This window comes from Rhizobium sp. WYJ-E13 (genome assembly GCF_018987265.1).
Lineage (GTDB): Bacteria > Pseudomonadota > Alphaproteobacteria > Rhizobiales > Rhizobiaceae > Rhizobium.
In genome coordinates, this window is record NZ_CP076853.1 from 4,304,240 (window position 1) to 4,350,227 (window position 45,988).

Here is a 45,988-nt window from a genome sequence, read left to right on the forward strand (position 1 = left end):
GGAAGTCGCGGCGCTTCTCCCAGGTCTGTTCCTCGATCAGCTCCGCCTGGTAGCCGTATTCCGCCAGAATGAGCCTGACGAAGCGAGATGCGGACGACATGGGATGATGATAAAGCGTGGGCATTGATACTCGGACTTTTGATTGTGGTGCATGGGTTCAAGGGCGCGCCACTTATACCGCCCTAGTCATGACTCATTAGTTGAAGCTATAGGAGCTTGGCCTCGCCAATACAAGCGAGTCGGGCCTCCCCTGCCTGACGAGGGACAAAACATGGCTGCCTGAATCATCGCAACTCCCCGCTCGCCTTTTCTTGCCTCCCGCTCTGGCGAATGATGATTGTGCAGTGCAATATAAACCTGACCGCCATTCCAGTCCGACCGAACCCCAAACCGGAGACACTTTATGGACTATATAAGCTCTATAATCCTGGGTATTATAGAAGGGATCACCGAGTTCCTGCCGATTTCGAGCACCGGCCATCTGATCATTGCGGAACAGTGGCTCGGCGCACGCTCAGATACATTCAACATCGTCATTCAGGCCGGCGCCATCCTCGCCGTCACGATTATCTACTGGCGTCGCCTGCTGGATCTGCTGCTCGGCTGGCGCGATCCTGCGAACCGCGATTACGCCTTCAAGCTGATTGCCGCATTCTTGATCACCGCGGTTCTCGGCCTTATCGTTAAGAAAATGGGTTTCGAGCTGCCTGAGACAGCAACGCCGGTTGCATGGGCGCTGATCATTGGCGGTATCTGGATGATCTTTGCCGAATGGGCTGCCGCCCGCCGCCCGCCGAGCTCTCACATCACCTGGCTCGTTGCCATTCTGGTCGGTATCGCCCAGGTCGTTGCCGGTGTCTTCCCCGGAACGTCCCGCTCTGGCGCTACGATCTTCGTCGCCATGCTGGCCGGCACGGGCAACCGCGCTGCGGCAACCGAATTCGCCTTCCTCGTCGGCATTCCGACGATGTATGCAGCAAGCGCCTTCTCGCTTCTGGAAACCTTCAGGGATGGCGGTGCGGCAAACGAAGATTGGACCGCGCTCGGCATTGCCTTCGTCGTTTCGACGATCGTTGCCTTCATCGCCGTCAAGTGGTTGCTGGCCTACATCAGGAGCAACCGTTTTACGGTCTTCGCGATCTATCGCATCATTTTGGGTGTTGTGCTGCTCGGCATGGCGATGGCCGGCATGATCGCCTGAATCGCGAAACTTGCGAGCGATCGAATATGTTTCGCTCGCACCGGGACAAAAACTAAAGCCGGTTCGAAAGGACCGGCTTTCTGTTAGTGGGTAATGGAGGCCGTCGAGCAGGGATCGACGCCGTAGGCCGGCGAGCAACCGCCCTTCACCGCTGCAACGGAGCCCGGCGCAATGAAGGAGCCTGCGAGGATGACCAGTGCCGCACACGCAAAAAGAAGCGCGATTGACTTACCCATTAGAAATAGCCTTTCACAGTGATTGCCGCACGCCTGCGAGGCGCTTGAGTCTGTCTGAAGACGCGCGGGGGTGTTTAGTCAGTGGAATAGCAAATAGCAATAAATGTTCCTGCTAAATTTGGTGTTAACTCCACTAAATTTCCTATGCGTCTTTTATGCAACGTAACCCACTATGAAACGCGCCATAACACGCTGGGCTTGCGCCAGATTTGCATCTCACGAAAAGAAAAACGCCGCCCGTGAAACTTCACGAGCGGCGCTTGAACTGTCGACTATCTATTATCAGGCAGCCTTGCCGGAGCCGGTATACTGGCCGTGCGGGCGGTACTGCACAAGGTAGGATTCGAGCACCGAAGTCGCCATCGTCGGCGTTATGCCGAGGCCCTTGAGCGTGCGGCCTTCAGCTTCGGCTTCCTTCGAAACGACATTGTCATGCTTCAGCAGCTTAACCTGATCCGGTGTGATCGGCGGTGTGATGAACGGCACCAGCGAAGCTATGCTGCCGATCAGCGATGCGATGCCGAAGGGAAGGGAAATGAGCGGGTTCTTGCGAGCCGTGACCTTCAGCATGGTCTCAAGACATTCACGGAAGCTCAGGACTTCAGGGCCGCCGAGCTCATAGATCTTTCCACCTTCGATCTTGCCGTCGACGGCGCGGGCAACGGCCTCGGCGACATCTTCGACGTAAACCGGCTGGAACTTCGTCTTGCCGCCGCCGACGAGCGGCAGCACCGGGAACATGCGCGCCATGTTGGCGAACTTGTTGAAGAAGCTGTCTTCCGGGCCGAAGACGATAGATGGACGGAAGATCACTGCGTCCGTCTTAATAGACAGAATGGCTGCTTCCGCGCGGCCCTTGGTGCGGCCGTAACTGGACTGCGAGCCGGAGTTTGCGCCAATAGCCGAGAGGTGAGTGAGCGTCGCACCGGCATTGCGGGCGGCTTCAGCCACCGCACGGCCGCCAAATTCCTGCACGGCATCGAACGTGTTGCGGCCGCTCTCGAAGAGGATGCCGACGCAATTGATCACGTGGTCGGCACCTTCGACGGCGCGGTCGATCGAATTGCGGTAGCGCAGGTTGGCCTGAACGAAGGAGATCTGGCCGACATTGCCGAGCGGCTGCAGGAAGCCCGCGAGATCGGGGCGGCGAACGGCGACGCGGATACGGTAGCCGCGCTTGGCCAGCACACGCACGACGTGTCTGCCGATGAAGCCGGACCCTCCGAACACGGTGACGAGCGGCGGCAGGTTGGCAAGGGTCATGGCAGGCTCCTCGAAAGGCTTTGGAATGCTGTGGTGGATTTCGTCTTAGCCGAATCCCGGCGCGACGAAAAGGGCCATCGCGCCGCAGTTCTTACCCGTTCGAAACTGGTTCAGATGCCTTCGACGACGACCATTTCGGCATCGGCCACCTCATGGCGGATTTTTGCGGCGATCTGGTATTCCGGCGAATTATAACAGTCGACGGCATGCTGCATCGAGGGAAATTCGATGACGACGTTACGGGCGCGCGCCTTGCCTTCAAGCTCGGTGATTGCGCCGCCGCGGGCGAGAAAGTTCGCACCGTATTTTTCAAAGGCTGGCTTTGCAGCCGCGACATAATCCTTGTAGCGCTCGAGGTCGCGCACATCGACGCGGGCGATCCAGTATCCCTTGGCCATTGTTGTCCCCTTTCAGCACATGTGTCACCGGTTTGCCGGCCAGAGCGCGGCGACCATTTCATTGAGGATTGCACGCGCTGCTTCCCGCGGTTCCGGTGCCTTGACGATCGGGCGGGCGACGACGAGATGGGTGGACCCGGCCTTCAGTGCATCCTTAGGCGTCATGACCCGCTTCTGGTCGCCCTTTTCGGCGCCCGTCGGGCGGATGCCGGGTGTAACGATCGCCATATCAGGGCCGACGATCTCGCTAACAGCAGCGGATTCCTCGGCGGAGCAGACGATGCCGCCCATACCGGCAGCACGCGCCTGTTCGGCGCGGCGCGCGACCAGTGCCTGCGGATCATATTGATAACCAGCCTCGACGAGGTCCTCGGCATCCATCGAGGTCAGCACGGTCACGCCGAGCAGGCAGAGGCCGGAGCCTTTCGCCGCCTCGACCGCGGCCTTCATCGCTTTCGGATAGGCATGCAGCGTCAGCATCGACATGCCCATCTTGGCGATGTTTTCGACGCCGGATGCGACCGTGTTGTCGATGTCGAGCAGTTTCATGTCCAGGAAGATCTTCTTGCCGCTGGCGGCAAGGTCGCGGGCAAATTCCAGCCCGCCGGCAAAGACGAGCTGGTAGCCGATCTTGTAGAAGAGAATGTCGTCGCCGAGCGTGGAAACCAATCTTTCCGCTTCGCCAATCGTTGGAACATCCAGCCCCACGATCAACCGCTCGCGTGCGTCCATCTCAATTCATCCCCGCCAGTCTTCGATGGGTGTCCAGTCGCATGATAAGCGGCGATCTGCAAGGCCGAAAGCATAGAGATTGCCACCGCCGCCCGGCTGATCTCCGTCGCGCACTATCGGCGTGCCCATCAGATGGCACTTGAGCAGCGTTCCGACGCCGCCATGGCCAACGAAGGCAATCGGTGCATTTTGATCATGCGAAGAGAGGATCGCTTCGACCGCCGAGACGATGCGGGCTTGCGCATCGACAGCTCGTTCCCAGCCTCTGAAGCTCTCCTGCGGATGGGCGAAGAACCAGTTGGCAGCCTCTTCGAACTTGTCCGGCGGCAGGAAGCCGGTAGCAGTACGATCATTCTCGTGCATGCCATGCACGATCTCGATTTTCGCACCCGAAGCTTCGGCAAGGATTTCCGCAGTCTCGATCGCTTTCGTCTCGTCGCTGGAGACGATGCGGGTCAGCCGATTCGCCCAGTCGCTCGACGCAGCCTTGCGGGCACGTTCGGCACCGATGTCGGAAAGACCCCATTTGGGAACGGGAACCTGGGGGTCGATCTTGACCTGCGGGTGAGTGATATAAAGTCCAAACATTTATCCGCGCCGATAGATCCAGAGTTGGGCTGGAGGAATATTGCGCACGATGAAATCAAAATGATGAATGCTGTAGCGATCGGGATTGGCGACGATTGGCGACACCGCACCATAGGAGATCTGCACGAATGGCCGGCCCGCCGGCATGCGGTCGAGCAGGTTTTCGAGAAGCGAGATGCGCGCCTGCATCGGGAAGTTCAGGAGCGGTATGCATGAGATGGCGCAATCGAACCTCTGATCCCGAAGTGAGCCGAGCGTCCTGTCGAGATCGAAAGCATCGCCGTTGACGAAGGTCACGCCTGGATAGAGGCGAAGGAGATGCTGGTAAAAGTCTGTCGAATATTCGATGGCGACGAGCTTTTCCGGTTTCACGCCATGGGCAAGGATCGCCTTGGTGATGGCTCCGGTGCCAGGGCCGAGCTCGAGGACAGGCAGGTCCGAATGCGGATCTGCGACACTTGCCATCTTGCGGGCGGTGATCGAGGAGGTTGGAATGATGGAGCCGACAGTCTTCGGCCCCTGCATCATGCCCTTGAAGAAGCGGATCTCCTCGTCAAACTTCCTGCCGAGCCGTTCCTTGAGCCGCAATGCCATACAATCCTCCCGTACCTGCCGTTCAACTTTCCCTTAATTGCAGGAGGGTGATGCAAAAACAAGAGGCCATGTCGCGATCAGAAAAGTTTCGACAATAAATGCGACGCGCGCTTAGACGCGCATCGGCATCAACACGTAGAGGGCGTCGTCACCGGCGGTGTCGCGCACGAGTGTCGGTGAACCGGCGTCCGCCAGCAGGAAGATCGCTTCGTCGCCGGAAAGCTGCGCGGTGATATCGAGCAGATACTTGGCGTTGAAGCCGATTTCCATCGGATCCGTATCGTAGCCGACGGCGACTTCTTCCGTAGCGCTGCCGGAATCCGGGTTGTTGACGGTGAGCAGCAGCTGACCATCGGAGAGCGCGAGCTTCACGGCGCGGCCGCGCTCGGAGGAAATCGTCGAGACGCGGTCGACGGCCTGGGCGAAGCTCGTGCAGTCGACGCGCATTTCCTTGTCGTTGTTGGTCGGGATGACGCGCTGATAGTCCGGGAAGGTGCCGTCGATCAGCTTCGAGGTCATGACGATGGAGCCGATGGTGATGCGGATCTTGGCGTCGGAGACTTCGACGGTGACGATCGCATCCGGCACATCGACGAGCTTCTGCAATTCTCCGACCGTCTTGCGCGGAATGATGATACCCGGCATGCCTTCCGAGCCGGAAGGCGCATCCACATCGGCGCGGGCCAGACGGTGGCCGTCGGTCGCGACGGCGCGGAGCTTCAGGTCGCCATTGCTTTCGATCGTGTGGAAGAAGATGCCGTTCAGATAATAGCGGGTTTCTTCGGTGGAGATCGCAAACTGTGTCCGGTCGATCAGCATCTTCAGGTCGCTTGCCTTCAGCTTGAAGGAGTGCGTGAAGGTACCGGCCGTCAGATCAGGGAAGTCGGATTCCGGCAGGCACTGCAGCGAGAACTTCGAACGGCCCGACTGGACATTCATCGAGCCCCCGTCCTGCGTGGTCGCGAGCAGGACTTCCGCGCCATCGGGAAGCTTGCGCACGATATCGTAAAGGAGATGGGCGGGAACGGTGGTGGCACCCGCCTGCTCGACATTGGCAGGCGTCGCTTCGGTAATTTCGAGATCGAGGTCGGTCGCCTTCATGTCGAGGCTCTGGCCGTCCGCCTTCAAAAGCACGTTGGACAGGATCGGGATCGTGTTGCGGCGTTCGACCACGCGATGCACGTGGTTCAGCGACTTCAAAAGGTTTGACCGCTCAATAGTAATACGCATGGGATGCTACCGCTTTCGACCTTTATTGTCCGGGCGCCTGCAAGCGCCGCGTCACTGCTTTCCCCTTTGGGAGAGGGGAGTGGACGGGCAAAATGGCAGAACTTTGCTGGCGATTGCAAGAGGTATGGCTGTCCACAGGCCTGCAAATGCCGTTTTGCAGTGCAATGCTCACAGAAATTGCGCCCCTTGTCGAAGTGACACCACTCGCCCATAAAGGGCAGAGCCCGGCGGGACGAAAGTGAGTGACATGACGGAAGAGACGACAGCGGAAACCGGCGCCCGGCGCGGCTTTCGCCTGCACAATATTGCGGTGCCGGCGCGCCCGCTCGAATCGGCTCTCTATCTCGTCGCCACACCGATCGGCAATCTCGGTGACATCACGCTGCGGGCGCTGGAAACACTCGCCGGTGCCGATGTCCTGGCCTGCGAAGATACCCGTGTTACCCGCGTTTTGCTTGATCGTTCCGGCATCCAGAATCGCCCCTTCGCCTATCATGAGCACAATGCCGATGAGGCCGGGCCGCGATTGCTGCAGGCGCTCGAAGCCGGCAAGTCGGTGGCGCTTGTCTCCGATGCCGGCACGCCGCTCGTTTCCGACCCCGGCTATCGGCTGGCGCAGCAGGCGATCGAGATGGGCTACCGCGTTATCCCCATTCCCGGTGCTTCGGCGCCACTTGCCGCCCTCGTCGGTTCAGGCCTGCCGAACGATGCCTTTCTCTTTGCCGGCTTCCTGCCGACCAAGGACAAGGCGCGCCGCGATCGGCTCGCGGAATTTGTAGCCGCACCTGCCACGTTGATTTTCTTTGAATCACCCCATCGCATTGGCGCGACGCTGCTGGCCGCTGCCGATGTGCTCGGCGCCGAACGCGAGGCGTCGGTCTGCCGCGAACTGACGAAGACCTATGAGGAATTCCGCCGTGGCACGCTTGCCGAGCTCGCAGCCCACTATGAAGAACATGACAATGTGAAGGGCGAGATCGTGCTGGTGATCGGCCCGCCGAAAAAGCGGGCCGCTACCGAAGCCGACGTCGACACGGTTCTCGCCGATCTCTCAAAAGACCTGCCGACTGCGAAGGCCGCAACCGAGGCTGCTCGCTTGACTGGTCTGCCGCGCAAGGTGCTCTACCAGAAGCTCCTCGACATGAAGGCGGAAAATGGCTGACGGCGAGGCGACGCTCCGCAGAAGAAAGGCGCTGCGCCGCGGCTGGACGGCGGAATATATTGCCGCCATTTTCCTGATGCTGAAAGGCTACCGTATTCTCGCCCTGCGGCACCGGACAAAGCTCGGCGAGATCGATATTATCGCCCGCAAGGGGGATCTGGCCGTCTTTGTCGAGGTCAAGGCGCGCGCCGACGAAATGGGCGCGGTGGATGCCGTCTCCTATGGCTCACAAAAGCGTATCCGGGCCGCAAGTGATCTCTGGCTTGCCCGTCAGCGGGACTATGCCCAGCTCTCACAGCGCTATGATATCGTTGCGATATTGCCGGGGAAGCTGCCCCGTCATTTCCCGGACGCTTTCTAGGGAGGCGCTAAATTCCGCAGGCGCCTAAAACTGGCGAACAAGCTTTCGTTAAAGTTTTAGCGTCTGCTTGAACGGGCTTTTATGACTCTTTTGCTATCCACAGCGCAGCTAGGGGTAGCAACTGGGGGTAATTCATGGCCTGGAAGATGATGCTTGCAACAGCCGCAGCGACGGCTGCGCGGTCGGTGCCTTATGCCGCGTTGAAGCCATCAGGCAAATCTTTCGTCGCGCAGGCAAGCGACCGGATGGTGCTGAAGCCGACGCCGATCAATCCGGATTGGATCATCAGCGGCAATCCGCAGGCGCGCACGGCGGAACACTCCCGCGGCCATGACGAAGCCTCGCTAACGGCGATCTGGGATTGCACATCAGGTGAATTCCGCTGGCGTTTCGGATGGGACGAGACGGTGATGATCCTCGAAGGCGAGGTGCACGTCACCACCGAAGACGGCCTAGAGCGTACACTGCAGGCGGGCGATGTCGCTTTCTTCGCCGGCGGCACCTGGGCGAACTGGCGGGTCGACAATTACGTCCGTAAGGTCGCCTTCCTGCGTAAGCCTTTCCCAAAGCCGCTCGCCATCGCCTACCGCCTGCGCAACCTCTTGCGCAACAGCGGCGGTACCGGCATCGCCGCCTGACAATAGCGCCCGCGGAAACATCCGAAGCCATTGATTGCCGTTGCGTTTGATGCCTGACCGACCTACATCTGGGCGTCATCAGCTCAAGGGACGGAAATGGCCAAGGTTAAGAACGTAGCGGTCCAGATGGACCATGTCTCCGGCATCAATATCGCAGGTGATTCCACTTTCGCCATGAGCCTCGAAGCGCAGGCGCGTGGCTACAATCTCTTCCACTACACACCCGAACGCCTGAGCTTCCGCGACGGCAAGCTCTATGCTTCCGTCGAGCCGATGGTGCTGCGCGACGTCAAGGGTGACTACTATGAGCTCGGTGCGCCCGAACGCGTCGACCTCTCGACCATGGATGTCGTTCTGCTGCGCCAGGACCCGCCCTTCGACATGGCCTACATCACCGCGACGCATCTGCTCGAACGAATCCATCCGAAGACGCTCGTCGTCAACGATCCGGCCTGGGTGCGCAACTCGCCGGAAAAGATCTTCGTCACCGAATTTTCCGACCTGATGCCGAAGACACTGATCACCAAGGATCCGGGCGAGATCCGCCGCTTCCGCGACGAGATGGGCGACATCATCCTGAAGCCGCTCTACGGCAATGGTGGCGCCGGCGTCTTCCATTCCACCAGGGATGACCGCAACCTGTCCTCACTGCTTGAAATGTTCGGCCAGCTCTTCCGCGAGCCCTTCATCGCCCAGCAATACCTGCCTGACGTGCGCAAGGGCGACAAGCGCATCATCCTCGTCAACGGCGAATTTGCCGGCGCCATCAATCGCGTCCCCGCCGAGCATGACAGCCGCTCCAATATGCATGTCGGCGGTCGCGCCGAGCCGACCGAACTGACGGCGCGCGAAAAGGAAATCTGCGAGCGCATCGGCCCCGCTTTGCGCGAACGTGGCTTCCTGCTCGTCGGCATCGATGTGATCGGTGACTACATGACCGAAATCAACGTGACCTCGCCGACCGGCATCCGCGAGGTGAAGAAGTTCGGCGGCGCCGATATCGCAAGCCTGTTATGGGATGCCATCGAGCGCAAGCGCAGCTAGGTAATTTTAGCAAAACCGTGCAGGGGTTATGCGCCCGGAGTTGTGTAGAAACAATGAGATAGAGAATTTCCGCGATTCGATGAAAATGGAAATGCGCTAAGTGTTCCGCCTTTGATCGCCTTCGTTCCGGCTTTACAACCGATCGCAATCTGATTGCAGCGGGTAGCTGAATTCGTTCGCTTATCGTTCTTGTTTTATTCCAAATTCCATGCCAGATTGTGACCGCCTTCATAGGTGGGGTGTAGAGGTTTCGGGGCAGGGCATGGTCGCACGCGTCAGCACGGTTGCGTTTCAGGGCATTGAAGGTGTGCCGGTCGAGGTCCAGGTCATGGTCGCTCCCGGCAAGATGGGAATCCAGATCGTCGGTCTGCCGGACAAGGCGGTTGCGGAAAGCCGCGAGCGGGTGCAGGCGGCCTTGCATGCCTCCGGCCTGGCGCTGCCGGCAAAACGCGTGACGGTCAATCTTGCGCCAGCCGATCTTCCCAAAGAGGGCAGCCATTTCGATTTGCCCATCGCTCTCGGCCTGATGGCCGCACTCGGTGCCATTCCGGCGGACGCTTTGTCCGACTATGTCGTTGTCGGTGAACTCAACCTCGACGGCACCATTGCCGCGATCGCCGGTGCGCTGCCGGCTGCAATCGGCGCCAATGCGACCGGAAAGGGCCTGATCTGCCCGGCTGAAAGCGGCTCGGAGGCCGCGTGGGCGGGTTCCGGGGTCGACATTCTGGCGCCGCGCAGCCTGATCGCGCTCGCCAATCATTTCCGTGGCACGCAGATACTCTCGCGTCCGGAGCCATCCATTCGCCCCAATGCAGCCAACCTTCCCGATCTCGCCGAGATCAAGGGGCAGGAAAGCGCCAAGCGGGCGCTGGAAGTGGCGGCCGCCGGCGGCCACAATCTGCTGATGGTCGGACCACCCGGCTCCGGCAAGTCGATGCTGGCGTCGAGGCTGCCCTCCATCCTGCCGCCGCTTTCGGCTGCGGAATTGCTGGAGGTCTCGATGATCCATTCCATCGCCGGCCAGCTTTCCGGCGGCAAGCTCTCGGACCGCAGGCCGTTTCGCACGCCGCACCATTCGGCGACCATGGCAGCCCTCATCGGCGGCGGCTTGCGCGCCCGGCCGGGCGAGGCTTCGCTTGCCCATCACGGCGTGCTTTTCCTCGATGAGTTTCCGGAATTTACGCCGCAGGCGCTCGATGCCCTGCGTCAGCCTCTGGAAAGCGGTGAATGCGTCATCGCACGCGCCAATCACCGGGTCTCCTATCCGGCGCGGATCCAGCTCATCGCAGCCATGAATCCCTGCCGTTGCGGCATGGCGGGCGAGCCCGGCCACACCTGTGCCCGAGGGCCGCGCTGCATGACGGATTATCAGGCCCGCATTTCCGGCCCGCTGATGGACCGCATCGATATCCGCATCGACGTACCGGCCGTTTCCGCCGCCGACCTCATCCGGCCGGCGGTGGCTGAAGCGAGTGCCGATGTCGCTCGGCGCGTTGCCCGCGCCCGTGACATCCAACGCGAACGCTATGCCGCTGCAGGTGCTACCGGTATTTCCACCAATGCCGGATGCTCCACCTCGATGATCGAGAAGTTCGCCGAGCCGGATGCGGCGGGATTGCAGTTGCTGCGCGATGCCGCCGACAAGATGAAGTTTTCGGCACGCGGCTATCACCGGGTGTTGAAGGTCGCCCGCACGCTTGCCGATCTCGACGGTGAGGAAACCGTGGGTCGGATCCATCTTGCGGAAGCGATCTCTTACCGCGTCGCCGGCGCGCGGCTGACAGCGGCGGCGTGAGGTTGGGTGATTAGTGAACGGTGATTAGTGAGTAGCGGCTCACAATCGGTGATTGGCCGGCCAAAGTGATTTGCGGCAGGCACTGAAGGCAGCCTCATTCATACTCACTACTCACGAATTCCCATCTCAGCTTCCCAACCCTTCAAACAACGCCGTCGAAAGATACCGCTCGGCAAAGGATGGGATGATGACGACGATGTTCTTGCCGGCATTTTCTGGACGGCGACCGACCTCGATTGCGGCCGTGAGCGCCGCACCTGAGGAAATACCGACGGGCACGCCTTCGAGCCTGGCGACGAGCCGCGCCAGCTGGAAGGCCTCGTCATTGCTGACCGTCACGACCTCGTCGTAGATGCTGGTATCGAGGATCTTCGGCGCGAAGCCGGCGCCGATACCCTGGATCTTGTGCGGGCCGGGCGTACCGCCTGACAGTACCGGTGAATCGCTGGGCTCGACCGCGACGACCCGGATATCCGGCTTGTGGCTCTTCAGCACTTGGCCGACGCCGGTGATCGTGCCGCCGGTGCCGATGCCGGCAACGAAGATATCGACCGTGCCATCGGTGTCGTTCCAGATTTCCTCGGCTGTCGTCTTACGGTGGATTTCCGGGTTGGCCGGGTTCTCGAACTGCTGCGGGATGACGGCATCGGGCAGCGAAGCGGCGAGTTCTTCGGCCTTGGCGATCGCCCCCTTCATGCCCTTCGGCCCCTCTGTCAGCACCAGCTCGGCACCGAGCAGCGCCAGCATCTTGCGGCGCTCGACAGACATCGTCTCCGGCATGGTGAGGATCAGCCGGTAGCCCTTGGCAGCCGCAGCGAAGGCAAGCGCGATGCCGGTATTGCCCGACGTCGGCTCGATCAGCACGGTCTTGCCGGGCGAGATCTTGCCCTGCGTTTCCAGGCTCTCGATCATGGCGACACCGATGCGGTCCTTCACCGATGCGATCGGATTGAAGAATTCCAGCTTGGCGAGGATATTGGCAACCACGCCCTTTTCCTTGGCGAGCTTGTCGAGGCGAACGAGCGGTGTGTCGCCGATTGTATCGGTGATGGAGGAATAGATGCGGCCGCGGCCCGGTTTGTGCGACATGGGTGCTCTCCCTTTGAAATCCATTCTGAAATCTGCGGAGAGAATAGGGTCAAAGTGGCGATGAGACCAGAGTGGCTTCATCCGCTGCTCGCTTGAGCCGGAGAAAAAATCCTTTGAAAACCATCCGTTGCCGAATGTTTATTTCAGGCTGCACGAGTGGCGATGAAGGCTGCCGTACCTGCCAGGATGCTGGCGGCGACGCGGTTCAGCGCCTGCAGTGCGCGTGGCCGCTTCAGCATCGTGCGGGCTCGTGATGCCAGCATCATGTAGGGAATGAGCACGATCATCAGAACCACGAAAGTGACGGCAAGCAGAATCAGATAGTCGCGCATGCCTATGCTGCCGAGATCGATCAGCGTCGGCACCAGCGCCACGTAGAACAGCATGGTCTTCGGATTGCCGAGCGTCACCAGCAGGCCGGACAGGAACGACATGCCGGCACTGCTGGATTTCTTCGCGGCGATATCCTGCGGCAGCAAGCCGGCGGTCCAAAGCTTCCAGGCGATGTACCCGAGATAGAGCGCGCCGGCGATCTTGATGACGAGGAAGATTTCGGTGAAGGCCTGCGCCACGAAGGCAAGGCCGAGGATGACAGCGGTGAGATAGGTCATGTCACCGAGCACGAGGCCGAGTCCCATGAAGAAGGTCTCGCGGAAGGTCGAGCCGAGTGCACGCGCCACGATCGCCGTGATCCCCGGGCCGGGAATGGCGGCGGCGATGAACAGGGCTCCGGCATAGGCGATCAGGACGGTAAGGCTCATCTTCGTATCCACTGGCTTGCGCTGCCTCTCTATAGGCGCGTGGGACAGGCTCCATCAATCGCCTGGCGCTGATCTGTCCATAACCATAAAGAATAGGTCGGCTGAACCATGATCTACTTGGAAACCGATCCGGCCTTGCTATTTTCCCCTTGCAAGCGGCCGCAGACACGGCCCGCCGCGGCTTCCTTCAGGCCGTCGGAGCAGAAGGTTTTCATCACCAAGGAGAGAATACATGTCGCCTACCTCAGCCGAAGCCCGCAGACGTTTGCCGCTCAAGACCCCTTCCGACCTGCCGACCAACGCGATTACCGATATCTCGGCTGCGCTGACCGCGCTGCTCGCCGATGTATTTACGCTTTATGTGAAGACCAAGAACTTCCACTGGCACATGTCCGGTCCGCATTTCCGCGATTATCATCTGCTGCTCGACGAGCAGGCAGAACAGATTTTCGACATGACGGATGAGGTTGCCGAACGCGCCCGCAAGATCGGCGGCACGACGCTGCGTTCGATCGGCCAAATCGCCCGCCAGCAGCGTATCCCGGACAATGATGCGGACTATGTCACTCCTGAGGACATGCTCTCGGAGCTGCGTGAAGACAACCTTCACCTCGTCTCCATCCTGCGTCAAGTGCATGAAGTCTGCGACGAACATAATGACGTTGCGACCGCCAGTCTGATCGAGAACTGGATCGACCAAAGCGAACGCCGCACCTGGTTCCTGTTCGAAACGACGCGCCAATCAAAGTAACGAGTAGGGCGAAGTAACAGCCTAGCTTCTTGTCGCCGGCAGGCGAACGAGCCTGCCCGGCGACCAGCCGAGATTCATACCGGCGGCGGCAAACAGAATGACCGCCGCCCCGGCGATCTGCATCGGCTGCAATGCATGGCCGAAGGCGAAGCGGTCGACCAGGATGGCGGCGACCGGATAGATGAAGGACAGAGCGCCTGTCAGATGCGTCGGCAGCTTCTGGATTGCGCCATAGAGCAGCACATACATGAGACCGGTGTGGATGACGCCGACGGTGATCAGGATCAGCCATGCTCCCATATCGACGGGCAGGTTCGTAAAATCGGTCATCGGCGCCAGCATGACGATGCCGGTCGAAACCTGGATCAGTGCGATCAGATGCGGCGGTGTACCTCGCAGCCATTTGGCGGCAAGTGCGGCCAGCGCATAGAAGAAAGCAGCACCCAGCGCCATTAGGATACCGAAACCATAGCTGCCGGAGACGGCATCGGCTTGCGGCTTCGCCTCGACGATAACAGCCATGCCGGCGAAGGAAAGACCGAGCCAGAAGAGCTTGGTGCCCGTGATTTTCTCGCCAAGAAAGAGCGCGCCGAGTGCAAGCAGCATGAAGGGCTGGGTGTTGTAGACCGTCGTCGCGATCGAGATCGAGGCGTGCGAATAGGAGGCGAACAGCAGCAGCCAGTTGGAAACGATGGCGATGCCGCCGAAGAGGGCGATGCCGAGCGAACGCAGGCTGATGACGCCGGGCCTCAGCAAGCCAAGGGCGGTGCAGATGACAAGGAGGGTCAGGGCGCCGAAAAAGCAGCGCCAGAAGACGACGCCGCTGACGGGTTGGCCGGACATGACGACGAACCATCCGATCGTTCCCGAGATCAGCATCGCTGCCGTCATCTCCGCTGTGCCTCTTCTGATATCGCCTTGCATCGCCATCTCCGTTCGTTAGCGGAAATTGTATTGCGGCATCGCAGCATTTTCTATAAGATAAGAAAGGGAAAGGCTGGATAAACCTAATCTTGTTAGGAGTTTTTGCCATGTTGGCTAACGAGATGCAGGCAGTCGACGATATTGACCGCGCAATGATAGAGGCGCTGGCAGGAAATTCGCGTATTTCTCTAAAAGAGCTCGCTCAGGCTGTAGGCCTTTCTTCGCCGAGCGCAGCGGAGCGCCTGCGGCGGCTCGAGGAACGTGGGGTCGTGACGCTTTTCACCATCCATCTCGATCCGGCGGCGATTGGCTATCCCCTTCAAGCCATTGTGCGAGTGCGCCCCCTGCCCGGCCAGCTCCACATCGTCGAGCGCATCATCCAGGACACGCCCGAATTCATTGAATGCGACAAGGTCACGGGAGACGATTGTTTCATTGCCCGCCTCGTCGTCCGCTCTATGGGGGAGCTCGACAGCATTCTCGACAAGGTGGCCGAGCGGGCGGAAACCAATACGTCGATGATCAAGTCCTCGCCGGTCAAGCGCCGGCTTCCCCCGCTGATACGGAAAAAATAGCCTCAGAAATCCGCCATTGGCGAGAGCATTGCGGGGTGATCGAGGCTCACCTCTTCCATCCCGCGCAGCATCAGCCGCGTTCCACCTTCGTAAGGCAATGCCTTGCCGGACCAGCCGAGCCTGTCCGGACGAAAGAGCGTTTCGACTGTCGTTGCCTCTACGCCGAGACCGGCAAGGATTGCGGCAAGCGGAGGAATTTCAGTCGCAATCACATCGAGAAGAACGAAGTGACCGGCTGCGGGCATCTTCCAGGCGATGACGGCCTTGCTCTCTTCCAGATAGCTGAGGCGGACATCGGGATCGAACTGCGTGTTGATGAGGAACATCGCCGGGCTGCTGGCGACGGCGAGCGTCTCCGAAATCGGCTTGCGGTTCGCCAGCAAGTCCTGAAGCAGAGCAAGATCACCGGCATCGCGCGGCTGCAGCGATCGCGATGCTGCGGAGCCTGCAGGGGCGGGTGCAGGGCCGGCATATTTATGAAGAGGCAGCGAACGGAAACCGTAGGGCTCGTAGAGATCAGGCTTGTCCGTATAGAGGATGACCGCTTCGAAGCCCTGCGCCTCGCACCAGCCCAGAGCCTTGTGCGTCACATCGCGGTACAGGCCGCGGCCACGCCACGGCGGACGGACCGCGCCAGATTGAAGTCCGGCCGCGTTGACCAACCTGCCATTGAGGACGAAAGGCATGGCGAAAGCCGAGAGATTGGCGGCAAGCACGCCTCCCTCGGTAAACCAGCCGAAGGGCATGCTGGTCGGATCCGCGCCGCCGAGTTCGCGCAGCGGATCGATATCGATGCCGAATGTATCGTCGAGGAGGGAGACGAGAGCGGCCCAGCCCGCCGGATCGCTGAAATAGTCCTGTCGGAATCTGAGGCCGGTCGTCTCAGTGGCGCTCATACGCCTGTCGAGCCGAAGCCGCCGGCGCCGCGCGCGGTTTCGGTCGCCTCGGAGACTTCGGCGATGCGAGCCTGGATGAACGGCGCAATTACCATCTGCGCGATGCGCATGCCGCGCGTGATGGTGAAATCCTCCTCGCCATGATTGACGAGAATGACCTTCACTTCGCCGCGATAATCGCTGTCGACCGTGCCGGGTGCATTGAGGCAGGTGACGCCGTTCTTGGCCGCGAGGCCGGAACGCGGGCAAACCTGGCCCTCGAAACCTTCAGGGATTTCGAAGACGAAGCCGGTCGGAACGAGCGCGCGTTTGCCGGGCGCCAGCACCAGCGGCTTGTCCTCGTCGATGGCCGCGCGCAGGTCCATGCCGGCTGCACCGCGCGTTTCATAGGCGGGCAGATCGAGGCCCTGGCCGTTCGGCAAACGGATCAGATTGAGGGTTGGGCGAGTATCGGTGTGAAGGATCATGCGGCATTACTTCGCGCCTCGTGTCGCAAGGTCAATTGCAATGGCGCGCTTTAATCGCTAGATACGCGGCAATTCCACAGGATTCACACTATGGCCGAAAGTCTCGCCGAGGCGGTCTCCCGCCGCCGCACATTCGCTATTATCGCTCACCCGGACGCGGGCAAGACGACGCTCACCGAAAAGTTGCTGCTGTTCGGCGGCGCCATCCAGCTTGCTGGTGAAGTGAAGGCGAAGAAGGACCGCATGCAGACCCGCTCGGACTGGATGAAGATCGAGCGCGAGCGCGGAATCTCGGTCGTCACCTCGGTCATGACCTTCGAATATGAAGGTAATGTCTTCAATATTCTCGATACGCCCGGTCACGAAGACTTCGCCGACGATACCTACCGCACGCTGACGGCGGTCGACGCCGCCGTCATGGTCATCGACGCCGCCAAGGGTATCGAGCCGCGCACGTTGAAGCTCTTCGAAGTCTGCCGCATGCGCGACATTCCGATCATCACCTTCATCAACAAGATGGACCGCGAAAGCCGGGATCCCTTCGAGATCCTGGATGAGGTCGAGGAAAAGCTGGCGCTGGACACGGCCCCGGTCACCTGGCCGATCGGCCGCTCCAAGACCTTCTGCGGCTCCTATCATCTCAAGGAAAACACGGTGCGCGGCTCCGATACGGAAGTCGAGGTCACCGCCGTCAACGGTCCGCAGAGTGTCGCCGGCCGGCTGCCGGAAAACGAGCGCGATGCCTTCATCGAAGAGGTCGAGCTGGCGATCGAAGCCTGCCGTCCCTTCGACCGGAAAGCCTTCCTCGAAGGCCATATGACGCCGGTCTTCTTCGGTTCGGCGCTGCGCAATTTCGGTGTGCGCGACCTTATTAACGCGCTCGGCGAGTTCGCGCCGCCACCGCGCGACCAGACGGCCGATATCCGCACCGTGCATGCCGCCGAAGACAAGATGACGGCCTTCGTCTTCAAGATCCAGGCGAACATGGACCCCAATCATCGCGACCGTATCGCCTTTGCCCGCATCTGCTCCGGCAAGCTGGAGCGCGGCATGAAGGCGCGCCTTGCGCGCACCGGCAAGCAGCTTGGTCTCACCGCGCCGCAATTCTTCTTCGCCTCGCAGCGCCAGCTCGCCGATACGGCTTTTGCCGGTGACGTGGTCGGCATTCCGAACCACGGCACGCTGCGTATCGGCGATACGCTGACGGAAGGCGAAAGCCTGGTTTTCCAGGGCGTGCCGAACTTCTCGCCGGAAATCCTGCGCCGCGTGCGTCTGGAAGATGCCATGAAGGCCAAGAAGCTGAAGGAAGCCCTGCAGCAGATGGCTGAAGAAGGCGTGGTCCAGCTCTTCCAGCCAGAGGATGGGTCGCCCGCCATCGTCGGCGTCGTCGGCGCGCTGCAACTCGACGTGCTGAAGGAACGCCTGATGGCCGAATACGGCCTGCCGGTCTCCTTCGAAATGTCGCGCTTCTCCGTCTGCCGATGGATTTCGTCCGACCAGGCTGCCGAACTCGACAAATTCCTGACCGTCAAGCGCGGTGATATCGCCCGCGATCTGGATGGCGACCCGGTCTTTCTGGCGCAGGATGGTTTCTCGCTGCGCTACGAGGCGGAGCGCTATCCGGCGATCAAGATGGTGGCGATCAAGGAATATCACGCGGCCAAGGCCGCCTGATCACCCGCCAGCCGTTCGGCGAGGAACTCGACGAACGCCCGCACGGACGGTAATTGTCCGCGCCGATGCGGCATGAGGATCGTCGTGCTGATGCTGCCCGCCGTCCAGCCGGGCAGAAGGCGCACCAGCCGGCCATCACCCAGCGCGTCGTGGCAGACGGAGGTAGGCGGAATGGTAATGCCCTGCTGGCGCCGTCAAACTGGTGAGGCAGCCAGATCACCGAGGAAATCGTCGCACCAGCGCGAGACATCGTGCCTCAGAAGGTGGTCCATCATCCGCCGCCAGCGGTCGCGGCGCTCATCGAGCGGCATATTGAGCCCGCGCGCTAGAGCATTGGACGTGCCGACAATGTCGTAGGGATTGACGAGCAGGGCGCCGTTCAGTTCGCGCGCCGCGCCGGCAAAGCGGGAAAGAACCAGCACGCCCGGATCGTCGGGGTTTTGTGCGGCAACATATTCCTTGGCGACGAGGTTCATGCCGTCGCGCAGCGGCGTAACGAGGCCGACCTTGGCGAGCCGGTAGAGGCCGGCGAGCACCGGTCGGCTGACGGAGCGGTTGATATAGCGGATCGGCACCCAGTCGACCGTGCCGAGCGCGCCGTTGACGCGGCCGGCCTGTTCGGCGACCATCCGCTGCATCGCTTCATATTCCGGCACTTCCGAGCGGGATTTCGGGGTTATCTGCAGATAGGTCACCTTGCGCTGGTGCGCCGGATTGTTGGTGACGAAATGCTCGAACGCATCGATGCGCTGGGTGATGCCTTTTGAATAATCCAGCCGGTCCACGCCGATGATCAGGCTGCGATCCTCGATGCTATGGCGGGCCTTCAAGACCATGCTATGGCTGTCGGCTCTCTTTGCAAATTCAGCGAAGGCGGCAGTCTCGATGCCGATCGGATAGGCCCCGCCGCGGAACAGGCGCTCGCCGGCGGTAAAACGCCCTTCGCCGATCATGTCGCCCATCCCCTCGCGGCGCAGGCAGCCTGCGAAGTTTTCCAGATCGTGATCGGTCTGGAAGCCAACGACGTCATAGGCAGCAAGCCCTCTCATGATTTCCTCGTGAACGGGCATGGCAAAGAGCACGTCTGCCGGCGGCCAGGGAATGTGCAGAAAAAAACCGATCCTGTTCCTCAGCCCCATCTGCCGAAGCTCGGCGGCGAGTGGAATGAGATGATAATCGTGGACCCAGATGACGTCGTCCGGCTCGATCAACGGCGCTAGCCGATGAGCGAAGAAGCGGTTGACGCGGAAATAGCCGGCCATCTCCGTGCGCCCGTATTCCGCAAGGTCCAGCCGGTAATGACAGATCGGCCAGAGCATGCGGTTGGCGAAGCCGAAGTAATATTCGTCGACATCCTTGGATGTCAGGTCGGTGAGCGCATAAGTGATGTTGCCGCGTTCCTCGATTGAAAGCGGACCGGGTTCACTCTCGTCGCTGATCTTTCCCGACCAGCCCATCCAGATGCCGCCGCGTTTCTCAAGTGCGGCTTCCAGCGCAACGGCAAGCCCACCAGCGGACGCGGCCCCTTTTTTCTCCGGAACAGGGACGCGGTTGGAGACGACGACAAGGCGGCTCATGACAAATTCCTTTCATTAGAAATAACTGCAATTCAGTCAGCTGGCAAAATGCGCGATGATTTTACGGACCGCTTCCGCGGAAGGCAGGGTGCCGCGCGCGGCAGTCCCTGCAGATGGTGGCCCGACGCGGACGGAATATCCGCCGAGCTGGTTCGCCACGCCGAACATCGCCTCGTCTGTCAGGTCATCGCCGATGGCGATCGGATGACGGCCATTGAATGGCGGAGTTGCGAGAAAGCTCTCCAATGCATCGCCCTTGTTGGCTCTGGCCGGACGGATTTCGAGAACCATCTTGCCGCGCTGCAGCGTCCAGTCCGGTCCCGCGCGGTTCATGAAACGCTGCATCACCTCCGCAAGTTCCGCCTGCCGCGCCGGCGCAAGGCGGAAATGGGCGGCGACGGCCGCGCCCTTGTCCTCGATGAGAATGCCGGTCCAGCCTGCCGTCTCCGCCCTCAGTTCGATCTTCAGCCTCTCGAATTCGGCTGTCGGCTCCACCTTGAAGATGCTGCCGTCAGGGCCGCGGCGCTCGGCGCCATGCAGGCCGGCGATGGGAAACTGGAAGGGGGCGAAGAGGCGGTCGGCATAGGAGAGGCCTCTGCCCGTCACCAGCGCCAGTGCGCCGCCGAGCTTCTGCGACAGCGCGTCGAGCTGCGCCGGAAGCAATGGCGGCACGAATATCTCATCGGGCGTCGGCGCGAGATCGAGGAGCGTGCCGTCGATATCGAGAAAGAGGGCACCGTCTTGGAGATATGAAGAGAGCGTGGAGAGGGTTTCATCCTGCTGGGAAGCGCCGCCGCCGGATGGCGGAGCTTCTGATAGCTGATTGCGGTTTGCCATGTCCGGGAAACTAGGTCAGCCCGGCCCTCCGGCAACCCTCAACCACCTTCAATCCGCCGGAGGACTGGCGGGACGCTCGGCATAAAAGGCCTTTGCATCCGCCGTGAAAGCGGCGCGCTGGCCGGCGGTCGTATAGAACATGTGGCCGCCGCGATAGAGCTTCAGTGACACGCGATTGTCCGCAAGCGACGGCGGAAGATGATCGACCACGTAGCGGCTGACGCCGTAGGGTGTCACGAGATCGCTGTAGCCATGGGCGATCAGTAGCTGGAAGGACGGGTTGGTAGCGAGCATCTGCCTGATGTCGTCGGTGGCGCTTGCCTGGAAACGTGAACCGCCGCCGCGGCCGCTGCCCCACTCCCAGCGCTGGCTGATATCGTTCTCGAGAAGGGTGTAGGTCATCTCTGTCTTGAAGCCGAGTTCGTTGCGGGCATAGTCGGCAAAGGCGCCGCCATAGGCGCGGGCGAACCCGTCGAGGATTGGGTCGTTGCCGCGGTCCTGATCGGATTCCGGGTAGGGATCAGGTGTTGCGAAGGAGGCGTCATAGGGGCTCATCACTTCGCCGCCCTGCTGGCCGGAATGCTTGACGAAAACATCGCCGAGGAAGCCGCGATTGCGGATAACGACATCCTGCGGAATGCCGGTGAGGCTGGAGATCTTGCTGTAGAAGGCTGCTGCCCCATCGCCCGTCGGTGCGGGGCCGGCAAGCGTTGTGAGATACTCGCCAAGCGCAAAACTCTCAGCGTCGCGCTGGCCGGATTCGCTGAAGCTCTTGCGCCGGTCGGCTTCGGCGGCTGCCAATGAGGGGAATTCCAGTGCGGCACCCAGCGCGAACTGGTCGGCATTGAACATCAACTGCCCTTCGAGCAGCGGCGACAACATGACGGTGCCGGCGATGATGATGCCCTGGCTTTCCTGCAGCGAGGACGCCACTTTGGCGGCGCGGAACCCGCCATAACTTTCGCCGAGCAGGTATTTCGGCGAATTGGCGCGGTTGTTATGGGCGATGTAAAGCGCGATCGTCTTCGCCATCGTCTGCGCGTCAGTGCCGACCTTGTAATAGTTCGAGGCGTCGTCGGCCTTCACCGTGCGGCTCCAGCCGGTGCCGATGGGATCGATCAGCACGAGATCGGTGAAATCGAGCCAGCTATGCGTGTTATCGACGAGCTTGGCATTTGCGCCGTCACGACCATCGGGACCGAAATCCAGCACCTTCGGGCCGACGAGGCCGAGATGCAGGAATGCGGAAGCCGCACCCGGCCCGCCATTGAAGGCGAAGGTGATCGGCCGGTTTGGCCCGGTATCCTTGGCGACATAAGCAGTGTAGAAAATTGCAGCGTTCTGCCCACCATCCTGGCCAAAGAGATCGAGCGTGCCGGCGGTCGCAGTGTAGGCGATCTTGCGCCCATCGGCTGCCGTAAGCACGTGTTCGGTGACGGAATCGGCTGGCAATAATTTGAGCATGCCCGCGCGTGCCGAATCCTGTTGGGCTGGCGCGGGGCGCTCACTGGGCTCCTGCGCGAAGGCAAGGGACGGCCCGAGCGTGGCAGTCAGCGCGGCGAAGAAAAGCAGGGATCGGAAGCGCAAGTATATCTCCTCCGGCGGGTGCGGGATGCGGTTGAGATAGGGTAGCAGCCGCATCTCTTCGATGTGCATCAAGAGATGGTGATGTGCAAGTGAGCCTGGCTCATTCGCCCTTCTCGATGGTACGCGTATTCACATGCAGCGCCCGTCCTGCCTGCCACCCGTTGAAGGCCGCACCAAGGCCGAGCGCAACGAAAAGCACTGCGCACCAGGCAAAGCTTCCCGTCCAGCCGCGGATCAGTCCGACGATGAACGGGCCGATTGCGGCGAGCAGATAGCCGACGCATTGCGCCATGCCGGAAAGGTGAGCGGCGACATGCGGATCGCGCGAACGCAGCACGATGGTTGTCATCGCCGCAGCAATGAGCCCGCCCTGGCCGATCCCCTGCAGGACAGCCCAGACCCAGACGGAAGAAAGTGGTGCGAAGAGCAGACCGAGAAGTGCTGCGACGGAGAAAGCGCAGAGCGTCACATTGATAAGGCGCTGGTCTTTACCGCGCACGGCAATGTGCGGCACGACGAGGCAGGCGGCCGCCTGCACCATGACGGATGCGGAGACGATGCCGCCAGCCGTAACGCCATCAAGCCCGCGCTCACGCAAGATCGGCACCAGCCAGCCGAAGACGCAATAGGCGAGTGCCGACTGCAGGCCCATGAAAAGCGTGACCTGCCAGGCGAGCTTGTCCCGCCATAGCCCTTCGACGCGAAAACCGCTGCGCCGCGGCTGTCGACCGCTCGCAATGACCTGCGGCAGCCAGATCAGCCCAGTGACGAGAACGGGCAAGGCCCAGACGGCGAGCGCGCCTTCCAGCGAGCCGCCAAGTGCATGTTCGATCGGCAGCGTCAGGCCGGCAGCACTTGCAGCACCTGCGCAGAGCGCCATCGTATAGAGGCCGGTCATCAGAGCCGCATTCGCAGCGAAGTCGCGCTTTACCAGTCCGGGCAGCAACACGTTGCCGACGGCGATCGCAGCACCCGCAAGTGCGGTGCCGAGAAAAAGCAGCGGAATGGAAGAAAGGCCGCGCAGTGCCGTGCCGAGGGTCAGCAGCAGGAGTACGCCAAGCAGTGTCCGTTCCGAGCCGATGCGCTGGGCAAGTCGCGGAGCCAGCGGTGAAAAGGCGCCGAGGCAGACGACAGGAAGCGTCGTTAGAAGACTGGCGCCGAGTGGCGACAGGCCGAGCTCGATACGGATTTCCGGCAGAAGGGCGGAAGCGCTGGAAAACAGCGGCCGCAGATTAAACGCGATCAGCACGAGGCTGGCACCGAGTAGGAAGCGGGCAGTCATGCTCTGCTTCTGCGGCGGCAGCGGTGCCGGCACACTGTCGATTTCGGCATCGATCATCGTCTCGTCGACGGCGTCGAGCGCGGCATTCTGTATGGACATGGTCATGAAAGAAGCATCCGGTCGAGGGCGGAAAGGACAGGCGCCATGAAGTCGCGCACGGCTGCATCGGCCTTGCCGGGATCGCCGGTCTCGATGGCGTCGACGATCGCCTGATGTGCCTGCATGTCGGGCTCGGGGATCGCCTTATCGAGTGTGGCGGCAATGGTCTCTGCGATCGAAGTGGAGAAGAAATCATAGATCTCGATCATCGCCCGGTTGCCGGAGGCGGCGATGACGGCCTTGTGGAAGGCAAGGTCGCGTTCGATGAAGCCTGCCGGATCGCCGCCTTCATAATTGCCACGCTCGGCAAGCAGCACGCGAAGCCCGGCGATGGCGTCGGGCGTCTTGCGGATGGCGGCCAGACGTGCGCCTTCGACATCGAGCGCGCAGCGCGCCTCGAACTGGTCGCGCAGGCTGGCGCGCCGCGCCATGGTGAGCGGCAGGCTGTTATCGGTGATCGAGAGCACATAAGTGCCGGAGCCCTGTCGCGTTTCCAGGAGGCCTTGCGAGACGAGAACGCGCACGGCTTCGCGCACCGTACCGCGACTGACCGACAGCATAGCCGAGAGCGAGGCTTCGTTCGGCAGTTTCTCGCCGACAGCCCAGCGCTTGGCGAGGATCTCGCTGCGGATCGCTTCGCTGGCCGTGTCGGCAAGATTGGTCTTGCTGAGAGGTTGCATGTGCATTATTCATAAAGTCATCCGATGACTTTATGAATAATGCTGTTCCTCTTGAGCGTCAATGGCTCAATGAAGGCAATAAAAAAAGGGCCGCTTTCGCGACCCTTTCCATGAGGTTTGGCCTGTAATTGGCCGGACCGTCTTATGCGGTCCCAGGAAGGCTGGGTTTAGAACGAGGGCTGCCTCGCTTTCATCACCACTTCCATGCCCATTACGAGGTCCGAAAACTCATTAGACATTGGATCACCTTCCTTTCGTTACGTTGACGATGATCTAAAAGTAGGCTGATTCCCCTGAGATGCAAGAGGAAAACGCGTGGCTGCCTTTTAGCCGGAATCTGGATATGTCGTTCAGTTATCTGATTTTCTGTCGTTGCGATCACGCAAATCCATATCGTTTTTGCGGAAAGTGATCTTGGCCGGCGTCAAGAATTCGTCATCTTCGTCTTGCAAATCGGGTGGCTGTTAAGCCGTTGTTAGCCGTAGGATTCGACAATCCAAGACGTTTTCAGCATTTCAGCCGCGGCAGGCGGCGGGCCGGAGCAAGAGCATGTGTCGCTGGGCAGCCTATCGCGGAGACCCCCTCTATCTGGAGGAGCTGGTATCTTCGCCCGCCCATTCCCTGATCGAGCAATCCCATTGCGCCACCCGCGCCAAGACGGCGACGAACGGCGATGGCTTCGGCATTGCCTGGTATGGTGACCGACCGGAGCCGGGCCGCTACCGCGATATCCTGCCGGCCTGGTCCGACTGCAATCTGAAGAGCCTTGCGCGGCAGATCCGCTCGCCGCTTTTCCTTGCCCATGTGCGGGCCGCGACCGGCGGCGGCACGCGGCGCGACAACTGCCATCCCTTCACGCATGAAACCTGGTCCTTCATGCATAACGGCCAGATTTCCGGTTTCGAGCGTCTGCGCCGGCCGATGGAAACCATGCTGGATGACGAGCTCTTCAACGCCCGCACCGGCACGACGGATTCCGAGCTCCTGTTTCTTCTCGCTCTGCAGTTCGGTCTTCGGGATGCACCGATCGCTGCCATGGCGCAGACCATCGCTTTCGTCGAAGGCCTGGCGGAAGGTATTCTGGGATCCGTGCTGCTGCGCTTCACCGCTGCCTTCTCGGATGGAAAGTCTCTTTACGCGGTCCGCTATGCTACTGACCGCAAAGCGCCGACCCTCTATGGATCGCCGCTTGCCAAGGGCTACTGCCTCGTGTCGGAGCCGCTGAACGATGATGGCGATGCGTGGCAGGAAATTCCCGATGGCAGTGCCGTGACCGTCGGCGTCGACGGTTTGGAGATCACGGCTTTCCAGCCCGAAAAGCGTGCATCCGCAAGATTGGAGCCCGTCTCTATTCCCGCATGAGCCGCTCGGCGATCAGCGCGGCCAGCCGCTCTGCCACTTCATCCTTGGAAAGATCGGGCCATTGTTCGATACCGTCGCGGCGGATGAGTTTTACGCTGTTGCGCGTCCCGCCCATGATGCCGGTCGATGGTGAAACGTCATTGGCGACGATCAGGTCCGCACCTTTGCGCTCAAGCTTCAGCTTGGCATTGGCCTCGACATCCTGTGTCTCTGCGGCAAAGCCGATCACCAGTTTCGGCCGCGTCGTATGATGACCGACGGTCTTGAGAATGTCGGGGTTCTCCGTCAGCGCCAGCGTCGGAATGGATTCGCCCGGATGTTTCTTGATCTTCTGATCGGCAGCCGAGGCAACGCGCCAGTCGGCAACAGCAGCCACCATCACGGCGACATCGGCGGGGAGGGCGGCAAGCACCGCATCGCGCATCTCCTCGGCTCGTTCGACAGGCACCACCCTGACACCGACGGGATCGGGAATGGTCACGGGACCGGACACCAGCGTTACATCGGCGCCGAGCCGCGCAAGTGCCGCGGCAATGGCATGCCCCTGCCGGCCCGAGGAGCGGTTGGCGATGTAGCGTACCGGATCGATCGGCTCATGCGTCGGGCCTGATGTGACGATCGCCCGCTTGCCGGCAAGCGGCTTCGGACCGTCATGGAGAAGAGCTTCGGCAGCAGCGACGATCTCCAGAGGCTCGGCCATCCGGCCCGTGCCCGCTTCACGGCTTTCCGCCATCTCACCGGCCATAGGGCCGATGAAGCGGATGCCGTCCCGCCGCAAGGTCTCGACATTGCGTTTTGTCGCCGGATGCGTCCACATTTTCGGGTTCATCGCCGGTGCCGCAAGCACCGGCCGGTCGGTGGCGAGCAGCACGGTGGAGGCGAGATCGTCGGCAAGGCCATGCGCCATCTTCGCCATCAGGTCGGCGGTGGCGGGCGCAATCAGCACCAGGTCACAATCGCGCGCCAGCCGGATATGGCCAACATCCTGTTCGTCCTGGCGGGAAAAGAGGTCGGTGAAGACATGGTCGGCTGCCAATGCTCCAACCGCCAGCGGAGTCACGAACTCCTGCGCACCCCTTGTCATGATCGGGCGCACGGAAGCGCCGCGTTCCCCCAGGCGTCGGATGAGATCGAGGCTCTTATAGGCCGCGATGCCGCCCGAGATGATGAGGAGGATGCGTTTGCCGCTGAGAGTCATGTTTTTCCCTGCCGCTTCTCTGAACGGGTAAGACCCTAAGCCTTTGGCGGAAAACATGCAATCACCGGCGCTCAGGCGTGTTTGACCCGCTTTGCCGTGAAGATCGCGATCGCCATGCCGACGCCGATCAGCTGCAGGATCGCGCCGCCGGCCTCGGCTACGGTCGGCATGCGCTGCTCGAACAGGAAGCCATAAAACAGGCCGAAGACGGTTTCCGCAACGATCAGCTGCGCAGCAAGCGCCAGCGGCAGAAGGCGCGAGGCAATCATCCAGCACAGCGTGGCAAGCCACGAGCCGGCAATGCCCATGATTGTCGCCCACAGCACGAAGTGAAAGGTCTGCGAACTGGTGAAGCTGACAGTCTCCCCGAGCGAGGTGAAGGGCAGGAGGACGAGTGCGCCGATGCCGGCGCCGATCCCCTGCAAGGCGGTCCAGTGCATGGCGCTTGGCGCATCCTGCGACTGCATGACCGCAGCGCTCATCATGCCATAGGCGACCCAGAGCGCCAGTCCGATCAGCGCGGCGACGATGCCGAGGAGGATTTCCGGCTGATCGCTGGCGGATGTCGTGGCGAAGATCGAGACATTCACCCAGCCGATGCCGACGCCTATCAGGATCAGCGGTATTGCCAGTGTTCTCCAGTCGATGGACCGGTCCTTGAGATTGGCGATGATGGCAAGCAATCCAGGCATCGTGCCGATGACGAGCGGTGGAATGGCGGTGCCTGCGTAACGCACGGCATAGGAAATACTCATGAAGTAGCCGACATAACCGATGCTGCCGAGCGCAATGCCGGTCAGAACAAGCGACCGCCGCAAACCCACCGGACGAAAGCGCGGATTGATCATCAGGATAAGGCTGACGACGGCAAAAAGCCCGTAGCGTGCCACCGTCAGGTCGATCGCCGTATAGGGCGCGACGACGCGCGGGGCGACGAAGCTCAGCCCCCATAGCGCGCAGGTGGCAAGACCGCACAGGATGCCGATCAGCATGTGAAACTCCGAAGAGGTGGGGACCGGGCTCCGGGAGAAAGGGATCGGGAGCTGTCACGGAAAGATGTTGTCTAGCCCGATATGCCCTATCACGCGGTTAAAAAGGGCCTACCTGCGACATGGCCAGGGCGGGTTTGGCAAACAGGATTTTATTACTGCTTTAAAGTCACTAATCATGTGACTGAAGCGCACTTCAGTCACAGACCGTGTAGCAGCATAGTGGTGCCAACCCAATATAGGAGTTGCTCCCCATGTTTGCTGTAACCGGAATGACAGGCCAGGTGGGCGCCGCTGTTGCCGACCATTTGCTGAAGGATAATGCGAAGGTCCGCGCCGTCGTCAGAAATCCCGAAAAGGCGGCCGGCTGGAAAGAGCGCGGCTGCGAGCTGGCTGTCGCCGACATGAATGACGCCACATCGCTGGCATCAGCCTTCAAGGGCGCAGAAGCGGTTTTCCTCGTCATCCCGCCGCTCTTCGACCCGACGCCGGGCTTTCCGGAAGTGAGGGACATGCTTGCAACGCTGAAGACTGCGCTCGGGGCGGCAAAGCCCGGAAAGCTCGTTTGCCTGTCGACGGTCGGCGCGCAGGCGACGCAGCCGAACCTGTTGAGCCAGCTTGGCATCGTCGAGAAGGAGCTTTCGACGCTCTCCCTCCCGGTCGCCTTCCTGCGCGCTGCCTGGTTCATGGAAAACGCCGCCTGGGATGTGATGCCGGCCCGCGAAAACGGCGTCATCCCGAGCTTCCTGCAGCCGCTCGATCGCGCCGTGCCGATGATCGCCGTGGACGATATTGGTGTGCTCGGTGCGAAGATGCTGCGCGAGGATTGGCAGGGCGTGCGTGTCGCCGAGCTGGAAGCGCAGGAGCGTGTCAGCCCGGCCATGATCGCCGCTGCCTTCACCAAGGCGCTCGGCAAGCCGGTGACGGCGGAGATCGTACCGAAGGGAAGCTGGGAAGAGCTGTTCCGTGCCCAGGGCATGAAGAACCCGGAACCGCGTATGCGCATGCTCGATGGTTTCAATGAAGGCTGGATCGACTTTGAGGGCGGTCGTGAGAAATCGCAGAAGGGCACAACGTCAATCGAAACGGCGATCCGCCGTCTCGTCGACGGCGCATGAACGAGAAGGCCGCGGTGGGAGGAACCGCGGCCTTCTCATATCTACGAGATAGGCTTCACCCTCAGGTGCGAGCGCCGACGACGACCGTGGCGCCTTCAGCCGCAAAGAGTTTGGCGGTAACACGGCCGATACCCGAGCTTGCGCCAGTGACGATTGCTACTTTGTTGATCAGACGATTCATTGTTCCATCTCCTGAATTTCGGTTGGATCGGGGTGGCCGCCGGTTTCGATGGGTGGAAGATGGCATTCTTTCTTCGTTCGGATTAGTCTCCTAAATACGGAGCTCGAATTCGGAAAAGCCGAACGATGATTAAGATTGAGGGTATTGCGGCTTTTGTCGCGGTGGTGGAGGCCGGCTCGGTGAGCGAGGCCGCCCGACGGCTGCGCCTGTCTAAATCCGTCGTCAGCGAGAGACTGGCGGAACTGGAGAAGACACTGGGCGCCATGCTTGTCCACCGCACCACGCGCAAGCTGACCTTGACGGAGGATGGAGCCGCCTTTCTGGAGCGCGCCGCACGCATCGTCCGCGAAATGGAAGATGCCGAGGCCGACATGGCGGAGCGCCGCGGCACTCTGTCAGGCCCGCTACGCATCGCCGCCCCCGTCACGTTCGGCCGCCTGCATCTCGGCCCAGCGCTCTATCCATTTCTGAAGGCGCACCCGCAGATCGCGCTGACGCTCGATATGGACGATAGGCGAGTCGATCCGGCATCGGACGGATATGACGCGATCATCCGCCACGGTGCCATCGCAGACTCACGACTGATCGCCTGGAAGCTCGCCCGCAGCCGACGGCTGTTGGTAGCATCGCCCGATTATCTCGAGCGTTACGGAACGCCGGTTTCACTCGCCGATCTCAACAGCCACCACGGACTTTTCTACACCAATCGCGGTGTCGCCGACTGGCGGTTCCAGACGGATGAAGGCGCCGTCGTCATCCGTGCGGTGCTGGGCCTCGGCATCAACAATGGCGATATGCTGCACGATGCGGCGATATCAGGCCTCGGCATCGCGCTTTTGCCGGCCTTCATTATCGGCCCCGCAATCCGCGAGGGGCGTCTGCTCGAGATCGATGTCGGTGCCCGGCCGGAGCCGGAATTCATTTACATGGCCCATCCCGAAGGCAGAAATCCCTCGGCCAAGCTGCGCGCCATCGCCGATCATCTGAAAAAGACCTTCGGCGACCCACCCTATTGGGATCCGGCCGTGTGACGGTCAGGAAAGCAGGCTCATCAGGTTTTCGGTGACGGGAGAGCGCTGGCTGCGGAGCACGGCGAGCGCCAGCCGCGCCACGGCAGGCGGGCCTTCGATCGGCCGGTAGGCGACACCTGCAAGTTTGATCTGAGAAATCGAGGCCGGGACGATCGAAACGCCGAGATCGGCGGCGACGAGATTGACGACTGAAGAAATCTGCGGCGCTTCCTGCGCCACGGTCAGTTCGAAGCCTGCCTCGCGGCATGCGCGCACGACATCGTCATAGAGGCTGAGACCGACAAGACGCGGAAAGAGGATAAAGGGTTCGTCGGCCAGCAAGGCGAGCGACAGCGTCTTGTGTTTTGCAAGCGGATGACCGGCGGGCAGTGCGACGACCATCGGCTCGTCCGGCAGGCGCTTCAGCCTGATGCCATCGGGATCGCTGAGCCCGGGACGCATGAAGGTCGCATCCAGCTCGCCGCGCTCCAGCTTCTGCATCAGCCCCAGCGTATTCATCTCCGTCAGTGACAGGCGCACCTCGGGCCAGCGGGCGCGAAAGCGGCGGATCGTGGTGCTGACCAGGGAGTTGAAGGCGGAGGAGGCGGTAAAACCGAGCGACAGCCGGCCGGTCTCGCCGCGATTGGCGCTTTGAGCCGCAAGCCGCGCCTTCTCGGCCGCCGCAAGGGATGCCTTTGCCTCCGGAAGGAAAGCCGTACCGGCGAACGTCAGCTCCGCTCCGTGCGGCACGCGATGGAAGAGCATCGCCCCGATTTCGGTCTCGAGATCGCGGATCTGCTGGCTGAGTGGCGGCTGGCCGATGCCGAGGCGCGCAGCGGCCCGCGTGAAATTGGCCTCTTCGGCGACCGCCAGAAAATATCGGATATGCCGCAGCTCCATCACTATCTCCAAAACCTATCAAGATCGCCAGTTTCATATATTGGACAAATGGAGGCGCCTTGACTAGATCGGAGGCAGGAAGGAATGACACATGTCAGACTCTGCAATCCAAGACGTTGCCGGCCTGCGAACAGCCGAGGAGACCCACGCAAGACACTATCTGAGACGCGGCACCGGCGCCTATCGCCGCGCCAGCCTGGCGCTCTTCCTTTCCGGCTTCGCTACCTTCTCGCTGCTCTATTGCGTGCAGCCGCTGCTGCCGATCTTCGCGCAGGAATTTGCCATCAGCCCGGCCGAAAGCTCGCTGTCGCTGTCGCTCTCCACAGGCTTCCTGGCAATCGCCATCGTCTGCGCCGCAGCCGTCTCGGAGGGGCTCGGCAGGCGCAGTCTGATGTCGATTTCGCTGGTCGGGGCTGCCGTGCTAACGATCGCCACCGCCTTTGCGCCAAGCTGGCATCTGTTGTTGGTTATCCGCGCGCTGCAGGGCTTCGTGCTTGGCGGTGTGCCAGCCGTCGCCATGGCCTATCTTGCAGAAGAAATCGATCCGCGCGGCCTTGGCGCCACGATGGGGCTCTATGTCGGTGGCACGGCTTTCGGTGGCATGTCGGGCCGCGTGCTGACGGGGATCTTCGCGGAATATCTCTCCTGGCGGCCGGCCATATTCCTGATCGGCGCCATCGGTCTTGTCGCGGCGATCGGCTTCATCGCGCTCCTGCCACCCTCGCGCAATTTCGTGCGTCGCGCCGGCTTCGATCCGCAGTTCCATCTGAAGGCCTGGCTCGGGCATCTCGGCAATCCGGTGCTGCCCTTCATCTTCGCCATCGCTTTCTTTGCGATGGGCTCCTTCGTGACGATCTACAATTACGCCGGCTTCCGCCTCGTCGCACCGCCTTATGAGCTCAATCAGACCGAGTTGGGCTTGATCTTCACCGTCTATCTCTTCGGTATCGGCGCGTCCTCGATCGGCGGCATCCTCGGCGATCGCCTCGGCCACTTCACCGTGCTCCTGGCGGGCATCGTCATCACCGCAGCAGGCTGCGCGCTGACGCTCTCGGCGTCCCTGCCGCTCATTATCCTCGGCATCATCGTGCTGACGAGCGGTTTCTTCATGACGCATTCTGTTGCCAGCGGTCTCGTCGGCAAGCTCGCCGTCGGCACCAAAGGACACGCCTCCTCGCTCTACATGCTCGCCTATTACATCGGCTCCAGCGTCATGGGCTCGGCAGGCGGCTGGTTCTGGGCGATGGAAGGATGGGCTGCGGTCGTGTTCTTCACACTCATCCTGATGGCGTTGGCTTTTCTCTCTGCAATGGCCGCACGCCGGCTTGCCCGGCGCCCGTCTTGACTTCCGGTCCGCAGCGATTAATTTAACCACTAGGTTAAATATATGATCGGAGGAGCCATCGTGAAGAAGACCTACCATGGAAGCTGCCATTGCGGCGCCGTCGCCTATGAGGCTGGGCTCGATCTTTCGGCCGGCACCTTCAAATGCAATTGCTCCGTCTGCCGTAAGAAACGCAGCTGGCTGGCGATCGTGCAGCCGGCCGATTTCCGGCTGGTCTCAGGCAGGGACCATTTGCGCGAATATCTCTTCGGCTCCGGCTCGATCCATCACCTCTTCTGCGAGACCTGCGGCGTGAGCTCCTTTGCTCGCAACGACAACGAGACGATCGGTCCCTTCATCGCCGTCGCCGTCAACTGCCTCGACGATGCGGATGCCGAAGAACTTGCCGCGGCACCCATCGCCTATTTCGACGGTCTGCATGACCGTTACGATGCAGCACCCGCCGAAACACGCTATCTCTGAGCGGCTGGCATTCAGCCAAGCCGGATATAGGGCACGTCCTTCTTCGCCACTTCGTCCAGCGCCTCGTCATAGCCGGCGTCGGCATAACGCATGACGCCGAGCGCCGTATCGTTGGTCAGTGCATGGTCGAGACGTTCGTCAGCGGCTTCGGATCCATCGGCAACGACGGTCACACCGCAGCTCGTCATGTAACCGGCATAACCGCCGCCGCCCGAATGGACGACGACGAGGTCGGCCATCGAGGAGCAGAGCATCATCGCATCGATGAGCGGCCAGTCGGCAATGGCGTCCGAGCCATCCTTCATGCGCTCCGTCATGATATTCGGATGCGCCATCGCGCCGGCATCGAGATGGTCGCGCGAGAAGGCGACAGGACCCTTGAGTTCGCCATTCGCAACCAGCTCGTTGACGCGCCGCGCCAGCGCCGTGCGCTCGCCGTGACCCAGCCAGGCAATGCGCGCCGGCAAACCTTCGAAGGGAATATGTTCGCGCGCCAGCCGGATCCAGTTGGTGATGATCTTGTTGTAGGGGAACATCTCTAGCAACAGGTCGTCGATCCGCGCGATATCGCTTTCTTCTCCCGACAGCGCCATCCAGCGGAAGGGGCCGATGGCGCGGGCAAAGAGCGGGCGGAGATACGCTTCCGTGAAGATCGGAATGTCGAAGGCATTGGTAACGCCGCCCTCGCGGGCCTGGGTTCGGATGAGGTTGCCGTTGTCGAAGACTTCCGATCCGCGCCTCTGGAACTCCAGCATGGCAGTCACATGCTCGACGATCGACGCGCGGCTCGCGGCCATGAGCTGGCCCTGGCCATGGTCACGCAGTCCTTTCACCTGATCGAGGCTCATGCCCTTCGGCACATAGCCATAAACGAGATCATGTGCCGAGGTCTGGTCGGTAACGACATCGGGCACGAGGCCGCGCCGGGCGATCTCCGGATAGATCTCCGCAGCATTGCCGACGAGACCGACAGAGAGTGCGCGCTTCTCCTTGACGGCGGCATCGATCATCGCGAGCGCACTGTCGAGGTCAGCAGCGATTTCCTGCAGATAGCCGATCTGCTGGCGCTTGCGGGCACGTTCGGGATCGATGTCGATGCAGAGGATCGCCGCACCCGCCATACGACCGGCGAGCGGCTGCGCGCCACCCATGCCGCCGAGCCCCGCCGTCAGCACGAAGCGGCCATGGAGATCGCTGCCGAAGCGCCGTTCGGCAATGCGCATGAAGATTTCATAGGTGCCCTGAATGACACCCTGGCTGCCGATATATTGCCAGGCGCCGGCCGTCAGCCCGCCCCAGCAGATCAGCCCCTTGCGCTGCAGCTCGTAGAAGACCTCAGCCTTCGCCCATTGGCCGACGATATTGCAATTCGCCATGATAACGAGCGGCGCCTTGGCGTGGGTCTTCACGAGGCCGATCGGCTTGCCGGACTGGATCAGCAGCGTCTGGTCCTCGTCCATCTCGGTGAGAGCCTTGACGATGCCCCGATGCGCCGGCCAGTTGCGCGCCGCCTTGCCGAGAGCTGCATAGACGACGAGATTGTCAGGATCCTCGCCGACCGAGAGCACATTTTCCAGAAGCCGCAGCAGCGCTTCCTGCCGCCAGCCCTTGGCGCGCAACTCCGGTCCGCCGGGGATCGGAAATTTCGGATGGCGTGGGTTGGCCTTCGGCATCTTGGGTTCCTCGTCTTTCGTCGTCGGCGCATCCAGCACCGGTAATTTCACTTGGCTGGCATCGGGTCCACGTAAGCGAGTGCCGCATCGATGAGACGCCGTCTCATGGCATCGTCGCCATAGACATCGGCATTGGCGCGCACCCAGCCATGCATGATCCGCTCGCCTGACAGCATCTGGATGACCCCGGGCAGAGCGAGCGCCCAGCCGTCATTGCCCTTGCCGAGACGCAGCAACATGCCGTCCTGGCGCGCGCAGCAGAGCAGGTTGCCGTTCAGCATGAAGGCCCAGCCGCCGAACATGGATTTCTCGCTCAAGCCCGGCCGATTGCCGAGCTCCTCGCGCATCAATTCTTCCAGGCCGGGATCGCGTGCCATGCCTCAGGCCCTCGTCTCCAGTGCATAGCGCGCGATCTCGATGCCCATCGCCTTTTCGACGGACGGATAGACGGTCGGGTCGAGCACGCTGGCCGAGAGCGGAATGATGTCCTTCGGCACATGCAGAATGAAGACATGCATGCCGCTCTTGAGCTGGCCGACGGAGAGCGGTTCGCCTTCCTCGGAGAGCGTGGTGATGACGGCAGGGAAGGTTGCGACACGCATGCCGCTGGCATCATCGACAGCCATATATTCGTTCATCACATGCAAGGTCACGGCCTTGTCGCCGGCACCGACCGTGATCGTGCCGATGTCGAAAGCTTCCTTGGTATAGACGACATCCTTCTTGGTGATCGTACCCTCGGCCAGGATATGCCCACCCGTCGTCTTGCAGATCGCGTCGATAACAGCCGATCCGCCTCTCTTTTCCGCTTCGATGATCGCTTCGCCGAGCCTCAGCGCCATCGAGATGCCGCCGAGCGCGGCATTCTTGCGAACATAGGAGGCGCGCAGCGGATTGCGGCAGCTGGCAATGAAGCCACCGGACTGGTCGGCGGCCGCCCGCAACACCGGCGAAATCTTCGCCGTCGCACCCTTCACGACGAGCTCAATGTAACGGTTTTCCGACCGATTGCCGCCGACGGCCGTTTGGATCATCTGCTCCGGCGAACCTGCCATACCGATCGATCCCATGTCGCCGGTGGGATGGGCGCGGATATCGCCAACCGCATCGACGACCTTGGTGCCAAGGATGGCCGAAGGCAGCCAGCCGTTCAGTGTCGAGGATTTACCGTTCTGGCCGATGATGAGGCCGGAGAGCTTTTCGCCGAGCGCCTCTTGCAGAAGCTGGACGGCTTTCACATAGTCGATGCCCTGCATCTCCCAGGGCGTGGTGGAGGCCGGCGCACCGATTGCCGCCGCCGTCGCGATCCAGTCGCTATCGCCAAGTTCGTCGATGGAGACGAGCTCAGGCTTGCCGACATTGACGGCGGCATAGCCGAGCATCCGGCCGTGATCGGCCCAGCCGCCACCGCCGGCCGCATAGACGGAACCGCCTTTGACGGCAGCTTCCACGTCCTTTTCAACCAATATGCGTCCCATCGCCCCTCTCCTTGATCAAGTTCCGGTCCATCTCGCGCACCGTTTCGAAAAGCACCGCGGCGCCGAGTGCTATGTCGTCATTTTCAGCCCACTCATCCGGCGAATGGCTGCGGCCTTCCCTGCAGGGCACGAAGATCATCGCAGCCGGCGCCACGCGGGCGATCCAGGCCGTATCGTGGCCGGCGCCTGATGCCATGAAGCGGTATTTGGCGCCGACCATCTCACAGGCGCGCTCCAGCGTGGAAAGCAGGCTCTTATCAGCAGGTGTCGGGAAATTGTCGGAGATGCGGTTCGGCGGCGCGATCGTCACGCCAAAGGCCAAAGCAAGCTTTTGCGTATGGCCGTCCAACCAGTGGCAGAAGGCCTCCATGTCGGCGCGGATTTCGGCCCGTCCATCGATCAGCAATATGACGCGGGAAGGAACGACGTTGGCGGCATTCGGTTCGATACGGAATTCGCCGACGGTTGCCGCAAAATGACCGGGTGTCTTGGCAAGTTCGCTGGCGGCATTGCGGATATCGAGGACGAGCTGCGAAGCGGCAACCAGCGCATCGGCGCGCGAATCCATCGGCGTCGTGCCGGCATGATCGGCGCGACCTTCGACGGTGATCTCGATGCGGGTAATGCCAGATATCGCCGTGACGATGCCGATATCCTTGTGCTCAGTCTCAAGGACGGGGCCCTGCTCGATGTGCAGCTCCAGAAAACCGGCAATATCGGGCTTTTTCTCGGGGGTCAGTATGCCCGGCGACCCACCGACCTCGGCAATCGCTTCAGCAAGATCACGCCCCTCGACCATGCGGGAAAGCCATGCCTGAGGCAATTGCCCCGTCATGCCGCGGCTGCCGATGCAGGAGACCCCGAAGATACTGACCTCCTCGGCCAGGAAGTCGACGATCTCCAGATCATGGTCGAGGCGTATTTCCTTTTCCCGCAGCGCTCGCGCGACCTCCAACGCTGCAGCAACGCCGGCAATGCCGTCAAAACGTCCGCCATCCGGCACGGTGTCGGAATGCGAGCCGAGCATGATGACGCCAGAGCCGGGTTTTAAGCCTTCCCGCCGGCCGATCAGGTTGCCGGAGGCATCGATGCGGGTATCCAGGCCGATCGCCCGCATGCGTGCCTCGAGATAGGCGCGGCCTTCGAGAAAGAGCGGAGAAAAAGCCCGCCGCGTCCAGGGATGCCCCGGCTCGGTGATGGTGGAAAGGGCTTCGATATCCTCGGCGATCCGGCCGGGATTGACGGGCAGGTTGCGGCTCATGCCAGCACCTGTCGCGGCAGCGGGCGCACGAAGCGGCCGGCGCCGGGCTCCGCCAGAACCTTCGAACCTTCGGTGATCATTTGTCCGCGCAGCCAGGCCGCCGAGACCGTCCACGGCAGGCGCATGCCGTTATAGGGGCTCCAGCCGACGACATTGTTGCCGCTGGCCGATGCATCATAGATCGTTTCCTTGGGTTCCAGCACGACGATGTCAGCATCCTTGCCCGATGTCAGCGCGCCCTTGATATGGTCGAGACGGAAATGCTTCGCCGGGTTCTCGGCCATCAGCTTCGCCGCCCAGGTCAAGGGAATGCCGCGCTCCAGGGCGCCCTTGACGAAGAGCGGCACCATGACTTCCAGACCCGGAACGCCCGATGCATTCGCCAGCATGTCCGGATTGGTCTTGCGGTTTTCCGACCAGCTCACATGGTCGGTCGACACCAGCCAGACGTTGCCTTCGGCAACCTTGCGCCACAGGGTTTCGACCTCGGCGCGGGGACGCACCGGCGGATTGATCTTCGCCTTGCCGCCGAGGCGCTTCACATCGTTTTCCTCGTCAAGTGTAAGGTAGTGAATGCAGCATTCGACCGTCGCCTCATAACCGTCGCGGCGATAGGCTCGGGCGATGTCATAACCCCGCCCGAGCGAGCAATGCACGACATGGGATGGGCAGCCGGTATTGGCGCCGGTCTCGAAGATCGTGTGCATGGCAAGCAGTTCGGTGATCGGCGGGCGCGACAGGCCATGCGCGCGCCAGTCGGTAATGCCGCTTGTTTTCACCTGCTCCATATAGGTGCGCACCGCCTCGTCATCCTCGTTATGCACGCCGGCCGCCAGCCCGGTTGGGGCAATTGCCGCAAAACAGGCGTCGAGCAGGGCAGGCGGAATGCGCGGGAAGCGTTTGGGATCGGTGCCGAAGGTGGAGAACTTGAAGGCGGCAACGCCTGCCTGCACCATTTCGGCGATGCGGGCGGGACCTTCCTCAGGATCGACTGTGCCGTAGAGCGCAAAGTCCACACGCGCCTGCGGGCCGGCGTGCTCGACCTTCTTCTTTACCGCCTCAGCCGAGCAGACGAGATTTCCCTCGTCATAGGGCATGTCGACGATGGTGGTCACACCGCCGGCAGCCGCCGAGCGAGTCGACCAGATGAAATCCTCCTGATCTTTCTGCGAGAGCGAATGGACCTGCGCGTCGATGGCGCCCGGCAGGATCAGCGCCTTGCCAAGCAGATGCCGTTCTTTGGCCGCAGGCGGTACGCCGAGGCCGACTTCCGCGATCTTTCCGTCGCGAACGGCGACATAGCCGCCTTCGAGAATACGCTCCGGCAGCACCACCGTGCCCTGCAGAACGAGATCGAAATCCATGCCGCGTCTCCCTCGATAGATCGAAATTTAGATGATAGCCGGTTCCGGCGTCAGCCGCCCTTCGATGCGCTCGAGCGAACCGAGCGCGAAGAAATCGTCGAAGGAGGCGATTGGCACCTGCTCGATCAGCTTCGAGATGAATTCATCCGAGCCCAGTTCTTCCTCGATCGCCTCGACCTCGGCCGAAAGCGGCCGGTCGACCGTATAGAAGGCCGCATGTTTGCGCACGACCTGATAGAGCATACCCGCGACACCCTTCGGCGTATCGCCGATAATATCGATCGCTTGTGCCGAAAGCAGGGCTTCCAGTGCGGCTAGACGCTTCAGCGCCCGCATCTGCCGGTCGAAGCGCTCGATGACGAGCGGCAGGAAAGCCGCCTCGTCCTCAAGGCCGGCCGCAACGACGAGCGATTGCGCCGAGACCGGGTTCGACATGGAGAGTACGCGCGAGAAGATTTCCCCCGCAAGCTTGATGATCGGCCCGAAGCCGGTGGCGATGCGACCGGGAGGCACGAGATTGACCGGCAGGCCGCGCCGCTGGCCGTTGCCGAGCAGGACGCAGCGGTTGAAGGCGTTGCGTGCCGCATGCGCCATGCAAAGCGCTGCCGATTCCAGGAGGATCGTCACATCAAGCGGTAGTGAGCCGCCTGAGGTCATCACCCGTCCTTCCACGACGACGGGATTGTCGTCGGAGCGGCCGGTGGCGGCAAGGATCTTGTGGCCGGTCGAAAGCAGGTTTTCGATAACAGCACCAAAAACCTGGGCGATCATGCGCAGGCTCAGCGCGTCCTGCACGTGGGTGGCGACCGGCCATTCCCATTCGTCTGAGGCATTGCAAAGCCAGGCGCCGATCAGCGCCTCCCGCGCCGTGCCGACATGGCGCACGGCCCGCCAGGGATCGCGCGATGCCCCGAGCGCACCGGAAGCCATCATGCCGGTTGCCAACAGCACACGGATCGAGGCGGCGGCATTGCGTGTCGTCTCGGCAGCGGCGGCGAAGCTGACGGCATTAACGCTGAGCGAGGCGAGGCTGTCGCGCGGCGCCATTTTCACCGGCTCCATGCCGGCTGCCTGGAAGGCTTCGCCCGCCTGCATGCGATTGCCGCGATAGATCGCTTCTCCGACGCCGGTTAGTACCGCGCCGATCTGGCCCATGAGACCGATATCGGCGCAGCCGATCGAGCCGGTGCGGCGTACGACCGGAATGATGTCGGCCGAGAGCATTCGCATATAGGCGTCGATGAGATCAGGCGTACAGCCGACCTGGCCCGTCAGCGCCGTATTGACGCGCATCGCCATGGCATTGCGCACGACATTGCAGGAAAAGGGAGTGCCGGTGCCGAAGTGATGCGCGCGTACGAGCCCGAGATTGAAGGCGTCGAGATCCTCCGGCGACCATTCGACATCCTTCATAGCGCCGACACCGGTGGTGGCGCCATAGACCGGCATGCCGGCCTCGATCGCATCTTCGACGATCATGCGCGCAATCTTCACGCGCTGCATGCCGATGCCAGAGGCTGAAAGCGCAACCTTGCCGGAGCCGATCCTCACCATCTCGGCAAAGCTCAGTGGCTGGCCGCTCAGTTCGATTCCGGGGCGTTCGTGCTTCATGTTCTCATCTCCATGGAGGCGAGACTAAGCGAGCCTCACATCTGGCGGGATATCCCAAATGCCGAACACATCATGCTTTTGTTGCTTCCTGTCAGCTCATGACCCAGGCAATATAGAGAAGCGTGAGCGCAATTATCCAGAGAGCTATCTTGGCGGAGCGGTTATGGCGCGCTTCCGCTTTGCCGATGGCCTCAGCCGTCTGCTCGTCGAAGCGCAACCCGTGCTCGCTCATATGCAGAAGCTGATGGTGGAATTTCTCCGTCTGGGCGGCAATTTCAGGTGCGGCTTCGGCAAGCTTTACGGCCGCCTTCAGCCCATCCTTGAGGTCGGTGACGATGCGCTTCGGGCCGAGATTGTTCTTGATCCAGTCGCCGACGACCGGCTCGGATGCCTTCCACATGTTGAAACGCGGATTGAGCATGCGCGAAACGCCTTCGACGACAACCATCGTCTTCTGCAGCATCACGAGCTCGGGTCGCGTCTGCATGTCGAAGAGCTCGGTCACCTCGAAGAGCAGCGTCAACAGCTTGCCCATGGAGATCGTCTCGGCCGGCTGGCCATGGATCGGCTCGCCGATCGCCCGGATCGCCTGGGCAAAGCTCTCGATATTGTGGTGGCCGGGCACATAGCCTGCCTCGAAATGCACTTCGGCCACCCGGATGTAATCGCGGGTGATGAAGCCATAGAGGATCTCGGCAAGGAAGCGGCGCTCCTTCTTTCCGAGGCGCCCGACGATACCCATGTCGACGGCGACGATCATGCCGCCGGCATCGACGAAGAGATTGCCCGGATGCATGTCGGCATGGAAAAAGCCGTCACGTAGCGTATGACGCAGGAAAGACTGGATCAGCGTATCGGCAAGCTCGTTGAGATCGTGGCCGGCGGCGCGCAGCCCCTCGACATCGGACATCTTGACGCCGTCGATCCACTCCATGGTGATGACGTCGCGGCCCGTGCGCTCCCAGTCCACCTTCGGCACGCGGAAGCCGGGATCCTTCTCGGTATTTTCGGCAATTTCCGAAAGCGCGGCTGCTTCCAGGCGCAGGTCCATCTCCACCTTGGTGGTCTGCTCCAGCGTCTTCGTCACCTCAACGGGCCGCAGGCGGCGGCTCGCCGGCATGAAACGTTCCTGCATATGGGCAACGAGGTACATCGCTTCGATGTCATGGGCAAACCGCGCCCTGACACCCGGCCGCACGACTTTGACGGCAACCTTTTTAGGTCCTGCCGGCGTGTCGACCTCTGCAGCATGCACCTGGGCGATAGAGGCTGCGGCAATCGGATCGCCGAAGCTCGCATAGAGATCTGTGATCGGACGTCCGAGCGAGCCCTCGATATTCGCCTTGGCGGCAGCCGCGGGGAAAAAAGCCATCCGGTCCTGCAATTGCGACAAGTCGTCGGCAAATTCGACGCCGACGACATCGGGACGCGTCGCGAGAAACTGGCCGATCTTCACATAGGACGGCCCCAGCCGTTCAACGGCTTTAGCCAGCCGGTCGCTGCGCTTCTGGGATTTGCTTCGATTGCGGGCGAACATGCCCACGAAGGATTTCGCCAGGCTGATCGATGGCGGCAGACCCTCCGAAGGCAGGGCCGAGATGACGCCTTCGCGCACCAAAATCCAGCCGACCCTTGCGAGCCTGAAATATGCTCCGAAAGCACTCATGCGGATCAAAGCTTCCAGCCGGAATGCAGCGCAGCGATGCCGCCGGTATAATTGGTGTAGGTCACGCGCGAAAAGCCGGCCGTGCGGATCATCGCCGCGAAATTCTCCTGGTTCGGGAACTTGCGGATCGATTCCACAAGATACTGGTAAGGCTCGGCATCGCCGGTGATCGCCTTGCCGAATTTCGGAATGGCGTTGAAGGACCAGGCTTCGTAAACCTTGTCGAGAACCGGCAGGTCCACTTCCGAAAATTCCAGCACGAGCAGCCGTCCGCCGCGTTTCAGCACGCGATAGGCTTCCGAGAGCGCCACCTCGATCCGCGGCACGTTGCGGATGCCGAAGGCGATCGTATAGGCATCGAAGCTGTTTGCCTCGAAAGGAAGGTCCTCGGCATTGGCTTCCACGAAGGTGAGATTGTCCGAAAGCTTCTTCTTTGCCGCCCGCTCCGCACCGACGCCGAGCATCGAGCCGTTGATGTCGAGCACGGTCGCATGCGCCTGGCGGTTCGAGGCTTCGACGATGCGGAAGGCGATATCACCGGTGCCGCCGGCAACGTCGAGCACCTTGTAGCCCGGCTCCTTGCGCGGGTTCAGCGCCGCAATCATCGCGTCCTTCCAGGCCCTGTGCATGCCCATGGACATGACGTCGTTCATGATGTCGTAGCGTTTGGCGACCTTGTGGAAGACCTCGTTGACGAGGCCTTGCTTTTCACCGGTCGGCACCTCGCGGAAGCCGTAGGACGTTTCCATACCGCCATCGGCGGAGGTCCGGCTGTCTGACATCAAGCTACTCCGTTCACATCAAGAATTCGGCGCGGCGACCATAGCGAAAGCGAGGGCGCGGCGCTATCTGTGGGCCACGGTCCGCCCGCGGCACGTTGGCGCTATAGCGCACATCGCGGGCGGTTGAAACACGTTAGATATAGATGGGTTAAGATGCCGGAATTGCCAGAAGTCGAGACGGTGAAGCGCGGCCTGACGCCGGCAATGGAAGGCGCACGCATCGAAAGGCTGGAATTGCGCCGCGGCGACCTGCGGTTTCCCTTCCCGCAGGATTTCGAAAATCAGGTCTCCGGTCGCACGATCATCGGTCTCGGACGGCGGGCCAAGTACCTACTGATCGACCTCGACAGCGGCAAGACGATCATTTCTCATCTCGGCATGTCCGGCTCCTTCCGGATCGAGCAGGGGCCGCTGACTGCCACGCCGGGTGATTTTCACCACGAACGCTCCAAGGACGAGAAGCACGATCACGCCGTCTTCCATCTGGACGGCGAGGGCGGCCCGCGCCGCGTCATCTATAATGACCCGCGCCGCTTCGGCTTCATGGATCTTGCAGACCGCTCGGGACTCGATGCCAACCCCTTCCTGTTCGGCCTGGGGCCGGAGCCGACCGGCAACGAGCTTTCCGCGGCCTATCTGGCCGAGCGTTTCGCCGACAAGGCCCAGCCGCTGAAGGGTGCGCTGCTGGATCAGAAGACCATTGCCGGGCTCGGCAATATCTATGTATGCGAGGCGCTGTGGCGGGCGCATCTCTCGCCCATGCGCGTGGCCTGCACGCTGGTGACGAAGACGGGCAAGCCGAAAGAAGCATTGAACCTGCTCGTCACCTCCATCCGCGATGTCATCGCCGATGCGATCGCCGCCGGCGGATCGTCTTTGCGCGACCATATCCAGACGGATGGTTCGCTCGGTTACTTCCAGCATTCTTTTTCCGTCTATGACCGCGAAGGTCTAACTTGCCGCACGCCGGGCTGCGGCGGTACGGTCTCGCGCATCGTGCAGGCTGGCCGTTCCACCTTCTATTGCGCCACTTGCCAGAAATAGGAGAGCGCCATGGCCTATGAAACACTTCTTGTTGAAACCCGAGGGAATGTCGGCCTCATCACCCTGAACCGGCCGCAGGCGCTGAATGCACTGAATTCGACCGTGCTCAAGGAATTGAAGCTTGCCTATGCGGCCTTTCATGAAGAGGAGGCGATCGGTGCGATCGTGCTGACCGGTTCCGAGCGCGCCTTTGCCGCCGGCGCCGACATCAAGGAAATGCAGCCGCTCGATTTTGCGGAGGTCTACAAGAGCGATTTCATCAGCGGTTGGGACGAGATCGCCAAGGCTCGAAAGCCGATCATCGCTGCCGTCAGCGGCTTTGCGCTCGGCGGCGGATGTGAACTCGCCATGCTCTGCGACTTCATCATTGCCTCGGAGACGGCGAAGTTCGGTCAGCCGGAGATCACCCTCGGCGTCATTCCTGGTATCGGCGGCTCGCAGCGCCTGACGAGAGCGGTCGGCAAGGCCAAGGCGATGGACCTTATTCTGACCGGCCGGATGATGGATGCGGCGGAAGCCGAACGCTCGGGACTCGTTTCGCGTGTGGTGGCGCCCGAACGGCTGCTGGATGAGGCGTTGGAGGCAGCCGCCAGGATCGCATCGCTATCGCGTCCCTCGGTACTGATGGCGAAGGAGGCGGTCAGCCGCGCCTTCGAAACGACGCTGGAAGAGGGCCTGCGTTTCGAGCGCCGCCTCTTCCAGAGCCTCTTTGCGACCGAGGATCAGAAAGAGGGCATGGCCGCCTTCATCGAGAAGCGCAAACCCGCCTTCAAGAACAGGTGAGCGGGCTGCGCGGGGAAAGGGGCTTTTCCTTGAAAATGCGCGTTGACGTGGGTCGGCTTTAGCGTTATATGCCCGCCCACGGTTCGGAAAGCCGCTCAGGTTTTCCACTAATGCTCCCGTATTGCTGAATTTGAGTGGCCGCAGGGCCAGCGCGGCAATGGCGGAGTTTTGTTCGAATTCTTGAGAGAGGCATCCATGGCCAATACAACTTCGGCGAAAAAGGCGACCCGCAAGATCGCTCGCCGTACCGCAGTCAATAAGGCTCGCCGTTCGCGCGTTCGCACCTACGTTCGCCAGGTCGAAGAGGCACTCGCCGCTGGTGATGCCGCCAAGGCAAAGGAAGCCTTCCTCGCCGCTGAGCCCGAGCTGGCACGCGCCGCAAGCAAGGGCGTCCTGCACGCCAACACGGCTTCCCGCAAGGTCTCGCGCCTCGCTGCTCGCGTGAAGGCTCTTTCGGCTTCTGCGAACGCCTAAATATCTCATTAACGAATTGCTCGTTATGATTAGCCCGGTAATTTTACCGGGCTTTTTCGATTCCGCCGCCTACCACGCATATGGTTAATCCGGCGACGATTTCGTGTCAGGGGCATGACAGGAAAAATCTTTTAAAAACAATAGCTTACACAAGGATCTTTTTAAAGGTTGCGACTCCGGTCACGCAACCCGCGGCATCAAATGAGTCAAGGAGATTTTTTCTTTTTTCTTTTTATGCGTGTCCAAAATAGCCCAGTTGGGGAATCTCCTTGATTCAAAAGCGATTCTTTTTTGACGTTGGTGTGACGCCCTAAAGCGGCCACCGGAGTCAATGGCCGCGTCTTAATTTTGCGTAAAATTCATCGTTGATCTTGCCTTTTGATCCTGCCTAAATGGCGTCCAGCAAAGGGCGCGGACATCACCTGCAGAAGTCAGTCCAAACTGCCACGTCGGCAGGATGATGGCTCTGTGTCACTTGCAACGGAGCGGAGAGCTTCCGTTTTCTCACGCATTCGACGGCATTGTACCGTGACGTGGCTGTCACGGGACGGGGACGTTTTGTGCGCTCCGCGGCCACACGTTTTGCGTGAGGCCAGGAGAAGGGCAGGGGAAAGTGTAACATTGCGTTCGGGCTTGCGGGCGAAAAACGAGGATCGGCCGCCAGCCTGACATAAAGGCCTTGAGACGGTTGTCGCATGACCGCGACCACCGCAGGGTTTCTTTGTCAGTCCCAAAAGGGACAGTGTTTGAGTGAACCGGCATGCGAGAGCGGCTCATGAAGATGCCGCCGGCTTTGTCAAAGCGGGGAATGATCGGGCGGCTGTCAATGAATGACCGCCCGAGGAA

46 protein-coding genes and 2 pseudogenes (1 of these 48 only partly in view) are annotated in these 45,988 nt (G+C 61.4%); 17 read left to right on the top strand and 31 right to left on the bottom strand.

Features of this window, described 5'->3' with window-relative positions:
• On the bottom strand, nt 1-124 hold the start of the coding sequence (locus tag KQ933_RS21300) for a glutathione S-transferase family protein (RefSeq protein ID WP_113298271.1). 569 nt of this gene lie to the left of the window's left edge; only the first 124 of its 693 coding nucleotides appear in the window; it begins with the start codon at nt 122-124; the stop codon falls past the left edge of the window.
• Between the two features lie 279 nt (nt 125-403).
• Here KQ933_RS21300 and KQ933_RS21305 point away from each other — a divergent pair, with 279 nt between their 5' ends.
• Nucleotides 404-1,201 (top strand): undecaprenyl-diphosphate phosphatase, encoded by a 798-nt coding sequence (locus KQ933_RS21305; protein WP_216756768.1) that lies wholly within the window; start codon nt 404-406, stop codon nt 1,199-1,201.
• A gap of 83 nt (nt 1,202-1,284) precedes the next feature.
• Here the strand turns inward: KQ933_RS21305 and KQ933_RS21310 are convergent, their stop codons facing one another.
• The 7 genes from KQ933_RS21310 to dnaN form a co-directional block, all read right to left on the bottom strand.
• Entirely contained in the window at nt 1,285-1,437 is a 153-nt protein-coding gene (locus KQ933_RS21310) for a hypothetical protein (RefSeq protein ID WP_165911864.1), read from the bottom strand.
• A gap of 282 nt (nt 1,438-1,719) precedes the next feature.
• On the bottom strand, nt 1,720-2,700 hold the full coding sequence (locus KQ933_RS21315) for a complex I NDUFA9 subunit family protein (RefSeq protein ID WP_216756769.1): 981 nt from the start codon (nt 2,698-2,700) through the stop codon (nt 1,720-1,722).
• Nucleotides 2,701-2,810: 110 nt separating this feature from the next.
• The gene (locus tag KQ933_RS21320; protein WP_113307715.1) at nt 2,811-3,098 is read right to left on the bottom strand and encodes a DUF1330 domain-containing protein; all 288 of its coding nucleotides are present in this window, start codon (nt 3,096-3,098) and stop codon (nt 2,811-2,813) included.
• Between the two features lie 24 nt (nt 3,099-3,122).
• Nucleotides 3,123-3,830, bottom strand: coding sequence for an orotidine-5'-phosphate decarboxylase (gene pyrF, locus KQ933_RS21325; RefSeq protein WP_216756770.1), 708 nt, complete (start codon nt 3,828-3,830; stop codon nt 3,123-3,125).
• 6 nt (nt 3,831-3,836) lie between these two features.
• Nucleotides 3,837-4,418, bottom strand: a complete 582-nt coding sequence (locus KQ933_RS21330) for a histidine phosphatase family protein (RefSeq protein ID WP_216756771.1) — start codon at nt 4,416-4,418, stop codon at nt 3,837-3,839.
• A complete protein-coding gene (pmtA, locus tag KQ933_RS21335; protein WP_216756772.1) occupies nt 4,419-5,012 on the bottom strand; it encodes a phospholipid N-methyltransferase PmtA in 594 nt (197 codons plus the stop codon).
• 111 nt (nt 5,013-5,123) lie between these two features.
• Nucleotides 5,124-6,242: a DNA polymerase III subunit beta gene (dnaN, locus tag KQ933_RS21340; RefSeq protein WP_216756773.1), complete on the bottom strand. Its 1,119-nt coding sequence runs from the start codon at nt 6,240-6,242 to the stop codon at nt 5,124-5,126.
• A gap of 247 nt (nt 6,243-6,489) precedes the next feature.
• On the opposite strand from dnaN, the gene rsmI reads away from it, so the two are divergent.
• The 5 genes from rsmI (at nt 6,490) to KQ933_RS21365 (ending at nt 11,242) form a co-directional block, all read left to right on the top strand.
• A complete protein-coding gene (rsmI, locus tag KQ933_RS21345) occupies nt 6,490-7,404 on the top strand; it encodes a 16S rRNA (cytidine(1402)-2'-O)-methyltransferase (protein ID WP_216758967.1) in 915 nt (304 codons plus the stop codon).
• Nucleotides 7,397-7,765, top strand: a complete 369-nt coding sequence (locus KQ933_RS21350) for a YraN family protein (protein WP_216756774.1) — start codon at nt 7,397-7,399, stop codon at nt 7,763-7,765. The genes rsmI and KQ933_RS21350 overlap by 8 nt, the downstream gene beginning before the upstream one ends.
• Nucleotides 7,766-7,899: 134 nt before the next feature.
• The gene (locus tag KQ933_RS21355) at nt 7,900-8,403 is read left to right on the top strand and encodes a cupin domain-containing protein (RefSeq protein ID WP_183727810.1); all 504 of its coding nucleotides are present in this window, start codon (nt 7,900-7,902) and stop codon (nt 8,401-8,403) included.
• Nucleotides 8,404-8,499: 96 nt separating this feature from the next.
• Entirely contained in the window at nt 8,500-9,447 is a 948-nt protein-coding gene (gene gshB, locus KQ933_RS21360; protein ID WP_216756775.1) for a glutathione synthase, read from the top strand.
• 262 nt (nt 9,448-9,709) lie between these two features.
• Nucleotides 9,710-11,242: a YifB family Mg chelatase-like AAA ATPase gene (locus KQ933_RS21365; protein ID WP_216756776.1), complete on the top strand. Its 1,533-nt coding sequence runs from the start codon at nt 9,710-9,712 to the stop codon at nt 11,240-11,242.
• Nucleotides 11,243-11,368: 126 nt separating this feature from the next.
• On the opposite strand, the gene cysK is transcribed toward KQ933_RS21365, so the two are convergent.
• Both cysK and KQ933_RS21375 read right to left on the bottom strand, forming a co-directional pair.
• Nucleotides 11,369-12,331 (bottom strand): cysteine synthase A, encoded by a 963-nt coding sequence (gene cysK / locus KQ933_RS21370; protein ID WP_216756777.1) that lies wholly within the window; start codon nt 12,329-12,331, stop codon nt 11,369-11,371.
• Between the two features lie 143 nt (nt 12,332-12,474).
• On the bottom strand, nt 12,475-13,092 hold the full coding sequence (locus KQ933_RS21375) for a LysE family translocator (RefSeq protein WP_216756778.1): 618 nt from the start codon (nt 13,090-13,092) through the stop codon (nt 12,475-12,477).
• Between the two features lie 232 nt (nt 13,093-13,324).
• Here KQ933_RS21375 and KQ933_RS21380 point away from each other — a divergent pair, with 232 nt between their 5' ends.
• Nucleotides 13,325-13,843: a Dps family protein gene (locus tag KQ933_RS21380; protein ID WP_216756779.1), complete on the top strand. Its 519-nt coding sequence runs from the start codon at nt 13,325-13,327 to the stop codon at nt 13,841-13,843.
• Between the two features lie 21 nt (nt 13,844-13,864).
• Here KQ933_RS21380 and KQ933_RS21385 read toward each other — a convergent pair whose 3' ends face one another.
• On the bottom strand, nt 13,865-14,767 hold the full coding sequence (locus KQ933_RS21385) for a DMT family transporter (RefSeq protein ID WP_216756780.1): 903 nt from the start codon (nt 14,765-14,767) through the stop codon (nt 13,865-13,867).
• A gap of 110 nt (nt 14,768-14,877) precedes the next feature.
• Between KQ933_RS21385 and KQ933_RS21390 the strand changes: the two genes are divergently transcribed.
• Nucleotides 14,878-15,342, top strand: a complete 465-nt coding sequence (locus KQ933_RS21390) for an Lrp/AsnC family transcriptional regulator (RefSeq protein WP_216758968.1) — start codon at nt 14,878-14,880, stop codon at nt 15,340-15,342.
• Nucleotides 15,343-15,344: 2 nt separating this feature from the next.
• On the opposite strand, the gene KQ933_RS21395 is transcribed toward KQ933_RS21390, so the two are convergent.
• Nucleotides 15,345-16,238: a GNAT family N-acetyltransferase gene (locus tag KQ933_RS21395; RefSeq protein WP_216756781.1), complete on the bottom strand. Its 894-nt coding sequence runs from the start codon at nt 16,236-16,238 to the stop codon at nt 15,345-15,347.
• Nucleotides 16,235-16,705 (bottom strand): dUTP diphosphatase, encoded by a 471-nt coding sequence (dut, locus tag KQ933_RS21400; protein ID WP_216756782.1) that lies wholly within the window; start codon nt 16,703-16,705, stop codon nt 16,235-16,237. Before dut ends, KQ933_RS21395 begins: the two co-directional genes overlap by 4 nt.
• Nucleotides 16,706-16,795: 90 nt before the next feature.
• Here dut and KQ933_RS21405 point away from each other — a divergent pair, with 90 nt between their 5' ends.
• Nucleotides 16,796-18,379 carry a peptide chain release factor 3 gene (locus KQ933_RS21405; protein ID WP_216756783.1) on the top strand — a complete coding sequence of 528 codons (1,584 nt, stop codon included), beginning with the start codon at nt 16,796-16,798 and terminating at the stop codon, nt 18,377-18,379.
• On the opposite strand, the pseudogene KQ933_RS21410 reads toward KQ933_RS21405, so the two are convergent.
• The 6 genes and pseudogenes from KQ933_RS21410 to KQ933_RS21435 all read right to left on the bottom strand — a co-directional run.
• A pseudogene (locus KQ933_RS21410) lies at nt 18,358-18,561 on the bottom strand (LysR substrate-binding domain-containing protein); the annotation flags it as partial. The gene KQ933_RS21405 and the pseudogene KQ933_RS21410 overlap by 22 nt on opposite strands.
• Before the next feature lie 12 nt (nt 18,562-18,573).
• Nucleotides 18,574-19,956: an alpha,alpha-trehalose-phosphate synthase (UDP-forming) gene (otsA, locus tag KQ933_RS21415; RefSeq protein WP_216756784.1), complete on the bottom strand. Its 1,383-nt coding sequence runs from the start codon at nt 19,954-19,956 to the stop codon at nt 18,574-18,576.
• 36 nt (nt 19,957-19,992) lie between these two features.
• A complete protein-coding gene (gene otsB, locus KQ933_RS21420) occupies nt 19,993-20,793 on the bottom strand; it encodes a trehalose-phosphatase (RefSeq protein ID WP_216756785.1) in 801 nt (266 codons plus the stop codon).
• A gap of 48 nt (nt 20,794-20,841) precedes the next feature.
• Complete coding sequence (locus tag KQ933_RS21425) at nt 20,842-22,380, bottom strand: S10 family peptidase (protein ID WP_216756786.1); 1,539 nt, start codon at nt 22,378-22,380, stop codon at nt 20,842-20,844.
• 100 nt (nt 22,381-22,480) lie between these two features.
• Nucleotides 22,481-23,767 (bottom strand): MFS transporter, encoded by a 1,287-nt coding sequence (locus tag KQ933_RS21430; protein WP_216756787.1) that lies wholly within the window; start codon nt 23,765-23,767, stop codon nt 22,481-22,483.
• On the bottom strand, nt 23,764-24,441 hold the full coding sequence (locus tag KQ933_RS21435) for a FadR/GntR family transcriptional regulator (RefSeq protein ID WP_216756788.1): 678 nt from the start codon (nt 24,439-24,441) through the stop codon (nt 23,764-23,766). Before KQ933_RS21435 ends, KQ933_RS21430 begins: the two co-directional genes overlap by 4 nt.
• A 549-nt stretch (nt 24,442-24,990) precedes the next feature.
• On the opposite strand from KQ933_RS21435, the gene KQ933_RS21440 reads away from it, so the two are divergent.
• Nucleotides 24,991-25,803, top strand: a complete 813-nt coding sequence (locus KQ933_RS21440; RefSeq protein WP_216756789.1) for a class II glutamine amidotransferase — start codon at nt 24,991-24,993, stop codon at nt 25,801-25,803.
• Here KQ933_RS21440 and coaBC read toward each other — a convergent pair.
• Both coaBC and KQ933_RS21450 read right to left on the bottom strand, forming a co-directional pair.
• Nucleotides 25,790-27,001, bottom strand: coding sequence for a bifunctional phosphopantothenoylcysteine decarboxylase/phosphopantothenate--cysteine ligase CoaBC (gene coaBC / locus KQ933_RS21445; protein WP_216756790.1), 1,212 nt, complete (start codon nt 26,999-27,001; stop codon nt 25,790-25,792). The two genes, KQ933_RS21440 and coaBC, sit on opposite strands and share 14 nt — an antisense overlap.
• Nucleotides 27,002-27,072: 71 nt before the next feature.
• The gene (locus tag KQ933_RS21450) at nt 27,073-27,993 is read right to left on the bottom strand and encodes a DMT family transporter (RefSeq protein ID WP_216756791.1); all 921 of its coding nucleotides are present in this window, start codon (nt 27,991-27,993) and stop codon (nt 27,073-27,075) included.
• Nucleotides 27,994-28,244: 251 nt separating this feature from the next.
• Between KQ933_RS21450 and KQ933_RS21455 the strand changes: the two genes are divergently transcribed.
• Nucleotides 28,245-29,108, top strand: a complete 864-nt coding sequence (locus KQ933_RS21455) for an NmrA family NAD(P)-binding protein (protein ID WP_216756792.1) — start codon at nt 28,245-28,247, stop codon at nt 29,106-29,108.
• Nucleotides 29,109-29,175: 67 nt separating this feature from the next.
• Here the strand turns inward: KQ933_RS21455 and KQ933_RS21460 are convergent.
• A pseudogene (locus tag KQ933_RS21460) lies at nt 29,176-29,289 on the bottom strand (SDR family NAD(P)-dependent oxidoreductase); the annotation flags it as partial.
• 125 nt (nt 29,290-29,414) lie between these two features.
• Between KQ933_RS21460 and KQ933_RS21465 the strand changes: the two are divergent.
• Nucleotides 29,415-30,320 carry a LysR family transcriptional regulator gene (locus KQ933_RS21465; protein ID WP_216756793.1) on the top strand — a complete coding sequence of 302 codons (906 nt, stop codon included), beginning with the start codon at nt 29,415-29,417 and terminating at the stop codon, nt 30,318-30,320.
• Between the two features lie 3 nt (nt 30,321-30,323).
• On the opposite strand, the gene KQ933_RS21470 is transcribed toward KQ933_RS21465, so the two are convergent.
• Nucleotides 30,324-31,199 carry a LysR family transcriptional regulator gene (locus tag KQ933_RS21470; protein WP_216756794.1) on the bottom strand — a complete coding sequence of 292 codons (876 nt, stop codon included), beginning with the start codon at nt 31,197-31,199 and terminating at the stop codon, nt 30,324-30,326.
• A 91-nt stretch (nt 31,200-31,290) separates the two neighbouring features.
• On the opposite strand from KQ933_RS21470, the gene KQ933_RS21475 reads away from it, so the two are divergent.
• Nucleotides 31,291-32,544: an MFS transporter gene (locus KQ933_RS21475; RefSeq protein WP_216756795.1), complete on the top strand. Its 1,254-nt coding sequence runs from the start codon at nt 31,291-31,293 to the stop codon at nt 32,542-32,544.
• A 60-nt stretch (nt 32,545-32,604) separates the two neighbouring features.
• Nucleotides 32,605-33,006: a GFA family protein gene (locus tag KQ933_RS21480; RefSeq protein ID WP_216756796.1), complete on the top strand. Its 402-nt coding sequence runs from the start codon at nt 32,605-32,607 to the stop codon at nt 33,004-33,006.
• An 11-nt stretch (nt 33,007-33,017) separates the two neighbouring features.
• On the opposite strand, the gene KQ933_RS21485 is transcribed toward KQ933_RS21480, so the two are convergent.
• The 8 genes from KQ933_RS21485 to ubiE form a co-directional block, all read right to left on the bottom strand.
• Nucleotides 33,018-34,679 carry a urocanate hydratase gene (locus KQ933_RS21485; RefSeq protein ID WP_216756797.1) on the bottom strand — a complete coding sequence of 554 codons (1,662 nt, stop codon included), beginning with the start codon at nt 34,677-34,679 and terminating at the stop codon, nt 33,018-33,020.
• Nucleotides 34,680-34,726: 47 nt separating this feature from the next.
• Nucleotides 34,727-35,056, bottom strand: coding sequence for a TfoX/Sxy family protein (locus KQ933_RS21490; protein ID WP_216756798.1), 330 nt, complete (start codon nt 35,054-35,056; stop codon nt 34,727-34,729).
• Nucleotides 35,057-35,059: 3 nt separating this feature from the next.
• Nucleotides 35,060-36,157 (bottom strand): DUF917 domain-containing protein, encoded by a 1,098-nt coding sequence (locus KQ933_RS21495; RefSeq protein WP_216756799.1) that lies wholly within the window; start codon nt 36,155-36,157, stop codon nt 35,060-35,062.
• Nucleotides 36,138-37,418 carry a Zn-dependent hydrolase gene (locus KQ933_RS21500; protein ID WP_216756800.1) on the bottom strand — a complete coding sequence of 427 codons (1,281 nt, stop codon included), beginning with the start codon at nt 37,416-37,418 and terminating at the stop codon, nt 36,138-36,140. The genes KQ933_RS21495 and KQ933_RS21500 overlap by 20 nt, the downstream gene beginning before the upstream one ends.
• The gene (locus tag KQ933_RS21505; RefSeq protein WP_216756801.1) at nt 37,415-38,782 is read right to left on the bottom strand and encodes a dihydroorotase family protein; all 1,368 of its coding nucleotides are present in this window, start codon (nt 38,780-38,782) and stop codon (nt 37,415-37,417) included. Before KQ933_RS21505 ends, KQ933_RS21500 begins: the two co-directional genes overlap by 4 nt.
• Before the next feature lie 27 nt (nt 38,783-38,809).
• Nucleotides 38,810-40,393, bottom strand: coding sequence for an aromatic amino acid lyase (locus tag KQ933_RS21510; RefSeq protein WP_216756802.1), 1,584 nt, complete (start codon nt 40,391-40,393; stop codon nt 38,810-38,812).
• Nucleotides 40,394-40,484: 91 nt separating this feature from the next.
• Nucleotides 40,485-42,059 (bottom strand): 2-polyprenylphenol 6-hydroxylase, encoded by a 1,575-nt coding sequence (ubiB, locus tag KQ933_RS21515; RefSeq protein WP_216756803.1) that lies wholly within the window; start codon nt 42,057-42,059, stop codon nt 40,485-40,487.
• Between the two features lie 5 nt (nt 42,060-42,064).
• A complete protein-coding gene (gene ubiE, locus KQ933_RS21520) occupies nt 42,065-42,841 on the bottom strand; it encodes a bifunctional demethylmenaquinone methyltransferase/2-methoxy-6-polyprenyl-1,4-benzoquinol methylase UbiE (RefSeq protein WP_216756804.1) in 777 nt (258 codons plus the stop codon).
• A gap of 153 nt (nt 42,842-42,994) precedes the next feature.
• On the opposite strand from ubiE, the gene mutM reads away from it, so the two are divergent.
• The 3 genes from mutM (at nt 42,995) to rpsT (ending at nt 45,142) form a co-directional block, all read left to right on the top strand.
• Nucleotides 42,995-43,885: a bifunctional DNA-formamidopyrimidine glycosylase/DNA-(apurinic or apyrimidinic site) lyase gene (gene mutM, locus KQ933_RS21525; protein WP_216756805.1), complete on the top strand. Its 891-nt coding sequence runs from the start codon at nt 42,995-42,997 to the stop codon at nt 43,883-43,885.
• A 9-nt stretch (nt 43,886-43,894) separates the two neighbouring features.
• A complete protein-coding gene (locus tag KQ933_RS21530; RefSeq protein ID WP_216756806.1) occupies nt 43,895-44,668 on the top strand; it encodes an enoyl-CoA hydratase in 774 nt (257 codons plus the stop codon).
• A 195-nt stretch (nt 44,669-44,863) separates the two neighbouring features.
• Nucleotides 44,864-45,142, top strand: a complete 279-nt coding sequence (rpsT, locus tag KQ933_RS21535) for a 30S ribosomal protein S20 (RefSeq protein WP_183727885.1) — start codon at nt 44,864-44,866, stop codon at nt 45,140-45,142.
• Nucleotides 45,143-45,988: the final 846 nt, after the last annotated feature.

Coding starts and splice junctions, on each gene's coding strand:
- KQ933_RS21305 (WP_216756768.1), top strand. CDS start 404: ATGGACTATATAAGCTCTATAATCCTGGGTATTATAGAAGGGATCACC.
- KQ933_RS21310 (WP_165911864.1), bottom strand. CDS start 1,437: ATGGGTAAGTCAATCGCGCTTCTTTTTGCGTGTGCGGCACTGGTCATC.
- KQ933_RS21315 (WP_216756769.1), bottom strand. CDS start 2,700: ATGACCCTTGCCAACCTGCCGCCGCTCGTCACCGTGTTCGGAGGGTCC.
- KQ933_RS21320 (WP_113307715.1), bottom strand. CDS start 3,098: ATGGCCAAGGGATACTGGATCGCCCGCGTCGATGTGCGCGACCTCGAG.
- pyrF (WP_216756770.1), bottom strand. CDS start 3,830: ATGGACGCACGCGAGCGGTTGATCGTGGGGCTGGATGTTCCAACGATT.
- KQ933_RS21330 (WP_216756771.1), bottom strand. CDS start 4,418: ATGTTTGGACTTTATATCACTCACCCGCAGGTCAAGATCGACCCCCAG.
- pmtA (WP_216756772.1), bottom strand. CDS start 5,012: ATGGCATTGCGGCTCAAGGAACGGCTCGGCAGGAAGTTTGACGAGGAG.
- dnaN (WP_216756773.1), bottom strand. CDS start 6,242: ATGCGTATTACTATTGAGCGGTCAAACCTTTTGAAGTCGCTGAACCAC.
- rsmI (WP_216758967.1), top strand. CDS start 6,490: ATGACGGAAGAGACGACAGCGGAAACCGGCGCCCGGCGCGGCTTTCGC.
- KQ933_RS21350 (WP_216756774.1), top strand. CDS start 7,397: ATGGCTGACGGCGAGGCGACGCTCCGCAGAAGAAAGGCGCTGCGCCGC.
- KQ933_RS21355 (WP_183727810.1), top strand. CDS start 7,900: ATGGCCTGGAAGATGATGCTTGCAACAGCCGCAGCGACGGCTGCGCGG.
- gshB (WP_216756775.1), top strand. CDS start 8,500: ATGGCCAAGGTTAAGAACGTAGCGGTCCAGATGGACCATGTCTCCGGC.
- KQ933_RS21365 (WP_216756776.1), top strand. CDS start 9,710: ATGGTCGCACGCGTCAGCACGGTTGCGTTTCAGGGCATTGAAGGTGTG.
- cysK (WP_216756777.1), bottom strand. CDS start 12,331: ATGTCGCACAAACCGGGCCGCGGCCGCATCTATTCCTCCATCACCGAT.
- KQ933_RS21375 (WP_216756778.1), bottom strand. CDS start 13,092: ATGAGCCTTACCGTCCTGATCGCCTATGCCGGAGCCCTGTTCATCGCC.
- KQ933_RS21380 (WP_216756779.1), top strand. CDS start 13,325: ATGTCGCCTACCTCAGCCGAAGCCCGCAGACGTTTGCCGCTCAAGACC.
- KQ933_RS21385 (WP_216756780.1), bottom strand. CDS start 14,767: ATGCAAGGCGATATCAGAAGAGGCACAGCGGAGATGACGGCAGCGATG.
- KQ933_RS21395 (WP_216756781.1), bottom strand. CDS start 16,238: ATGAGCGCCACTGAGACGACCGGCCTCAGATTCCGACAGGACTATTTC.
- dut (WP_216756782.1), bottom strand. CDS start 16,705: ATGATCCTTCACACCGATACTCGCCCAACCCTCAATCTGATCCGTTTG.
- KQ933_RS21405 (WP_216756783.1), top strand. CDS start 16,796: ATGGCCGAAAGTCTCGCCGAGGCGGTCTCCCGCCGCCGCACATTCGCT.
- otsA (WP_216756784.1), bottom strand. CDS start 19,956: ATGAGCCGCCTTGTCGTCGTCTCCAACCGCGTCCCTGTTCCGGAGAAA.
- otsB (WP_216756785.1), bottom strand. CDS start 20,793: ATGGCAAACCGCAATCAGCTATCAGAAGCTCCGCCATCCGGCGGCGGC.
- KQ933_RS21430 (WP_216756787.1), bottom strand. CDS start 23,767: ATGACCATGTCCATACAGAATGCCGCGCTCGACGCCGTCGACGAGACG.
- KQ933_RS21435 (WP_216756788.1), bottom strand. CDS start 24,441: ATGCAACCTCTCAGCAAGACCAATCTTGCCGACACGGCCAGCGAAGCG.
- KQ933_RS21440 (WP_216756789.1), top strand. CDS start 24,991: ATGTGTCGCTGGGCAGCCTATCGCGGAGACCCCCTCTATCTGGAGGAG.
- coaBC (WP_216756790.1), bottom strand. CDS start 27,001: ATGACTCTCAGCGGCAAACGCATCCTCCTCATCATCTCGGGCGGCATC.
- KQ933_RS21450 (WP_216756791.1), bottom strand. CDS start 27,993: ATGCTGATCGGCATCCTGTGCGGTCTTGCCACCTGCGCGCTATGGGGG.
- KQ933_RS21455 (WP_216756792.1), top strand. CDS start 28,245: ATGTTTGCTGTAACCGGAATGACAGGCCAGGTGGGCGCCGCTGTTGCC.
- KQ933_RS21465 (WP_216756793.1), top strand. CDS start 29,415: ATGATTAAGATTGAGGGTATTGCGGCTTTTGTCGCGGTGGTGGAGGCC.
- KQ933_RS21470 (WP_216756794.1), bottom strand. CDS start 31,199: ATGGAGCTGCGGCATATCCGATATTTTCTGGCGGTCGCCGAAGAGGCC.
- KQ933_RS21475 (WP_216756795.1), top strand. CDS start 31,291: ATGTCAGACTCTGCAATCCAAGACGTTGCCGGCCTGCGAACAGCCGAG.
- KQ933_RS21485 (WP_216756797.1), bottom strand. CDS start 34,679: ATGCCGAAGGCCAACCCACGCCATCCGAAATTTCCGATCCCCGGCGGA.
- KQ933_RS21490 (WP_216756798.1), bottom strand. CDS start 35,056: ATGGCACGCGATCCCGGCCTGGAAGAATTGATGCGCGAGGAGCTCGGC.
- KQ933_RS21495 (WP_216756799.1), bottom strand. CDS start 36,157: ATGGGACGCATATTGGTTGAAAAGGACGTGGAAGCTGCCGTCAAAGGC.
- KQ933_RS21500 (WP_216756800.1), bottom strand. CDS start 37,418: ATGAGCCGCAACCTGCCCGTCAATCCCGGCCGGATCGCCGAGGATATC.
- KQ933_RS21505 (WP_216756801.1), bottom strand. CDS start 38,782: ATGGATTTCGATCTCGTTCTGCAGGGCACGGTGGTGCTGCCGGAGCGT.
- KQ933_RS21510 (WP_216756802.1), bottom strand. CDS start 40,393: ATGAAGCACGAACGCCCCGGAATCGAACTGAGCGGCCAGCCACTGAGC.
- ubiB (WP_216756803.1), bottom strand. CDS start 42,059: ATGAGTGCTTTCGGAGCATATTTCAGGCTCGCAAGGGTCGGCTGGATT.
- ubiE (WP_216756804.1), bottom strand. CDS start 42,841: ATGTCAGACAGCCGGACCTCCGCCGATGGCGGTATGGAAACGTCCTAC.
- mutM (WP_216756805.1), top strand. CDS start 42,995: ATGCCGGAATTGCCAGAAGTCGAGACGGTGAAGCGCGGCCTGACGCCG.
- KQ933_RS21530 (WP_216756806.1), top strand. CDS start 43,895: ATGGCCTATGAAACACTTCTTGTTGAAACCCGAGGGAATGTCGGCCTC.
- rpsT (WP_183727885.1), top strand. CDS start 44,864: ATGGCCAATACAACTTCGGCGAAAAAGGCGACCCGCAAGATCGCTCGC.